Source organism: Halomonas sp. BC1, assembly GCF_002078135.1.
GTDB classification, from domain to species: domain Bacteria; phylum Pseudomonadota; class Gammaproteobacteria; order Pseudomonadales; family Halomonadaceae; genus Vreelandella; species Vreelandella stevensii.
On record NZ_LFGS01000013.1, the window covers coordinates 23,975 to 70,733 of the forward strand.

Consider the following 46,759-nt stretch of genomic DNA (forward strand, 5'->3'; position numbering starts at 1 on the left):
GTGGCTGGACTTCACATGCGCCAGCACGTCTTCCTTCAATACGCGGCCATCCTTGCCGCTACCGGCAATGTCCGCCAGCACCAGTCGATGTTCGCGCACCAGCCGTCTGACGGCCGGGCTAGCCGGGGTTTTCACCGGACAGGCTGGCCCTTCCGTCGGGCACTGTGGCGCCGATTGTTCGACGTTGGGCGATGGCGTAGAAGGTGGCGGCTTACTGGTATCAGCAGCGTCGCTGGCAGGGGAACGGGGGTTCTCTGAACTCTTTTCTGCAACCTCTTCTGCACTCTCTTTGGCACCCTCTTCTGCACCCTGATACGCGTAAAGCGGCGCATGCACCTTGGCGATTTTCCCCTGGGGCACATACAGTTTGGTCACCGTGCCCGCTTCGGGCGCAGTGATCTCCACCAGCGCCTTGTCGGTCATGACCTCGACGATGGGCTGGTCTTCTTCGATGGTGTCGCCTTCGGCCACTCGCCACTCCACCACTTCACACTCGACGATGCCTTCACCGATATCCGGTAGTAAAAAATCACTCATGACCGCTCTCCCTTGCGTCAAAAATTCACGCTTTCGCGAATCGCTTCAAAAATTTTCAGATGGTCCGGCAGGTACTCTTTCTCCAGGATCAGCGGGAAAGGTGTATCCAGTCCGGTCACCCGAGTAATCGGCGACTCCAGATAGAGAAAACAGCGCTCCTGTATCGTGGCGGCGATCTCACCGGCAAAACCGCCGGTCAGCGGCGCTTCGTGGCTGACGATCATACGACCGGTCTTGAAGACCGACTCGGCAACGGTATCCACATCCCAGGGCAGCAGTGAACGCAGATCGATGACCTCGCAGGCAATGCCCTGCTCTTCGGCCAGCTCGGCGGCCTTGCCGATCACCTCCATTTGCGCCCCCCAACCCACCAGGGTGATATCGCTGCCCTCCCTGACGACTTCGGCCTCACCAATGGGCAGCTGATAGTCGTCTTCGGGCACCTCGCCCACGGCGGCCCGGTAGAGGCGCTTGGGCTCCAGAAACAGGACCGGGTCGGGGTCACGGATCGCCCCCAACAGCAACCCCTTGGCCTGATAGGGGTTACGCGGCACCACTACCTTGAGGCCCGGCGTGTGGGTAAAGTAGGCTTCCGGCGACTGAGAGTGATACAAGCCACCCGAGATGCCGCCGCCATACGGCGTGCGGATGGTCAGGCCACCCACGTTGAACAGATCGCCAGAGCGGTAGCGGAACTTGGCGGTTTCGTTGACGATCTGGTCGAAGGCGGGAAAGATGTAGTCGGCGAACTGGATCTCCGCCACGGGCACCGAGCCCTGGGCAGCCAGACCGTTGGCAAAGCCGATGATGCCCTGCTCCACCAGCGGCGTGTTGAAACAGCGCGCCTTGCCATACTTCTCCTGCAAATGGCTGGTCGCTCGGAATACCCCGCCAAAAACCCCCACGTCTTCACCAAAGCAGATGACCTTGTCATCTTCCGCCATGGCGATGTCCAGGGCGTTATTGATGGCCTGCAGCATGTTCATGGTACTCATACTAGGCATCTCCCTGTGCGTCGTGGGCCGTCGATACGCTGGGGTCCAGCGACTGAGCGCCGCGCGGGTAGGCATCGGGATAGCGGCGAATGTGCCGTTTCAACTGATCCAACTGGCGCTGCAAGGCAGGCGTCACGTCGGCATAGACATCGGTGATCAAGGAGTCCAGCGGCGGCGGCGGACGCTTTTCGGCGCGCTTCATGGTCTCCAACACTTCTCGCCGCAGGCTCTCCTGCTGGCGGGACTCCTCATCGTCGCTCCACCACCCTTTACTCACCAGCCAGCGCTGCATGCGCAATAGCGGGTCCTTGACTCGCCACGCCTCCTCTTCGCTCTTGGCACGGTAGCCCGATGGGTCGTCCGAGGAGGAGTGCGCCGCCAAGCGATAGGACATGGCTTCGATCAGCACCGGCTGATGCTGCTCCACGGCTATCTTGCGCGCCTGGCGGGTGGCTTCGAAGACGGCCAGGGCGTCGTTGCCATCCACGCGGATGACGTGCATGTGATAGCCGAACGCGCGCGGGGCAATGCCATCGGCGGCAAACTGTTCGGTGGCGGGCGTCGAGATGGCATAGCCATTGTTGCGACAGAAGAAAATGACCGGCACCTGATGCACCGAGGCCATGTTCAGGGCGGCGTGGAAGTCGCCTTCCGAGGCAGCCCCTTCACCGAAGAAGGTCAGGGTACAGTGGCCTTCACCCGCGAGCTTCTGGCCGTAAGCATAGCCGGTCGCCTGGGGAATCTGAGTGGCCAGCGGCGAAGAGATGGTCATGTAATGCAGCTTGCGGGAACCATAGTGGATCGGCATCTGCCGCCCCTTGCCATAGTCCAGCTCGTTGCCAAACAGCTGATTCATGAACTCGTCGATGGAGAACCCGCGATACACGAGTGAGCCCTGTTCACGGTACTGCGCCATGACCATGTCGGCATCGTCCAGGGCTGCGGTGGCACCCACCACCGCGGCCTCTTCACCGGTACACTGCATGTAGAAGCTGAGCCTGCCCTGGCGTTGCGCGGCCATCATGCGCTCATCGAGAATACGCGTGGCCAGCATGGCCTGGTAGAGCCTGCGGGCGTGATCGCGGCTCAAGGTGGGTTCATCGGCACCTTCATAAAGCTCGCCCTCGGGGCTGAGCACGCTGAAAGTGTCTATGGTGAATTCGTCGCCGGTCATGAAGGCCGGCTGATGTACGAACTGAGTCATCGTTATTGTCCTTGTTTTTACCCCTTTTGAGGGCAGTGTTGTTGGTGATGACCGTTTGTGCCAGTGGATTTATCTGACACACGTCAACGCAACACCTGGACAGTAACGCAGTCTCCCGCCGTTAGGGATTCAACTTAAGACGCAGATCGGCGTGCAAGGCGTTGTTGGAGGGCATTGAAGGCACTATCGACACTGAGCGCCAGCAGGGCAATCGCTAGCGCCCCCTGGACGATGTACGCCATGTTGCCATTGACGATTCCCGCGATGATCGGGTCACCCAGATTACTGGCCCCCACGGTCGCGCCCAGCGCCGCCGTGGCAATGTTGATGGTGACCGAGGTGCGAACGCCCGCCAGAATGACCGGCAGGGCCAGCGGCAGCTCGACATGACACAGCAGCTGCCAGGGCGTCATACCCATGGCGATGGCCGCCTGTTTGACGCTGGGGTCTACTTCGATGATGCCCGTCAAGGTATTGCGCACGATGGGCAGCAGCCCATACAGCATGAGCGCCACGATGATCGGCAGCGTGCCAAACCCCAGTACCGGCACGGCCAGCGCCAGCACCGCCACGGGCGGGAACGTCTGGCCCAGCGACGAAAGCTGAGCAACCAGCGGCAGGAAATCCCGCCCCCTGGCCCGGGTGACGGCAATGCCTGCCGAGACGCCCACCAGAAGCGTGACCAGCGCGGCCACGCTCACCACCAGCAGATGCCGGGCCAGCAAATCGACAAAATCGGCACGCCCGTAGATCACCTGCCGCGCATTGGGCTCTACCCAGCGAAACAGCGGTTCCAGAGCGGGCATTGCCAACACTAGCGCCAGTAGCAGGGCTGCCCAGGCCAGTGGCCAGCCCCACGCGGCATAGCGCGAAGCGGTGGAGCTCGCGGGGACAGCGCTCGAAGTGGCTGAGGTCGAAGACGCAGAGCGAGATGGATCCGGCATCACGTTAGGGTGCCCCTGTCCAACTGGGCTTCCTTGACGATTCTACGCAGCGACAGCTCGCCTATGGGCACATCGTTTTGGTCCACCACGGTCAAGCGGTCGCTGTGGTCACGCAGCATCATGGAAAGCCCCTGCCGCAACGAAAAGTCAGCGGGAATACGCGACTGGGCTGGCAGCGTGGGGCCCAGAGACGCCATGTGATCCTTGACGCGCGTCAGCCCCGCCTGCTTGAGCCCCCGCTCCAGCCCGCCCAGCAAGGAATCGACGAAGGGGTCGGCGGGATGCTGCAACAGCGCCAAAGGCGTGCCCTGCTGGACGATACGCCCCTCGCGCATGACGACCAGGTGGTCGGCCAGCTTCAGGGCTTCATCCATATCATGAGTCACCAGCACCACGGTCTTGTGCAGCCGAGCCTGCAGGCGGGCCAGCTCATCCTGCAGCTTGTCTCGGGTGATCGGATCCAGGGCTCCAAACGGCTCGTCCATCAGCAGGATATCGGGGTCTGCGGCCAGCGCGCGGGCCACCCCCACACGCTGCGCCTGCCCGCCGGAAAGCTGATGCGGGTATTTGTGTGCAAACTCGCCCACCGGCAGCCCCAGCAAACCCATCAGCTCTTCGACACGGCGGCTGACCTCGGCAGGAGCCCACTTCAACAGCCGCGGCACCAGGCCAATATTGCGCGCGACGGTCCAGTGCGGGAACAGGCCGGTGCTCTGGATGACGTAGCCAATACGGCGGCGAAGTTTGACCGGGTCGTAGTGCTCTATCGCCTGGCCATCCAGAATGATGTCGCCACGGGTGTGCTCGATCAGCCGATTGATCATGCGCAGAGTGGTGGACTTACCGCATCCGGAGGTGCCCACCAGGGCACAGAACTTGCCCTTGGCCACCCGTAGTGAAATATCATCCACCGCCGTTTCGTCGCCAAACTGCTTGGAGACATGGGAAAGCTCGATCATTGCTGTCCTCCGGGGCGTAGCGCTTCCGCCAGCGCCCCTAATGCTGCATCCACGATCAGCGCCAGCACCAGGATTGGCAGCGCACCCAGCAGCACCATGTCCATGGCCGCCTGCCCCAACCCTTGAAAAATGAAGGTGCCAAGTCCTCCGGCACCAATCAGCGCCGCCACCGCCGTAAGCCCGATGGCTTGCACGGCGGTGACTCTTACCCCTTCCAGCAACACCGGCAGCGCCAGCGGTAGTCGCACCTGCCAGAACCGCTGCGGGCTTCGCATTCCCATGGCCTTGGCCGCTTCCAGGGTTTCTGCACTGACCTCCTCCAGGGCAACGTAAGTATTACGCACCATGGGCAGCAGACTGTAAGCAATCAAGGCGATCAGTGCCGGGGCATTGCCAATTCCACTGACGCCCATGGCTGCCAAGGCAGGCACGTTGGCCGCCAGCCACGCCAGAGGGGCCAACAGCAAACCGAACAGCGCCAGGCTGGGAATCGTCTGCAGAAAATTGAGCAGCCCAAAGGCGACGGTTTGCAGGCGCCGGTAGCGGCGCATCAGCATGGCCAGCAGCATGCCCAGCACGACGCTGACGCTCACGGCACTGCTGACCAGCACGATATGCTGGCTCAACGCACGATAGAACTGCCGCTCCCGGGCCTGAAACTCCTGCACCAGGGCCAGCGACTGCAATCCGAAGGCAGCGCACAGCCACCACAAGGTGCCGATGCCGAGCAGCAGCAGCGCTGTCCACCAGCGGGATAGCCCAAGCCGCAGGCGTACTTCCACCAGACACAGCAACAGCACGAACAGCACCGTCCAGTAGGCAGTCCCGATGCCCAGCCTGGCCTGAGGCGCATCCGGGGGTATCAGCCAGTGCCCGGCGACCATCAGGCCAAACGGCATCAGCAGCAGCGTCAGGGTAATCACCCCCAGCAGCGCCCGATAATGGCGCGTGCTGGGCAGCCAGGCCAGGGCGGCCATGGCAATGAACAGAAGCGATACCAGTACGCCACCGGGCCAGCCAATGGCTGCCACCATCCCAAACCCGGTTCCCGTGACGATCCGATTGGGCGCTACGGTCACCAGATGGAAAGACCAGGCGGCCACCAGCATGACGGCACTCAGGCACAGCAGTACGACATTAGGTTGCCAGCGGCGCCGAATGGCCGCTGGCGATGGCAGTGCGTCGATCAACGACATTCATCAGTCATCCAGGCTATCGAGATATTCGCGGGCCACTGGGTCGGCAGATAACGACCACCGTGGACAGGCAGGCGGTCAGCAGGGGGTTCAGCAATAGGCGCATTGGGGTCATCCTTTGAGTGAGCATCCTGAGGGTGTCGCTTCAGTATACGAGGCAACTGCGTTGAAGTCAGACGCCGCCTCAACGGCGTCTGATCTCCTGCATCCTCAAGGCGCTTCGATAACCCAGGTCGTGCCTTCTCGTGAGTCTTTCAGCACGATGCCAAGCGCAGCCAGCTCGTCACGAATGGCATCGGCGCGGGCGAAGTCCTTGTTGGCCTTGGCCGCCTGACGCTCGGCAATTCTGGCTTCGATCTCGTCTTCGCCCAGCGCCATCGAATGCTGCGCCCCTTTCAGGAAGGCCTGCGGCGTCTGCTGCAAGAGCCCCAGCACTCCCGCCAGGCGCTGCAGCTCTGCGGCCAGGCGGGGCGCTGCTTCCGGCTGATCGCTCTTGGCACGATTGAGATCTCTTGCCAGGTCGAACAGTACGGCCAGCGCTTCCGGGGTATTGAAATCATCATCCATGGAAGCAGTGAAACGCTCGGCGTAAGCCCCCTGCTCACCCTCAGATGCCACCTCGACACCATCAAGGGCGGTATACAGGCGCGTCAACGACTTGCGCGCCTCGACCAGCGAATCCACGGAGTAGTTGATCGGGCTGCGATAGTGGCTGGCCACCAGCAAATAGCGCACGACCTCCGGGTCATGCTCCGCCAGCACATCACGAATGGTGAAAAAGTTGCCCAGCGACTTCGACATCTTTTCCTGATTGACGCGCACGGCACCGGCATGCATCCAGGTGTTCACGTAGGTCTTGCCCGTAGCCGCTTCCGACTGGGCAATCTCGTTTTCGTGATGGGGGAAGGTCAGATCCGGCCCACCGCCATGAATATCGAAGGTATCCCCCAGGCAGCAGGTGGACATGGCCGAACATTCGATATGCCAGCCTGGGCGGCCGTCTCCCCAGGGGGAGTGCCAATGGGTCTCTCCCGGTTTGGCCGCTTTCCAGAGCACGAAGTCCAGCGGGTCTTCCTTGTGCACGTCCACTTCCACGCGCGCGCCAGAGCGCATGTCATCCAGCTGGCGATTGTTGAGCTTGCCGTAATCGGCAAACTTGCGCACCCGATAGTAGACGTCGCCGTTGTCCGCGGCGTAGGCAAAGCCTTTTTCTACCAGCGTTTCGATCATGCGGATGATGTCGCCAATATGTTCCGTGGCACGGGGTTCCTGGCTGGGGGGCAGCACATTCAGCCGCGCCTCGTCTTCATGCATCGCCGCGATCATGCGCTCGGTGAGCGCGCTGATGGCCTCACCGTTCTCCTCGGCACGCTTGAGGATCTTGTCGTCGATATCCGTGATGTTGCGCACGTAGGTGACGTCGTAGCCACGGTGACGCAGGTAGCGGGTAATCACGTCAAAGGCCACCATCACCCTGGCGTGGCCAAGGTGACAGTAGTCATACACCGTCATGCCGCAGACGTACATGCTTACCTTGCCATCGACAAGGGGCTTAAAAGGCTCTTTGCGGCGTGTCAGCGTATTGTAAATGTGCATATGACGTTTCCTTAACCCTTCTGTTTGATTTTCGCCCAGCTATCTTTCAAACCCACGGTGCGGTTGAACACCAGGTGCTCTGCACTGGAGGCGTGGCGGTCGGCGCAGAAATAGCCCATCCGCTCGAACTGGAAACGATCTTCCGGCGCGGCGCTGGCCAGGCTTGGCTCACCAATGGCCTGGCAGGTGACCAGCGACTCGGGATTCAGGTGCTCGAGGAAATCCACATCCTTGTCGCGATCCGGCTGCTCGACCATAAACAGGTTGTCGTAGAGGCGCACCTCCATCGGCACACCGTGGGTGGCGCTGACCCAGTGGATGACGCCCTTGACCTTGCGGCCTTCCGGATTTTTGCCCAGGGTGTCGAAGTCCACCGAGCAGTGCAGCTCCTGGATCTCGCCGGCGTCGTTCTTGACCACTTCATCGCAGCGAATCACGTAGCTATTGCGCAGACGCACTTCCTTGCCAGGGGCCAGGCGGAAGAACTTCTTCGGCGCATCTTCCATGAAGTCATCCTGGTCGATATACAGCTCGCGACCAAACGGCACCTTGCGCATGGGCATGTCGTCACGGGCGGGGTGGCCCGGCACTTCATAGACCTCTTCGTGGCCTTCCGGCACGTTGGTCAACACCACTTTCAACGGCTTCAGCACACACATGGCGCGGGGGGCGTTGTCTTCCAGATCCGAACGAATGGCATGGGTCAGCATGGCAATGTCCACCAGGCCGCCATCCGAACGGGTCACGCCGATCATTTCACAGAATTTGCGGATCGAAGCCGGGGTATAGCCGCGGCGGCGCATGCCCGAGATGGTCGGCATACGTGGATCGTCCCAGCCATCCACGATCTGCTCATCCACCAGCAGCTTGAGCTTGCGCTTGGAAGTCAGCGTGTAGTCGAGGTTCAGCCGCGCAAACTCGATCTGGCGGGGTTTGGCGGGCACCGGCAGATTGTTCAGGAACCATTCGTACAGCGGACGATGGTCTTCGAACTCCAGGGTACAGATGGAGTGGGTGATCCCTTCGATGGCATCCGACTGGCCGTGGGTGAAGTCGTAGGAAGGGTAGATCTTCCAGGCGTCACCGGTCTGGTGATGATGGGCGTGACGAATACGGTACAGAATGGGGTCGCGAAGATTGATGTTGGGCGACGCCATGTCGATTTTGGCGCGCAGCACTTTCTCGCCTTCGGCAAACTCGCCGTGGCGCATACGCTCCAGCAGATCGAGATTCTCTTCGACGCTGCGCTCCCGGTAAGGGCTGGGCTTGCCGGGTTCGGTCAAGGTGCCGCGATACTCGCGAATCTCATCGGGAGAGAGGTCGTCGACATAGGCTTTCCCTTCGCGGATCAGGTGCTGCGCCCAGGCATAGAGCTGCTCGAAATAATCGGAGGCAAAGCGCACGGGGCCTGCCCACTCGAAGCCCAGCCAACTGACGTCTTCCTTGATGGCATCGATATACGCCTGCTCTTCCTTCGCCGGGTTGGTGTCGTCGAACCGCAGATGACACTCACCACCCAACTGCTCGGCGAGCCCGAAATTCAGGCAGATCGACTTGGCATGGCCGATATGCAGGAAGCCGTTGGGCTCCGGAGGGAAGCGCGTCACAATTTTGGTGACCTGGCCGCCCGCTATCTCGTCGCGTACTTGGTTGCGAATGAAGTTCGGCGCTGGGGTGGTCTCGTTGGTCATGGTGGTGTTGATAACCTCATCGTGGATGGCGTGCCGGGCAACCGATGCCTATGCTAAACGGGTTAGCGCTTCGCGGTGCCGAGCAAAACCGCTATTATAACGTGACGCCGATGCACAGCGCCAAGGCGAACGCCTTTATTGAACAGGAATTTATCCATGATCGTATTACAGACGAACCACGGTGACATCACTATTGCGCTCAATCACGAAAAAGCGCCTGCCACCGCAGCCAATTTCGAGCAGTACGTGCGCGATGGCTTTTACGACGGCACGCTGTTCCACCGGGTCATCGATGGTTTCATGATTCAAGGGGGTGGCTTCGACCAGGAGTTCAACCAGAAGCCGACACGCGACCCCATCGAAAACGAAGCCGACAACGGTCTGCAGAACACCATCGGCACGCTGGCCATGGCCCGCACCCAGGACCCCCACTCGGCCACCGCCCAGTTTTTCATCAATGTCGGTAACAACAGCTTCCTGAACCACAGCGGCAAAAGTCTGCAAGGCTGGGGTTACGCGGTATTTGGTGAAGTAGTGGATGGCATGGACGTGGTCAACGCCATCAAGGCCGTGAGCACCACGCGCCGTGGCATGCACGCAGACGTCCCCGCCGAGGACGTGGTCATCGAGCGCGCTTACCTGAAGGATGCGGAATAACCGTCGGGAGTCTTATGCGTACGCTGCTGATCGCTGACATGCATTTGAGTAACGACACCCCTGAGCTCAATCAGGGGTTTTATCGTTACCTGGAGCATACCGCCAAAGGGGCCGAGGATCTGTACATTCTGGGCGACCTGTTCGACGCCTGGATCGGAGACGACTTGCTGGATACGCCTCACCCCCTCAGCGGAGTGGCCCATGAGGTGATCGAGCGCCTGCGGGCACTGAGCGATGCGGGCACGTCCATTTTTTTCATCCACGGTAACCGGGACTTCCTGATCGGCGAACGCTTCATCAACGCCTGCCAGGCCACCCTGCTGCCCGACAGTGAACAAGTGGAATTACAGGGCGTAGCCGCCGTCATTCTGCACGGTGACAGCCTGTGCACCAAAGATGAGGCCTACATGGCGTTTCGCGCCCAGTCTCGCCACCCTGAGTGGCAGGCGCAGATCCTGGCCATGCCGCTGGAGCAGCGGCTCGAGTTGGCCAAGAGCCTGCGCATGCAGTCTGGCGATGCCAACGCCAACAAGGCCGAGGCCATCATGGATGTGACCCACGAGGAAGTCGTGGCCATGATGGAGCGCCATGGGGTGAACATCATGATCCATGGCCACACCCATCGCCCCAAGGTCCATGACCTCACCGTGGAAGACGTGCCAGCCAAGCGTTTCGTGCTAGGGGATTGGGACGAGCAACATGGCTGGGACATTGTCGTGGAGCACTCGAGCGAGCGCCACCCGGAGCCCGTACTGCGCCAGTTCTCGCTGACCAACCCGCCCGGGTTCGACGGCGAATCGCACCAAGCACTTCCCAAGCACTGACTAAGCACTTCGCTAGCCACTAAAAAAGCCGATCACATGGATCGGCTTTTTCGTTTCAGCGCTCTATTCTGGCATCGCTTCGCAGGTCATCGATCAACCCTTGAATGATCGCCTGAGCCCGCAGCTGTTCGGCCATTTGCGCGACGAAAGCATTCATCTGTTCGTCGGCCTGCCCTTCGCTGACACTGTCCAGAGCAACGACGGCAACGCCCTGAGGCAAGGCCACAGCGCGGTAAACGCTGTCACCCTCTTCAGGGTGTGGCATGCGGAACACTTCACGGACCAGTGTTTGCGGCAAGGTGCTGTCCGACTGACGAGTGATGTTGGATGCATTCATCCAGTCGAGCTCCAACGCTTGACCATCGCGCAGTGCCGCGATCATCTCGTTGGCTTCTTCCTGCAACGCCTGCTGACGCTGCTGAGCTGCCACAGCCTGCTCTACCTGATCACGCACGTCGTCCAGCGGCAAGAGCGTCGCGTCACGATGCTCGGCCACGCGAAGCACCAGTCGACGATCGTTGTCCAACTCGATGACTTCGCTGTTGTAACCTTCACCCAGCACGTCAGCACTGAACGCTTCATCCAGCACGCCCGGCTCGGAAAGCGCACCCTCTCCTTCCCCACGGGCCAGCCAGTCACTTTCGTTAAGCGTCAAGCCGAGATCGTCCGCAACGGATTGCAGATCTTCTGCGGCAAAGCTTTCATCGATCAGACGCTGTACCTGGCGATTGAAGTCATCGTTGACCTCGCGCAGCGCCACTTCCTGGGCCAAACGGTCACGCTGCTCTTCGAAAGAGGGCGCGTTCAGTTCAGTGACCTGCAGAATATGGAAGGCACCGTCCATTTCGACGATCTGGGACGTTTCACCGACCCCAAGGGCAAACGCAGCGTCATCGAAAGCATCGCCAAAGAAGCCGCGACTGATCACCCCAAGGTCACCGCCCTGCTCGGCACTGGCGGTATCGTCCGAAAAGCGCACGGCAGTGTCGGCAAAACGCTCACCACTGTTCAAGGCAGCCAGCGCCTCATTGGCCAGCTGCTGGGCCTCATCACGGCTACGCTCGGAGCCAAAGGTCACCATGATATGGGAGACACGACGGTCGGCATCGCGATTCTGCTCACGCCAGGCAGCGCGGAGTTCGCTCTCGTCCACGTCGACATCTTCGGCCATGGCCTGACGGTCGATGATCACATACTCGACGCGCACCTGCTCAGGACGCTCGAAACGTTGCTGATTGGCGTCATAGTAGGCCTGCATCTGCTCTTCGGTAACCTCTACCTCAAAAGCAGCATCATCGGCATCCAGCATCACGTAACGGAAATCACGCTGCTGGCCCTGCAGGTCTGCCAGGCGCTGCTCTTCATTGGCCAGACTGAAGTCACTGAAGGCTAGACCCTGCTGCAGTTGCTGACGCTTGATATCCACCCGCAACTCTTCACGGAACGATAGCGGGGTGTAACCCGCGCCTGCCAGGCGATTACGGAATACCTCTGCAGAGAAGCGTCCATCCTGATCGTGGAACTCAGGCAGCGTCACGATCATCTGGTCAAGCTGAGCATCGGAGACATAAAAGCCGCCCTCCTCAGCATACTGACGCAGTAAGGACTGGGTGATGAGCTGGTCGAGCATATCGTTGCGTAGTGCCCGCTCCTGCTCAGGAGGCACTTGCCCAGAGCGCAGCGCACGCTGCACCTCGAGCTCTACCTGCTGCCGCAGGATGGGCTCGCCGTTGACGCTCGCCACTTCATTGGGGTCGCTACCAAAGACACTGAACAGCGACTCCACACCAAAAAGCGCCATGGCCGCGACCATGACACCAATGATTATCTTGGCACCCCAGCTTCTGGAGCCATCTCGAATACTTTGCAGCATGCTAGCCTCAGATCATCAAAGCCATTTATCGCCCAAACCAATGGGCCAGAAAAGAACATGGGCGCATCGCGGATGCGATGCGCCCATTAGCTTACAGCAAACGCGAGCCAATTAGTTGACGGCGTCTTTCAGCGCTTTACCGGCTTTGAAGCTGGGCACCTTGGCAGCGCTGATTTCGATCGGCTGACCCGTCTGAGGGTTGCGACCCGTACGTGCGGCACGCTCTTTGATAGCGAAAGTACCAAAACCTACTAAAGAAACGCTTTCGCCTTTTTTGAGGCTATCGGTGACAGACTCCACCATGGCATCCAATGCGCGGGTTGCCGCTGCTTTCGGAATATCAGCAGATGCGGCAATAGCTTCAATCAGCTCGGACTTATTCACACTTCACCCCTTGACTGTTTCAAAAAAATGGCTCTGAACGGCACGGTCACCGAGTGCAACAACCTCAAAGCATAGCTGCGTTTTATAGCAATGCCTTGAAACACCTGTCAAGCAACCGCACCGTGAAATGCCCATCGCTCAAGGCATTGGGCAAACTTATTAAGTTAATTAAAGCAGCAGCTGCTTTAACGCTTAATGGGTGCTTGCAACAGCATTGGTACTAAACGACTTATCTGCTGCTTTCAACGCAGCCTTGTCTTCCACCGCTTCGGCTAACGCGACGGCCAGCACGTCATCTATCCATCGTACGGGACGAATATCAAGCGCTCCCTTGATATTGTCCGGCACCTCCTTGAGATCTCGACGATTTTCCTCAGGGATCAGGACGGTCTTTATACCACCGCGGCGGGCTGCCAGCAATTTCTCCTTCAGACCACCGATGGGTAACACTTCACCCCGCAGATTGACCTCGCCGGTCATGGCTACGTCGCAACGAACCGGACGCAAGGAATAGGCCGACACGATGGCCGTCACCATGGCAATACCTGCGCTAGGTCCATCCTTGGGCGTCGCACCTTCTGGCACATGGATATGCAGGTCTTCATTTTCAAAGCGCTGTGGGTCGATGCCATAGGCAACGGCCCGTGATTTGACCACGGTCTGTGCTGCGCTGACCGACTCTTTCATGACATCGCCCAGCGAGCCGGTCTTGTGCAGACGCCCTTTACCAGGGGTCACCACGGACTCGATATTGAGCAGCTCACCACCGACCGAGGTCCAGGCAAGTCCAGTGACGCGCCCTACCTGATCCTCTTGCTCTGCCAGGCCGTAGCTGTAGCGGCGCACGCCAGCGTAAGTCTCGATATCGTCAGCCAGAAGCACCTGCTTCGCCTGCAGCTGGCTGCCCGCTTTGGCGCCCGAGGTACGCTCTGCTTCCAACCTTTCACGTAGCACTTTACGGCACACCTTGGCGATTTGGCGCTCCAGCTCGCGCACTCCCGCCTCGCGGGTGTAGTAGCGCACCAGCTCTAGTAAGGCATCGTCTTCCAACGCCAGCTCTTCATCTTTCAGGCCATTGGCCTCCAACTGTTTGGGCAGCAGGTAGCGTTTGGCAATGGCCAGCTTTTCGTCTTCCGTGTAGCCCGGCAGGCGAATGATTTCCATGCGATCCAGCAGCGGCCCAGGAATGTTCATCGAGTTGGCCGTACAGATGAACAGCGTCTCGGAAAGATCGTAGTCCAGCTCCAGATAGTGATCGCTGAAGCTGTTGTTCTGCTCCGGGTCCAGCACCTCCAGCAGCGCGGAGGCCGGGTCACCGCGATGGTCCATGCCCAGCTTGTCGACTTCGTCCAGCAGGAACAGCGGGTTTTTGACCCCTGCCCGGCTCATGCGCTGAATCAGTTTTCCGGGCAAGGAGCCAATGTACGTCCGGCGATGGCCGCGAATTTCAGACTCGTCTCTCACGCCGCCCAGCGCCAGACGCACGTACTTGCGATTGGTCGCCTTGGCGATGGACTGACCCAGCGAGGTCTTGCCCACCCCGGGTGGGCCAACCAGACACAGCACCGGGCCACGCATCTTGCGCACCCGCTTTTGCACCGCCAGGTATTCGAGGATGCGCGCCTTGACCTCTTCAAGACCGTGGTGATCCTGATCCAGCACTTCCTGGGCTTTCACCAGGTCATGCTTGACGCGAGTACGCTTTTTCCAGGGCACGGCAATCAGCCAATCCAGGTAGGAGCGCACCACGGTGGCTTCGGCCGAGTTCGACGACATCATCTTGAGCTTGTTCAGCTCCTGGGTTGCCTTATCGGAGGCTTCCTTGGGCATGCCCGACTCTTTGATGGCACGCTCGTACTTATCGGCCTCGTTAGGCACGTTATCCAGCTCACCCATTTCTTTCTGGATGGCCTTCATCTGCTCGTTCAGGTAGTACTCGCGCTGGGTCTTTTCCATCTGCTCCTTGACCCGGGAGCGGATGCGCTTCTCGACCTGCAGAAGGTCGATTTCAGACTCGATCAGTGCCATCAGGTGCTCGATGCGATCACGCACGCGGTCCATTTCGAGCAGATCCTGCTTGTCGCCAATCTTCAGCGACAAGTGCGCACAAATGGTGTCCACCAAACGGCTAGGATCTTCAATGCCTGATAATGAATTGAGTACCTCGTTGGGTACTTTCTTGGACAGCTTGACGTACTGCTCGAACTGATTGAGCAGCACGCGCACCAGCGCCTCTTGTTCACGACTGGTTAGTGGCTCACTGTCCCGGGGCAAAAGATGCGCCTGGGCATAACCGGCGTCACTCTCCTCGATACTGACCACATCGGCACGAAAGCTGCCTTCGATCAACACTTTTACCGTACCGTCTGGCAGTTTGAGAAGCTGCATGATGTCTGCCACGGTTCCCATGGCATACAGATCCGCATTGTCCGGCTCATCTTGAGAGGCTTCACGCTGAGCCACCAACAGTACGCGTTTGTCGGCTTCCATCGCCGCTTCAAGCGCCTGGATGGATTTCTCACGACCAACGAAAAGCGGAATGACCATCTGCGGGTACACGACCACATCCCGCAACGGCAACAGGGGTAGACATTGTGTCTGATCGGCGTTCTGCTGCATCGCAGACGTTCCTCAATTTCGGATGAGTACTCGAGCGGCTTTCAACAAGCCAGATACCTTGCCCAGCAGCTCATGATACAAGACGTGTGAACAACAAGGGGCCGCCTAGGCGACCCCTTGGATTGGCACGCGGTGGTCATCAGACCGCGCGGAACCTCGGGCGGTTAGCCATCGGTGCCGTCAACCCGGGCAGCCTCTTGCTGGGAATAGACCAGCAGCGGCTCACTCTCGCCGGCAATGACAGACGCTTCGATGACCACTTTGCTGACGCCTTCCAGAGAAGGGATTTCATACATGGTATCCAGCAGCACGGACTCCAGGATCGAGCGTAAGCCCCGCGCCCCGGTCTTGCGCTCCATGGCCTTGGCAGCCACGGCACGCAGTGCCTCATCCCTGAACTCCAGTTCCACGTCTTCCATCTCGAACAGCTTAGCGTACTGCTTGACCAGCGAATTCCTGGGCTCCGTGAGGATCTGTACCAGGGCATCTTCGGTCAGCTCGGTCAGGGTAGCAATGACAGGCAGACGACCCACGAACTCGGGAATCAGGCCGAACTTGACCAGATCTTCGGGCTCGACGTCGGCCAACAGCTCGCCAACGCCACGGCTGGACTCTTTGCTTTTCACGCTGGCATTGAAGCCGATACCGCCTTTCTCAGCACGATCACGGATGACCTTGTCCAGACCGGCAAAAGCGCCACCGACGATGAACAGGATATTGGCCGTATTGACCTGTACGAACTCCTGTTGGGGGTGCTTGCGCCCACCCTGAGGAGGCACGGAGGCCGTGGTCCCTTCGATGAGCTTGAGCAGCGCCTGCTGAACACCCTCACCCGATACGTCACGGGTAATCGAAGGGTTGTCCGACTTACGAGAAATCTTGTCGATTTCATCGATATAGACGATGCCACGCTCGGCCTTTTCTACGTCGTAATCGCACTTTTGAAGCAGTTTCTGGATGATGTTCTCGACATCCTCACCCACATAACCCGCTTCGGTCAGCGTGGTGGCATCCGCTATAGTGAAGGGTACATTCAGTAGCCGAGCCATGGTTTCAGCCAGCAGCGTTTTGCCGCTACCGGTAGGACCAATCAAGAGAATGTTGGATTTACCCAGCTCCACATCGCCTTCACGCACCTCTGATTTGAGACGCTTGTAGTGGTTGTACACCGCTACGGACAGCACCATTTTGGCGCGGTCTTGTCCGATGACGTAGTCGTCCAACGTATGACGTATTTCGCGGGGCGTGGGTAGCCGCTCCTCATCGCTCTCGGCATCGGCTTCGAGAACTTCCTCGCGAATGATGTCATTACATAAGTCGACACACTCATCGCAGATATAAACGGACGGGCCGGCAATCAGCTTGCGTACTTCGTTCTGGTTTTTACCGCAAAACGAGCAGTACAGCAGCTTGCCACCTTCGTCCTTGCCTTTGCCGTCGGCCATTCGTGTACCTCTGTCACTAAGGCGGCCAACGCCGCCTGAAAAGCTCTTAGAAAAGCAGAATCCTACTACGCTATCAGGATGTAGGACGCTTATCCAGCACTGCGTCAATCAAGCCATACTCTTTTGCTTTATTGGCGCTCATGAAATTATCACGGTCGGTATCACGGGCCACCGTTTCGATATCCTGGCCAGTGTGATGGGCCAGAATCTGGTTCAGTTTCTCACGAATACCGAGAATTTCACGGGTATGGATTTCGATATCCGAGGCCTGCCCCTGATAGCCGCCCAACGGCTGGTGAATCATGACACGTGAGTTAGGCAGGCAGTAGCGCTTGCCTGCGGCGCCCGCCGTCAGCAGTAACGCCCCCATGCTGGCCGCCTGGCCAATACACACCGTGGATACGTCGGGCTTGATGAACTGCATGGTGTCATAAATCGACATGCCTGCCGTCACCGAGCCACCCGGGGAATTGATGTAAAGATGAATATCCTTGTCGGGGTTCTCAGACTCCAGAAACAGCAGCTGAGCGACCACCAGGTTGGCCATGTAGTCTTCTACAGGACCCACCAGAAAAATGACGCGCTCTTTCAACAGGCGCGAGTAGATGTCGTAGGCTCTTTCCCCTTTGGCGCTTTGCTCCACCACCATGGGCACTAAACCGCCGGCGTTTTGAATATCAAACTCACTCATTCGGGTGATTCCTTGCGTCCGTTAAGGGAAAAGCGCACCTGAGAACAGGTGCGCGACTCGATGAGAATCAGGCGCCCGCCTGCTCGCCTTCTTCAGCGGTCTCATCTTGCTCAGCCTGCTGCTGGGCAGCTGCCAGTGCCTGCTGATAAGACATTTCCACGTCTTTGACGTTCGCTTGTTCCAGCAGTTTCTCGACCGCTTTCTCTTCGAGGATGGCCGATTTCACCTGGGTCTTGAGCTGCTCGTTACCCATGTAGTACTCGACGACTTCAGAGGGGTCCTGATACTGCTCGGCCAGCTCTTCCACCTTCGCCTTGATGGCATCATCGTCGGCATCCAGCTCGTTGGCCTTGATGACCTCCGCCAGCAACAAACCAACCTGCACGCGGCTCTTGGCCTGATCGGCAAACAGTTCATTGGGCAGTTGGCTGACGTCGAAGTCTTCACCCAGACCAAACTGCTGTGCTGCCTGACGCTTCATGGCGTCGGTTTCCTGCTGCACCAGTGCGCTCGGCACGGGGATGTCGTTGGCTTTCTTCAGCGCATCCAGCACCTGCTGCTTGACACGGTTATCCACGGCCTGTGCCGCTTCACGGGTCATATTCTTCTTGATTTCAGCGCGGAACTGGCTTTCGTCACCGCCTTCAACGCCAAAACGCTCGATGAACTCCGCATCCACTTCCGGCAGCTTCTGGCTACTGACCTTGTGGACGGTGACCTTGAAGGTCGCTTCCTGACCTGCCAGATGCTCGGCCTGGTAATCTACCGGGAAGGTGACGGAAATCGTCTTCTCTTCACCCGCCTTGGCACCGATCAGCTGATCTTCGAAACCAGGAATGAAGCTGTTCGATCCGATGACCAACGCGTGGCCTTCAGCGCTGCCGCCTTCGAAAGGCTCATCGCCCAGGAAACCCTGAAAATCGATGGTGACCTGATCGCCAGAGGCAGCAGCGGCATCGACTTCTTCCCAGGCAGCATTTTGCTTGCGCAGGGTATCGATCATCTCGTCGACATCGGCATCATTGATGGCAACGACCGGACGCTCTACCTCGGCACCTTCGATAGAGGCCAGCTCGACCTGCGGGTAGATTTCCATGATGGCAACGAACTCTAGATCCTTGCCCGCCTGGTTTACCTTCGGCTCGATCTGCGGGAAACCGGCAGGGTTGAGTCCTTCTTCGGTAATGGCGCGCACGTAACGCTCGCGCATGACTTCGCCAACCACTTCGTTGCGCACGCTGTCGCCGTAACGCTGGTTAACAACGGCCATCGGCACCCGGCCTTGGCGGAAACCGTTCAAGCGAACGTTTTTCGCCGTCTCTTTCAAGCGAGCGCTGACGGCCCCATCGATTTCTGCTGCCGGCACTTGAATAGTGATGCGGCGTTCGATCTGGGAGGTCGTCTCGACGGAAACTTGCATGAATTGTCCTCTAGCGGCTGGGCGTTGGGTTGATTATGTAACATTGATTCAAGAGGGCGATTTTAAGAACCCTGACGCAAGGTGGCAAGCGCCATGCTCGCAAGATGGGGGCTAGCCCTGCAATTTCAAGGGTTCGAGCGCCAAAAACCAACGATTATCCGGTCCTTTCACGGCTCTCAATCCCGCGCGCGCCACCAAAGCGTGACAGCGTGCAGCAATAAGCCACAGGTGGTCGCATGGGAAATGAACTCTTGCCAGCTTATCCACGCAGTGAACAGGGCGTGCCAGCTTCCCATGAGGATGGCACCCAACACCATCATGACGCTCAGACGTTTGAGCAGCCCGGGCAGCCGCTGGCGTGCCTCTACAGGCAGCATCTTCCACTGCACCGCCGCTGCCCCTGCCACCAGCACCAAAGCCATGACGATGAGCGTTTGACGCGTCTCATGACCGCCCGCCAGATAGCGCGGCAGTGCAGATAGCATGACCACGCATAGACCCAAGGCAATACTGACTCGTTCAGGAGAGTGAACCGCTGGCTGCATGGCTATACTACCTTCAACTGCTGAGCCACAATCCACTCTTCTACCCACGGCACTGCAGCATCATCGGCCATGAAGGTTTCCATGGCATCGATTTCCAGGCGCTCCCCAAGGCGCTGCGCCCCCATCGAGGCCAACAACTCATCCAGCTCGCGGCCCGCCCCACAAAATGTATCCCCATAGGAGCTATCCCCCAGGGCGATGAGTCCATAGCGCAAGCCGGTAAGCGAGGGTGACTGATCTTTCAGGCTGCGCACGAACGGTACGATATTGCCAGGAAAGTCGCCACTACCAGTGGTCGACAAGCAAAACAGCGTCAGGTCATTATCGCCACTCACGTCTGTCAACGTGGGCTGTTCAGACACGGCCACGGCATATCCCGCCTTCTCGAACAGCGGCTTGACCTGCTCGGCTACGTCAAGGGCACCGCCATACATGGTGCCCACCACAATCGTCATCTTTGGCATTGCTTACTCCCGGTTCACAATGTTCAGTCGACAAATACCTGATGAATTTGGTCAAATATTAACACGACTGGCAAAAGCCGCGCACGTTGCGCACGCCCTTCTTCCTTCTACTCTTACATCTTCTATCTGCGGGAGCGCTTATGCAGCAAGCCTTTGAGACATGGATCACCCCTATCATGATCGGCGGCTTGATCGTGTTCATGTGCTTCATCATTTGGGATTTGGCCAAAAAGTCGAATGCAGGCAAATTCGGCACGATCATGCTGTTCGTCGTACTCGGCGCAGGCATGATGGGTTACATCATCAAGGTCATCATCACCTGGTTGATCGAAGGGCGAGGCCTGTAGCCTCCATGATCGTTCAGCCATAAAAAGGAGTGCTTCTCGGCACTCCTTTTTGACATGGGTCGCGAAGGCTAATCCTGCCTACCAAGACCACCTTCGCTCGCATAGCGCTCTACCTGCTGCTTGAGCTTCTGACCAGGCCTGAAGGTCACTACCCGGCGCGCCGAAATCGGAATTTCCTCTCCGGTCTTGGGGTTACGGCCCGGCCGCTCACGCTTGTCGCGCAGGTCAAAATTACCAAATCCTGACAGCTTCACTTGCTCGTTTTCACGTAAGCAAGCGCGAATCTCTTCGAAAAAAGCTTCGACCATCGCTTTTGCTTCTCGTTTTGACAGCGCCAGCTCGCTATGTAAATGCTCTGCTAGCTCTGCTTTGGTCAACGCACCCATAAGGCTCCTCCATGTAGCAAACGGTGTAGCAAACGCACTGCCAGGATCGTGGTAAGCGTCATATCATGGCATGGCGTCATCAACCGCGCAGATCAGCGTTCAGCTCGGTACGCACGGTAGTCACAATGGCATCAACCAACTGGTTGATTTCTTCATCATTTAGCGTGCGCGATGCGTGTTGCCAGGTCAAGCCCAACGCAATGCTCTTGTAACCTTCGGCAACGCCCTTACCAGCATAGACATCAAACAGCTTGATGTCTTTCAAGCTTTCCCCCGCCTGTGACTTTGCACAGTCGAGCAGCGCCTGAACGGGCGTCTCTTCCTTGACCGTGAACGCCAGGTCGCGACGAACTTCCGGGTAGCGGGAGAGCGGTTCGAAGGTGGGAATCGCACCTTGACTCAAGGCGTCCAGCCGTACTTCAAACAGCACGGCATCCACTTTCAGGCCCAATTTGGCACGCACCTGAGGATGCAGCGTTCCAATCCACCCAACCGGCTTCCCTTTATGCAGCACCCTGGCCGTCTGCCCCGGATGCAAAGCCGAGTGCTCGCCAGGTTCGAAGCGCCAATCTTCTGCCGCCCCCCCGAGTGCCAGCACACTCTCAAGGTCACCCTTGAGATCATAGAAGTCGACGGCTTCCTTACCGCCACTCCAGCCCTCGGCCTCACGCCCACCGCACACCAGCGCCCCCATCATGGGCACTTGAGAAAGATCGTCCAGCGGGCCATTGAACACCAGCCCCGTCTCGAAGAGACGAACGCGCGACTGCTGGCGATTGAGGTTGTGCTCCAGCGCCCTTACCAGCCCCGGAAACAGGCTGGCTCGCATGACGGAAAGATCCGCCGAAATCGGGTTGGCCAATACGGGTGATACGGCGTCGGGCAGCAGTGCCGCCTGAAGGTCTGGCGCCACGAAGCTATACGTCACCGCTTCCTGGTAACCACGAGCCACCAGCTGGTTACGCAGACGCGCCAGCGTCAGGGTCGACTCGTTGGCAGGACGCAGCGCCAGGCGAGCTGCTGGTCGGCGGACGGGCAGATTGTTGTAACCATGCACACGGGCGACCTCTTCGATGAGGTCTTCCTCGATGGCAATGTCAAAACGCCAGCTGGCTGCCTTGACCTTCCAACCCTCGGCCAAGCGCTCCACTTGCAGCCCCAGGCGCTCGAGAATATCGCTCACTTCATCGCCCGGCAGCTGCTTGGAAAGCGCCGCTTCGAGCCGCGCTTCACGCAGCATGATGGTCTTCGCTGCAGGCAACGCCTGCTGGTGAACCGCCTCCGTTACCGGACCTGCCTGGCCACCGCAAATTTCCAGCAGTAGCTGGGTCGCCCGCTCGATGGCCACGCTGGCCAGCTCAGGGTCCACCCCACGCTCATAGCGGTGCGAGGCATCCGTATGGAGGCCATAAGAGCGTGCCTTGCCAGCAATCGCCAACGGCGCGAAAAACGCCGACTCCAGGAAAATAGTGTGCGTCTGCTCGTTGACGCCAGAGTTCTCCCCACCCATGACGCCGGCCATGGCCAGAGGCCCACGCTCATCAGCAATCAACAGCGTATCCTGACGCAGCGCTACGTCCTGCCCGTCCAGTAAGGTCAGTCGCTCGGATGGCTGCGCCATGCGCACGCAAATCCCGCCATGAAGGTTGTCGCGGTCAAAGGCATGCAACGGCTGGCCCAGCTCTAGCATAACGTAGTTGGTGACATCGACGACCGGATCGATCGAGCGCACGCCACTGCGACGCAGTCGCTCTACCATCCATAGCGGCGTCTCCACCTGAACATCGACACCCTTGATAACACGCCCCAGATAGCGGGGGCACTGCTCTACGGCATCCACGCGCACCGGGAAAGTATCGTCGATCGTGGCGGGCACCGGCGTCATCTGCGGACCGCTGACAGCCAGCCGATTCAACACCCCTACCTCGCGCGCCAATCCTTTGATACTCAGGCAGTCACCGCGGTTAGGCGTCAGATCGACCTCGATGGTCATGTCGTCCAGCTGCATGTACTCGCGGAAGCTGACGCCGACCGGCGCGGCCTCGGAGAGCACCAGAATACCTGGCGAGGTCTCTTCCTCCAACCCCAGCTCGGACGCCGAGCAGATCATGCCGTTGGATTCGACACCACGCAGCTTGGCCTTCTTGATCTTGAAGTCGCCCGGCAGCACTCCGCCCACCTGGGCAAAAGGAATTTTCTGACCGACTGCCACGTTGGCGGCACCACACACCACCTGGACAGGCGCACCGGTGCCATCATTCACGCTGCACACATTCAGCTTATCGGCATCCGGGTGCTTCTCTTTACTCAGCACTTCGGCAACGACGACACCACTAAAAGCAGCAGCAACGGCCTCGACCGCGTCGACTTCAAGCCCTGCCATGGTGATCTGATCGGCAATGGCTTGCGCATCCAACTGCGGAGAGACCCATTCACGCAGCCACTGTTCTGAAAACTTCATAATTTTTCCCGTCGTAAGCAGCAGTATCAGGTGAATTGGCGCAGGAAGCGCAAATCGTTCTCGAAGAATAGGCGTAGGTCATTGACCCCATAGCGCAACATGGCCAGACGCTCGGCGCCCATGCCGAACGCAAATCCGGTATAGCGCTCGGTATCGATTCCCGAATGGCGAAAGACCTCAGGATGCACCATGCCGCAACCCATGACTTCCAGCCAGCCACTGTGAGAGCAGACACGACACCCTTCACCGCTGCACATCACACACTGAATATCGACTTCCGCCGAGGGCTCGGTAAAAGGAAAATAGGAAGGACGGAAGCGCACCGACAGGTCGTCACGCTCGAAAAACGCCTGTAGAAAATCTTCGATAGTGCCCTTCAAGTCGGCAAAACTGACGCCTTCATCCACCAGCAGCCCTTCTACCTGGTGGAACATGGGCGTGTGGGTCAGATCAGAATCGCTGCGATAAACGCGCCCCGGGCAAACGATCCGGATGGGCGGCTCGCTACTTTTCATGGTACGCACTTGCACGGGCGACGTGTGAGTACGCAACAACCGCGTCGCATCGAAATAAAACGTATCCGCCATGCCCCGCGCAGGATGGTGAGCCGGAATATTGAGTGCTTCGAAGTTGTGGTAGTCGTCCTCGATTTCAGGCCCTACCGCCACATCGTAGCCAACCCTGGTAAACAGCCCTTCGATACGCTCCAGGGTTCGCGTCACGGGATGCAGCCCCCCGCTAGCTTGCCCACGCCCTGGCAGAGTGACATCGATACGCTCTGCTGCCAGGCGCGCATCAAGGGCGGCATTTTCCAGCTGCTGGCGTTTGGCGTCGATCTCCGCCGACAGGGTCTGCTTGGCCTGATTGATCTGCTCGCCTGCGGCTGGGCGCTCTTCCGCCGACAATTTACCCAACCCTTTCAGCAAGGCGGTTACTTCGCCTTTCTTGCCCAGGTAACGAACGCGTAGCTCATCCAGCGCCGAGACACTCTGCGCAGCCTGGATAGCTTCGCGGGCCTCTGACACCAGAGTAGGAAGGTGGTCCATCCGATTTCACTCCGAATTAAGCGGCTCCATCCACGGGGATGGCTGGCATGTAGAAGGTGACAAAAAACAGGGGAAGAGCGGCTGCTCTTCCCCTGCATGGGTCACACTGAAATGACCACGGGCATTTCACGCCAGGCTAGCCCAGCGAGAAGTGCCTTATTGGGCAGCCTTGGCTTTTTCCACGATAGCAGCAAAAGCGGCTTTCTCGTGTACAGCCAGGTCAGCCAATACTTTACGGTCAATTTCAATACCGGCTTTCTTCAGGCCACCGACAAAGCGGCTGTAAGACATGCCGTTGATACGTGCACCAGCGTTGATACGCTGAATCCACAGAGCGCGGAATTGGCGCTTGCGGTTGCGACGGTCACGGTAGGCGTACTGACCGGCCTTGATGACAGCCTGCTTGGCTACGCGGAAAACACGCGAACGGGCACCGTAGTAACCTTTGGCCTGCTTCAGAACTTTTTTATGGCGACGACGGGCAACTACGCCACGCTTAACACGGGTCATAACACACTCCTGACTTTATGACTGAGTCAATACTCAGATAAGAAAATTCGACCTTACAGGTTCGGCAGCATGCGCTGAATCAGCGCTTTGTCGGCAGCATGTACTTGCTTCATGCCACGCAGCTGACGCTTACGCTTGGTCGACTTCTTGGTCAAGATGTGGCTACGGAAAGACTGCTTGTGCTTGAAGCCGTTAGCGGTCTTTTTGAAGCGCTTGGCAGCGCCGCTGTTGCTTTTGATTTTCGGCATGAGATAACTCCGCTCGATATTTTTTAGAAAACCCAGGGCCGACCAGCGCACACGCGCTGGCCCGTTAACAACGCCGTTGGATCACTTCTTTTTCGGGGCAAGGATCATGATCATCTGGCGGCCTTCCATTTTCGGGAAAGACTCCACCGCTCCGATCTCTTCCAGGTCTGCCGCGATTCGCTCCATCAGCTTGCGGCCGATGTCCTGATGCGCCATTTCACGACCACGGAAGCGCAATGTGACCTTGCCTTTGTCACCACCTTCCAGGAAGCGAATCAGGTTTTTAAGCTTGACCTGATAATCGCCCTCGTCGGTGCCAGGACGGAATTTGACTTCCTTGACCTGGATTTGCTTCTGCTTTTTCTTTTGAGCCGCTTTCTGCTTCTTGGTCTCAAAAACGAATTTACCGTAATCCATGATCTTACAGACGATGGGGTCGGCATTCGAAATTTGCACGAGATCCAGACCTGCCGCTTCTGCACGCTCAAGAGCCTCGGAGGTGGGCACTACGCCCAACTGCTCGCCTTCGGCATCGATTAAACGTACTTCTTCTTCGGTGATCCGCTCGTTCATTGGTGGGCGTTTATCTTGTGGACGCCCGCGCTGATTGCTTCGCTTGATTGCTCTGTCTCCTTAGGCAATTGACGATGTCGCCAGGGCTGCTCTCTCTGCACTGAACTTTTCGATGAACTCATCGATGGTCATGGTGCCGAGATTTTCGCCGCTGCGAGTACGCACGGCCACTGAGTCAGCTTCTACTTCCTTATCTCCTACCACCAGAAGATAGGGAACTTTCTGTAATGTATGCTCACGGATTTTAAAGCCGATCTTCTCGTTCCTCAAGTCCGCCTTGACCCGTAAGCCATTTTTTTGCAGCCGACGCTCCACTTCCAGAGCAAAATCGCGCTGTGCATCGGTAATCGTCATCAACACCGCTTGCTGCGGGGCCAACCATAATGGCATAGCACCTGCGTAGTGCTCAATCAAAATACCCAGGAAACGTTCGAAAGAGCCCAGAATGGCACGGTGCAACATGACCGGCGTCTTGCGCGCCCCGTCTTCATCCACGTACTGGGCGCCCAAACGGCCCGGCAGGTTGAAGTCCAGCTGCAGGGTGCCGCACTGCCACACTCGGTTCAGACAGTCGCGCAGCGCAAACTCGATTTTGGGACCATAAAAAGCCCCCTCACCCGGCTGCAACTCCCACTCAAGCCCCGTGGCATTCAAGGCAGCTTCCAGGCCCTGCTCGGCGCGATCCCACATCTCTGCTTCACCAAGGAAGTCTTCAGGGCGCGTGGACAGCTTCAACTCGACGTCATCGAACCCCAGCGTCTTGTAGACTTGCAACGTCAACGCAATGAACGCTTCGGCTTCTGCCTGAATCTGCTTCTCGGTGCAGAAGATGTGTGCATCGTCCTGGGTAAACCCGCGCACGCGCATCAGACCATGCAGTGACCCAGAGGGTTCATTACGATGGCAGCTACCAAACTCGGCCAGGCGCAAAGGCAGGTCGCGGTAGCTCTTCAGGCCCTGATTGAACACCTGCACATGGCAAGGACAGTTCATCGGCTTGACCGCGTACTCACGCTTCTCGGACTCGGTGGTGAACATCAGCTCACTGTAGTGCCCCCAGTGGCCAGATTTTTTCCACAGCGAAAGATCGACCACTTGGGGTGTCTTGATCTCCTGATAGCCATGCGCCCGCTGCACATTACGCATGTACTCTTCAAGCGCCTGATACATGGTCCAGCCATTGGGGTGCCAGAACACCATGCCCGGGGCTTCTTCCTGCAGATGGAAGAGGTCCATTTTGCGCGCCAATTTACGGTGGTCGCGCTTCTCAGCTTCCTCCAGCCGCTTCAGGTAAGCCTTGAGCTGCTTTTTATCACCCCAGGCCGTACCGTAAATACGCGTAAGCATCGGGTTGGAAGCGTCCCCCCGCCAGTAGGCACCTGCCAGCTTGGTCAATTTGAAAGCTTTCAGATGCCGGGTGTTCGGGACGTGAGGCCCCCGACACATGTCCGTATACTCTTCATGGTGATACAGGCGGATAGCGGTACCGTCAGGAATGTCGCGGATAATTTCCTGCTTATAGGGCTCGTCACGCTGCTCGAAAGTGGCCATGGCCTTGGCGCTATCGACGTATTCACGCACTACGTCGTACTCCCGATCGATCAACGCCTGCATACGCTTCTCGATCGCTTCCAGATCTTCGGGCGTCACGGGTTGGCCAAAATCGATATCGTAGTAAAACCCATCATCGATGACCGGGCCAATCGCCATTTTGGCATTGGGGTAGAGCTGCTTCACGGCATGACCAATCAGATGTGCACACGAGTGGCGAATGATCTCCAGCCCCTCGTCGTCACGCGCCGTGATGATGGAGACATCGGCATCCTGCTCGATGACATCCGCGGCATCCACCAGCACCCCATCAATCTTGCCCGCCACGCAGGCCTTGGCCAAACCAGGGCCAATGGACTCTGCCAACTGCATGATGGAAAGGGGGCTATCAAATGTTCTTTGGCTGCCGTCAGGCAGTGTCACTATGGGCATTCAAATATTCCTTGAGCGCAGTGGTGATCCATACCAGGGATCACATTTCGCTATCAACGGTAGAAAAACGGACTCAAAACCGACCGACAGCCTAACAGACTTTGGCATCTCGTAAAATAAAACGGGAGGCCCATGGCCTCCCGTTCTCTTGCTCTCTTTCAGCGTCAGGCGTACAGCCTGTCAAAGAGCATCATGCTGGCAAGTGATTAGTTCCACTCATCCAGTTCTACGCGACGGTTCTGCGCACGACCTTCCTCAGTGTCGTTGGTAGCAACAGGACGCTCTTCACCGTAACCTACAGCGCGCATGCGGTTAGCTTCTACGCCACGCTGGGCAAGGTAGGCAGCCACAGACTCGGCACGACGCTGAGACAGGTTCTGGTTGTATTCAGCAGAACCGCGTGAATCGGTGTGACCTTCGATGCTGACACGCACGTCAGGATTGTTCACCAGACGCTCGGCAACGCCATTCAGCACTTGCTGTGCATTGGTAGTGAGCTGTGCGGAGTCGAACTCGAAGTTGACGTCACGCAGCACCATGCTTTCCGGGCAACCCAGAGCATTCACGGCAACGCCAGCCGGGGTGTCAGGGCACTGGTCACGGTAATCCGGCACGCCGTCACCGTCGGAGTCCAGCGGGCAGCCATTGGCATCTACCGCCACACCAGCAGGCGTTCCCGGGCACTGGTCACGGTAGTCCGGAACGCCGTCACCGTCGGAGTCCAGCGGGCAGCCTTCAGCATCTACCGCGACGCCAGCAGGCACTTCACCGTAGCTCGGGCACTGCGGCGCAACCGGCTCAGGAGTATGATCGGCACACAGCAGACCGCCGATGGCAGCGCCTGCCGCGAAGCCAGTAGCCGCGCCAGCGTCTTCGTCCGAGCTGCCGCTAGTAGCATAGCCAATGCTGCCACCGATCAGGCCACCGGCGATACCACATACGGCGGGGTGCTGGTACCAGCTACGGTCGCTGCTTGCACTCGCCTGACCAGAAGACTGGGAGGCAGAGCTGGCACAGCCAGAGAGGCCTACTACGAGGGCAGAACCGATTAGCAAGCCAGTTGTTGACTTTTTCATGCAAGACTCCTTCTTGATCCAATGCTGATATGGTCAGTGACCAAATCTATCTAATGCTTCTTTTAGCGAGAGCATCCATTTTTCGCTGTTCTTCTTCAGGATGGGCGCCTTGGCGCATCATGAAATCGAACGAGGTGCCTATCATTAACGTTTCAGCGCTAGAAGGCAACAATGCCGTGATATCAACTTCTTGCCAATACCGACGTGTTTAGCATAGCAAAGCTGACACCAATGACACTAAAAATCAGTGCAACGCTTTGGAACCTTTGGCGCGCCACTGGATCACAGCCGTGGCAGCGGCGAGTACGGCAGGACGCATTTCCGCCTCGACTTCGAGCCGTTCCTTGTCTTCACGCATCCGCTCTCGGGGCGTCAATTGCTTGCGAGCAGAGTGGGTCTTGAGATGCCGCGTCCGGCTGTAGACTTCGGCAAATGCTTGAAATTCTGGCCTTTCTGCAAGGCCAGGATCAACGATTTCCAGCAGCACCTTACACCGCCAAGAGCCTTCGGTGATATCCACCTGCTCCTGCACCAGCGCGCTTACGACGTAATCCAGGTTTTCAAGGCTGTTCTGCTGAGCACGCTGTTCTTCCTCGATACGAAAAGCTTCCCGACGCTTTACCTCCTTGCGCAGGGAATACGCATAGCCCCCTAGTCCTGCAATCACCATCAAGGCGACAGCTAGCAACAGTAGTGCAACGGTAGAGCTCATGACACCTCTTCATTCAGCCGCGAAATAGTTTAACGAAAATTGTACACCGTTTTCTACAGCGTAGACCAATTTTGTCATTTGCCCGTCCTCGCTACCCAAGGGCCGAGGGCAGCAGGAAAGTATAATGGTCCAACAAGAGCGCGCCAAACAGTCCCAGCAGGTAACGAATGGAAAACCAGAAGGCAAGTAGCGGCGCTTCTTGGTCATCCCCTTTCCATACGCGCCAGCTCCAACACCAGCTCTTTCAACACCCCCCAACGAATGGTGGGTAACGTGGTATCCAGCGTTGCGTATCGCATAGTGATCACCTGATGGATTGTTATTGTTTTCAAGGTCAATCATTGGACTATCGGGCCTGCACGTATAACGCTTTCCCGTCGAGCGCCTGCACTGCGTGTGACCGTTCAGGCATATAACGGTAGCGCCACCAGGCCCACCCCAGCCCCAGGCACAACAGCACGGCGCCCGCGGTATGCAGCAGCGCTAGCCATAACGGCAGCCAGAGCAGCACATTGGCAACGCCCAACCCTGCCTGTAGCAGGTACAGCAACACGACCATGGACAAGGCACCCACGACCTCACTTTGGCGGCGATAGCGCCACCAGAGCGCCAGCAGCACGACACCCAGCAGCAAGGCACCCAAGCGGTGCACCACATGAATGGCGGTGCGCGCATCGGCATGCAGCTGACCATGTAAATAATTGGGGCCCACGGTCTGGGTCAGATGAAACCCTTCGCTCAGGTCCATATCCGGCCACCACTGGGTGTTACAGGAGGGAAATCCCTGGCAAGCAATACCGGCATAATTGCTGGTGACCCAGCCACCCAGCGCCAGCTGCAGCACCAGCGCCGCGCCTGCCAGAAGCCAGAGCGGGCCTGACTTTCTGGGGGGCACCAACACCCCTTTCGCCGACCGACGAATGCGCAGATGAAGCCAAAAAAACAGCATCAACACGCTGAGCCCGCCCAGCAAGTGCAGCGTGACCACCTGCGGCCAGAGCTTCAACGTCACGGTAAAGGCGCCAAACGCACCTTGTATGAGAATCACGATCAGCAGCGCGATGCTGACCTTCCAGGGATAGCCTTCTCGGCGCCTCAATGGCCACCCCAGGAGTAGCGTTCCGATCACCAGCAGCCCGAGAAAGCTAGCGACATAGCGGTGCCCCATCTCGACCCAGGCCTTGAAGGGGTCAAGCGGCACGTCCGGATGGCGCAGTGCGGCATGTTCGCTATCCGGCACCAACAACCGCCCGTAGCAACCAGGCCAGTCGGGGCACCCTAGCCCCGCATCCACCAGCCGAGTCCAGGCCCCCACCAGAATGACCAGCATCGTCAACAGCGTACCGGCCAGGCTCAGCGCTACCAGCAGGCGCAAACGGTGCTTATCGGAATGAATCATCACGTGTCCTTACGGCTGATCAGTCGCCGGGAGAGAATTACAAAGCGTTCACTTTGAACAAGTGTCTAATATCTTTCAGCATATCCGACGCGGGGGCCGTTGCGTGGTAGGCCAGCGCAGGGCGGCCTGCGGGGTCCAGCACCCAGACACGCTGTTCGCCACGCCAGTTGGGCAAGCGGTGCCAGGCCGTGGCGGTCTCGCCAGGCAACATCTGCAGGTCACCGCCGATCCTGAGGCGCTGCAGGCGACCCGCTTCTCGCCCAAGAGCCCGGTGCAGACGCCATAGCTCATCCTGCCTTGCGTCACAGGGCTCCACGCATTCGAACACCAGCATCCACTGCTCACCAGGCTCAAGTCTAGACGTTAGTGGCCACTCTTCCAGCGGCGGCGCGGTCACGGAAACATCCCCGTAGGCGGTGTAGTGGGTGGGTATACCGATTCGCCATGTCACCATGATCCATGCGATCACCACCGGCGCGGCAAACGCCACGAACAGTAGCACCAGGATAAAGCGAGGGAAACGCTTTGCGCTGGATGACATCGGGTTAACTCCTGATTCTCTCGACCCTTGGGTCGTTCATGAGGCGGCGACCGCCGATCAGCATCACCACCAGAGCCGCCAGCGTTAGGCCCCACCACTGAAACGCATAGGCCTGATGACGCGCCGGTGGCACCACATTGGCTTCCCACCAGGGGATCAGGACACCCTCCCCCTCGTGAGCATGCACCCATCCGGCAAAACGGAACGCCCCAAGCGCCGAGGCCCAGGGAGCCAGATCTAACCGTTGCAGCCTCACCCCTTCCAGGTTGTTGCCGTAAAGGAGGCCATCCGAATGGGCTCTCTGCCACTCTCCGACGACCTGCACCTGGCCTGCTGGCGTCGAGGAGACCGGCGGCTCGCGACTACTGCCGGTTTCCATAAACCCCCGCTGAATCAGCCAGAGCTGACCATGCTCGTCACGCAAAGGCGTCAGCACGGCAACGCCCAGCCGTCCATTGACGATTCGGTTATCGAGATAGAGCGTATGCTCCGCCAGATACTCGCCCTGCAAGCGTAGCATGGCACCCTCAGCCGGCTCACTGACCGGTGCTATCAGGGAGGGCGCGGCGGCACGCTGATCAAGCGATCGCTGCTTGTCAGCAGCACGCTCCCACTGCCATAGTCCTAATAGCACACCAGCAACGACCACCACGGTCCAAAAACACCCCCATACCAACAACCGCAAGGTGACACGGGAGCGTCGGCGCATGGCACTCAAATTACTGATCGCATTGGTGTTCATAGGCATGTTGGTCAGCCTAGCCGCAGGTGCTGGCTTTCTATTGCGAGACCACGGCGCTTCACGGCGCCTTCTGACCTCGCTGAAGTGGCGTGTCGGCCTGGGCTGTCTGCTCATGGCATTGCTCATTTTTGGCTTCTGGTCAGGCGAACTGGGCTGACGCCCTACAGTACATAGACAAAGATGAACAGCCCCACCCATACGACATCGACAAAATGCCAGTACCAGCAGGAGGCCTCGAAAGCAAAATGCTGCTCATTGGCGAAATGGCCCTTGATGATTCTGACCAGCATGATGGCCAGAATCAGCGTGCCAATGATCACGTGGATGCCATGAAAGCCCGTCAGAATAAAAAGGTCGCCCCGAAAATACCGGCTTCCAGGGTAATCCCGTAATGATGGTAGGCCTCGTAATACTCGACCCCCTGGATGACGATGAAGCAAATGCCCAACCCCACCGTCGCCGCCAGCCAATTCCGGCATGTTGATCGATAGCCCATCTTGAGCGCTTCATGAGCGACGGTCAGGGTAATGCTAGAGATGATCAGCAGCAGGGTATTGACCAGCGGCAACTGCCACGGGCTCAGCACGCTATGGGGCCCTGCCACGGCAGCATCAGGAGGATTCAATAACGGCCACTCGGGAATGAAGCCAGGCCATAGCAGCGCCGAAACCCCTTTGGCGCCCTCGCCGCCCAGCCAGGGGAGTGCAAAGGTGCGGATGTAGAAAAGCGCGCCGAAAAAGGCTGCAAAGAACATCACTTCCGAAAAGATGAACCACCCCATTCCCCAGCGAAACGAGCGATCCATCTGGGCGTCGTACAAACCGCCCATCGACTCATGTACGACATCGCGGAACCAGAGCCCCATGACCGCCACTACGGCCACCAACCCGATCGCCAAGACCGGCATACCGGTGCCATAGACCAGTTGAATACCGGCTCCGATCATCATCACACCCAGCGCAATCGAGCCCAATACGGGCCATCGGCTGGTCGCAGGTACGTAATAGCTGCCACTGCTCATATGCTGCCTCCTGGAACGCTTTCATAGGCGTCACTCAGTGCGACGCGATGAACGGGGTAGAGGGTATATACCAGCGTGATGGTATTGATATCCGGCGGCAGGTCCCGAGCCAGTTGAAATACCAACGGGATGGTCAACCGCTCCTGCCCCTGCAACTGCTGCTCTTGAAAACAGAAACAGCTGACCTTGCGCAAGTGTGTGGTGGCATTGGAAGGCGACACGCTGGGCACTGCCCGCCCCCAATTCTGGGACTGGCTATTGTTGGTGAAGGTAAAATCGACCTCGGCGGTTTGACCGGGATGCACGCGCATTTGACGCGTGGCTACGCTCATTTGCCAGGGCAAGCCCGCACTCCCCCGGGTGATGAACTGCACCGTAATAAAGCGCGACGTATCCACCTCCTCATGAACGATGGCCTGGGCGGTCGTATCCACCTTGCCATTCAGCCCGGTGATACGGCAGAAAACGTCGTAAAGCGGCACCAGCGCAAAGGCGAAGGCGAACATCCCCACCAGCGCCGCTACGGTGCGAATGACCGTACGCCTCACCGCTACCGCCTGCTTTTCACTACTGGTCGCCATACGCGAGCCCTCCCGCCTGTCAAACCATTAGTCATGGGCCTGTTGCCGATGGAAAACAGGCGGCGTTTCGAAGGTATGCAGTGGCGCTGGGCTGGGCACGCTCCACTCTAGATCTTCGGCCCCTTCCCAGGCCTTGGCCGGTGCTTTTTTGCCGCCTCTGACACACAGCACGACGACCAGCACGAACAGCAGTTGAGAGAAACCGAAGAAGAACGCGCCGATACTAGACAGAAGATTGAAGTCGGCGAACTGCAGCGCATAGTCGGGAATCCGTCTGGGCATGCCCGCCAACCCGGCAAAATGCATGGGGAAAAAGGTCAGGTTGACCCCAATGATCGAGCACCAGAAATGGCACTGAGCCAAACGCTCGTTGGGATAGTGGCCGGTCCATTTGGGCAGCCAGTAGTACACGCCTGCCATGATGGCAAAGATGGCCCCCGGCACGAGCACATAGTGAAAATGAGCGACCACGAAATACGTGTCATGGTATTGAAAGTCGGCAGGAGCAATGGCCAGCATCAGCCCGGAAAAACCACCGATGGTGAACAGCACCACGAATGCCAAGGCAAACAGCATAGGGGGTTCGAAGCTGATGGAGCCTCGAAATAGTGTTGTGACCCAGTTAAATACCTTCACGCCGGTTGGCACGGCGATCAGCATGGTGGTGTACATGAAGAAGAGTTCGGCTGCCAGCGGCAAGCCCACCACGAACATGTGGTGCGCCCAGACCAAAAACGACAGCAGTGCAATGGCCCCCGTGGCATACACCATAGAGGCGTAGCCAAACAGACGTTTGCGCGCAAAGGTAGGAATGATCGCCGACACGATACCGAAGGCCGGCAGAATCATGATGTAGACCTCGGGGTGCCCAAAGAACCAGAACAGGTGTTGGAACAGCACCGGATCACCGCCCCCCGAAGCATCAAAGAAGCTGGTCCCAAAGTTGATATCCATGAGCATCATGGTAATCACCCCCGCCAGCACGGGCATGACGGCAATCAGCAGGAAAGCGGTAATGAGCCATGTCCAGACGAACAGCGGCATGTCCATCATGCGCATCCCCGGGGCACGCATGTTGAGGATGGTGGCGATGATGTTGATCGCCCCCAGAATGGAGCTGATACCGGCAATGTGCAGCGCCAGAATGAAAAAGGTCGTGGAGGGCGGCGCATAGGTGGTGGACAAGGGCGCATAGAAGGTCCAGCCAAAATTGGGCCCGCCACCCGGCATGAAAAGTGTTGAAAGCAGCAGCGTGAAGGCGACGGGCAGCAGCCAGAAGCTGAAGTTATTGAGCCGGGGAAGCGCCATATCAGGCGCCCCGATCTGCAGCGGGATCATCCAGTTGGCCAGTCCCGTGAAGGCAGGCATGACGGCTGCAAACACCATGATCAAGCCATGCATGGTGGTCATCTGATTGAAGAACTCGGGCTGTACCAGCTGGAGCCCTGGCTGGAAAAGCTCCGCTCGAACCACCAGTGCAAAGATACCCCCAATAAAGAACATCGTCAGAGAGAAGATCAGATAGAGCGTACCGATCTCCTTGTGATTGGTGGTCAGTAGCCAGCGCATAAGCCCTTTGGGCGGGTGTGCATGCTGGTGATGGGCAGGCGTGGCACTGCCATGGCCGCCAGCGTGGGTGGTGGAACTATGCTGTAACGGGTGCTGAGGGGGTAGTTGGGGCGCCATGAGCTTCTCCGCCTGCTTTCATTGTTATGGGTAGCCTGGTGTTACTGGGCAATCAGCTCGGCGATCCTGGCTGGCTGCACCGTATCACCCGCGTCATTGCCCCAGGCATTGCGGGTATAGGTAACCACCGCCGCAAGCTCCACGGGATTGAGCGTGGATCGGAAAGCCGGCATCGCCGCACCAGAGACCCCATTGACGATCCTATCGATATGCCAATCCAGGTCTTCGATCAACTGATCATTACCGGCCAATGCCGGGAAGGCCGGCATCGCCCCTTGCCCTTCGGCTTGATGGCAAGAAGAACAGATGGCGCGGTACACCGCTTCCCCTCTGGCCATCAGTTCGTCCATCTCCCATTCACGGTCGACGCCCATGGCCTCCTGCTCGGCCGCTTCACGCCGCTCTACCAGCCAGGCATCGAATTCCTCTTCTTCCATGGCATGTACCACGACAGGCATGAAGCCATGATTGACACCACAGAGTTCGGCACACTGTCCGCGATAAATACCGGGAGTATTGATCTGCACCCAGTTTTCATTGATGAAGCCGGGGATCGTATCCTGCTTGACTGCCAGCTCGGGCACCCACCAGGAGTGGATGACATCGTCTGAGGTCATCAAAAAGCGTACTTTGCGATTGATTGGCAAGACCAGCGGTTCGTCCACGTCGAGCAGATAATGCTCTCCGCGCTCCTCCTCCCCTCGGATCTGTTCCCAGGGCGTGCTCATGTTGGAGTTGAAAGCAACGTCTTCGCCCAGGTATTCGTAGCGCCAGCGCCACTGCTGCCCGGTAATCATCACATCCAGATCGGCTTCCGAGGCGTCATACATATTCTTGAGCGTGGCGGTGGCAGGAATTGCCATGCTGACCAGAATCAGCACAGGAATGGCCGTCCACAACACTTCCACCGTGGTGTGTTCGTGAAAATGGGCTGCCTTGGCTCCCTTGGCGTGGCGATAGCGAAAAAGCGAGTAAAACATCACGCCGAAAACGATGACGCCAATCACGACACAGATCCAGAAAATGGTCATATGCAAATTGAAAATATCGCGGCTGATGTCCGTGACACCCACAGGCATATTCCAACCGCTGGCAAACGCCGTTGGCGCAGCGGCAAGACTCGATGACAGAAGTAGTAGCCATCGCCACATAGGGGGCATAGAAACCTCCTTTATTATTGTTGTTCTCGCCCATGCTTTAATTAAAGCAGGATTAAGACGTCAATCTCAGTATAGAAAACAAATGCCATCCGTCACGCAAACCCTGTGTGATTTACCTCAACGGCTCATCCAGCGACCCACTGGGCCAACCAGGCAATGACTAGTACGAATAGGAGCGTCACGACGATACCCGTCACGATGAACGCACCGGGACGCTCGCTGGAGAAATCCTGGCGACGTTGGCGGTCATTCTGAACCCCGATCAACGCTGCCAGCACCGACTTCAAGACTGACCACATACCCCTCCCCCTTATCAGCCTCAGATTGCCTGATCGACTGCCAAATGCTCTTTTTGAAAAAATCGGGCTGCCTGTTTAGCATAGACACAAGGCATGGATACTCGCCACTGCCCGTCTTTTCAGCGCTGATGTCGGGCCAAGGAAATTAGCTTGCGAACAGTGATCGTGCGCTTCACACTGCGCAGCACTCGTCATTCCCCTTTTTCATGAGCATGTGTCAACTTTAGGGAGTTTTTTCATGCCCAAGCGTCGTATCACGCTGTCTGGTGTCGTTGTTGTTCTTGGTCTATCGAGCCTGGCGGGCTGCACCACTTACACGTGGCCAGATGGCTCACAGGAAACGATCTTTGGGGTTGTTTCCGAGGATGAAAACAAACGCTACGAAGAGCCGCGTGCGGACGGGGTACGCTATCAACGCCCCGGAGAAGTACCGGAATCCACACAAGAGTAAAGAGCACGCATGGGCACCTTTAAGCGTTGCCCAAGCGGCGCTTGGTCAACGCCGTTGCTTGGGCTGACAAAGGATCTTCTGGCCAGGGGTGCTTTGGATACCGCCCGCGCATCTCTTTTCTCACCTCCGGGTAGCCGGTCAGCCAAAAGCTACGCAAGTCCTGTGTGACCTGCAGGGGGCGTCGTGCCGGTGACAGTAGGTGAATCATCACGGCCACTTGCCCTTCGGCCACGGTCGGTGTTTCTTGCCAGCCAAAGGCCTCTTGCAGCTTCAGTGCCAACACCGGCGGCCTGTTCTCAAGGCAGGGCAGATAGTCCAGCGTAATCGTGTTGCCACTAGGCGCCCTGAGCCCGGTAGGCACCAGGCGGGCAAACGCACTTTGCGCTTCCCACGTCAGCGTCTCCAGCAGGCAGCGTGCGAAGGGCAGCTTTTCGACCTGTCCCAGCCGAGTCATACCGGCCACATAAGGCGCCAGCCAACCCTCCAAATCATTCACCAACGCAGCATCGGACCAGTCGGGCCACTGGCCCGGGAAAGTACGCTCCAGCAGCGCCATACGCCCCTGCAAGCGCCTGACCTCGTCATTCAGCAAGGCTACAGGGCGGCGCTGCAAAGCGCTCATCAGCGCTTGTTCGGCAGCGGCGGCGGGCAGCGTCTGTAGCGGGCGTGCCGCCAATACCAGCTCACCGTGACACTGCACCGTTTCGGCCACCAGCTTGCCCGGCGGCTCTTGCCAGGCAACCCGTTCGTGCCACGTCGCCGTCGCCGGATACAGGGCTCGCAAAACCTGCTCGGAGAGGGGCACTGCCCTCTGGATCGGTGCATCACGGCTAGCACTGTCGAGGTGAACGGCCACCAGATACGGCTCGTTGGCCAACGGGTGCTGCGGCGATAGCGTTGCCGTCTTGCCATTGGCCAGCTTGAAACGCCCGAGGTTCATGAGCTGGGCCACTCGGTCAGGAAACGCCACCGCAAGCAGCTCTTCCAGAGGCTCCAGATTCAGGCGTGACGGCACCGTGCAGCCCATCAACACCGCCAGACGCTTGGCTTCCTGGTGCCAGATTGGGAACGCAGAAGGCGTTTTCAGTCGAGCGACCAGGGCTTCCTGCAGTGTTCCCTCGAGACGTTCCCGGCCCTCCAGCAGCGCTGCCAACGCACAGGCCAGCGCGGTATTTTCTCCCGCCTTGGAGCGCACCAGCATCGCGGCCAGGCGAGGCTCCACCGGCAAGGTACCGCACTGCTGACCCAGCGGTGTCAGCCCGCCTGCCTGGTCGAGCAGCCCCAGCCGCTGGAGAAGGTCGCATGCGCTCTGCCATGCGCCCCTGGGCGGTGGAGATAGCCAGGCCAGCGCGTCGGGTGAATTAACGCCCCATAGCGCCAGTTCCAGCGCCAGACGCGAGAGATCGGCCTGCAGCATCTCGGGTTCACGGTGCGCGACCAGCGGCTGGTCCTGCGCCCACAGACGATAGCAGTAGCCTGATTGCTGGCGCCCCGCGCGCCCACGCCGCTGGTCGGCGCTGGCGCGGTTGACGCGACGGGTGGTCAATCGCGTAAGCCCTGTTTGGGCACTGAACTCGGGCACCCGTTCAAGGCCTGCGTCAATGACGACGTTGACGCCGTCGACCGTCAGGCTCGACTCGGTAATCGAGGTGGAAATGATCACCCGCCGCTGCGTACCAGGGCTAAGTGCGGCTTGTTGAGCATCCAGCGTCATGCCGCCATGCAGCGTGCGAATATCCAGCGTCAGCGTTGATGACGCCAGCACTTGGGCGAGCCGACGGATCTCCGCCACGCCGGGCAAGATGACCAATATGTCCTGGGCATCGTCCAGCGCCACGGCCTCCTCCACGACGCTGCGCGCCGCCATGGCGGCGGTCTCACCGCCAACAGGTGGCCGATATAGCGTGGTGACCGGAAAGGCGCGGCCACTGCTCTCGATCACCGAAGTATGCTCGCCCAGCAAGGTACGCAGCGCCTCTATATCCAGCGTCGCGGACATCACCACCAGGCGGAGATCGTCACGAATGCTTTGCTGCACGTCCAGTGCCAGCGCCAGCCCCAGGTCGGACTCGATACTGCGTTCATGAAACTCATCGAAGAGAATGCCGGCTACCCCCTCCAGCAGCGGGTCATCCTGCAGCATGCGCGTCAGCACCCCTTGAGTGATCACTTCCAGCTGCGTGTCAGGCCCCACCCGTTGATCACCGCGCATACGATAGCCAATACGCTTACCCACCGGCTCACCCAACTGAGCAGCCATGTAGGTTGCCGCCAACCTGGCCGCCACCCGCCGAGGCTCGAGCATTAGCAGGCGTTGGCCACGCGCCCAGGGGCGTTTGATGAGTCGCAAGGGCACGCGGGTGGTCTTGCCCGCGCCGGGCTGCGCTACCAGGATGAGGCGAGAGTGGGTGTCCAGAGCGTCTTCGATCGACGCCAGGTGTTGCTCGATGGGCAGTTCAGGCATCGTCGAACTCATGCGTTGGCGACGACTGGGCGCTCTATGCCACAGCCTTTCAAGATCACATGCTCCAGGAAGCGACAAATAGCGTCGATGTCTTCCTCGGCCAGTGTCTCCTGGCCGAGAATGCCGTTCACCTGGGCACTGTATTCGGTATAGTGCTGGGTGGATGACCAGATCAGAAAAATCAGCCAGCGAGGATCCACATCATCCATCTTCCCCTGCCGCGACCACTCTCGCATGATAGCGGCACGGCTACTGACCCACTCTCTCAGCTCACCGTTCAGGTAATCCTTCAGGAAAGGTGCGCCGCCCAGAATTTCAGCCGCAAACAGCCTGGAACCCTCGGGATAGCGCTGACCAAGCACCATTTTGGTGCGAATAAAATCGCTCAATACGGCTGCTGGGTCACTCGCAGGGGTAATGTCTTCCAGCACCGCGTTCCAGCGCTTCATCATGCGATTCAGTAGTCGCACATAGAGCGCCTGCTTGCTCCCCATGTAATAGAGGATATTGGCCTTGGGCAAACCCGCGACGTCAGCAATCGACTGCAGGCTGGCTCCGCGATAACCATGCTGAGCAAACACCTGTTCGGCGGCACTCAATATCGTCTGCTCGATGCGATCCCTGCTGGCGCTCTCATGGTTAGCGGTATCAAGCGTCATTGAGTAAGCTCCTTGATATAGGCTCGGGTTGTGCCGATCAGCTCAGGCCCAACGTCGGACAACGCTGCAAAAAGGGGCATTTTCGCTCTTTATGCATCGTTTCAGGGCATCAAAACGCGCTGACAACAAAGTCTTGCAAGCCACGCTTTTTTGTCCCAAGCTCACCATTATTGACCAATCGGTCAGAACAATCATAACGGAGTTTGGCATGGCAACGATTGAGTTTCTGCTCAATGGCACCCGTCAACAGTGTCGAGTGCCCCCTGAGACCAGTATTCTAACGCTGTTACGCGACCATTTGGGGGCCACGGGCACAAAAGAGGGCTGCGCTTCCGGCGACTGCGGCGCTTGCACAGTCGCCTTGAAAAGCAGCGACCCCGATCAGCCACCGTTCCTGACGGTCAATGCGTGCATTACGCCGGCTCACCAACTGCACGGTCAGCATCTCGTCACTGTGGAAGGCCTTTCACAGGGCAACTCCTTGCACCCTGCGCAGCGCGCCATGATCGACTGCCACGGCAGCCAGTGCGGTTTCTGTACGCCGGGCATCGTCATGTCGCTGTTCAGTTTGCATACGCAGCAGCAGCGCCAACCTGCCCCCTTGACGCCCGAGCGTCTGGATGCCGCGCTGGGTGGCAACCTTTGCCGCTGCACGGGCTATCGCCCGATTCGTGATGCCGCGCTGACCATGCACGCCAGCGACTGGCAGCCGCCTCAATGGTGGGATGCCACGCTGTCTGACTCGCAGGATGGCGACACAGCCACACAAGCCCCTCAGGAAGGTCCGCTATTTGCACAGCCGAGGTCGCTGAGCGAACTGACAGCGCTGCGGCGCGATCTGCCCAATGCCAGGTTGGTCGCCGGCGCCACGGACCTATGGCTGGAAACGACCCAGCGCCTGGCCGCACTGGATCAACTGATCGATACCACTCGCGTGCCCGAACTGAGCATGATCTCGCCAGCGACCTTTCAGGGGCAGGAAGGATGGTGGGTCGGCGCGGCGGTGACCTATTCGCGGCTTGCTCCGCTGCTGGCAACACACTTCCCCGCTTTCGCGCACCTGCTTCACCGGCTGGGCTCGGAACAAGTGCGTAACCGGGGAACCCTGGGCGGCAATATCGCCAATGCATCCCCCATTGGTGACACCCCACCCGTACTGCTGGCACTTGGCGCTCACCTCGAACTGGCCAGCCATGCGGGTACCCGCTGCTTGCCGCTGCAAGCGTTCTTTATCGATTACAAAAAAACGGCGCTGGCTGCCGATGAAGTCATCACACGTATCTTTATTCCCGCTCTGGAGAAGAGTGCTTCTCTCAGAGTGTGGAAGCTCTCAAAACGCCGTGAAGACGATATCTCTGCCGTTCTGGGTGCCTTTAGCTACCGCCTGCAGGACGGCAAGTTAAGCGACGTGCGCATCGCCTTCGGCGGAATGGCCGCCACGCCCCGGCGCGCTCCGGCAACGGAGGCCGCGCTGGAAGGGCAACGGGTAGGCAAACACACCTTTCAAACGGCCCAACAAGCGCTGCAAGATGAGTTCGCGCCCATGAGTGACGTGCGAGGCAGCCAGCAGTATCGTCAGCTGGTGGCCGCCAATCTGCTGGAACGACTCTACTTGTCGCTTTCATCACCAGAACAGGAGGTCATGTTGCATGCGTACGCTCACTAAACTCGACAACGACAGTCACCGGGCCCGGCATGAGCTCGACCAGCGTATACATGGCGCGGCACCCTTGGCGCGCCATACCGTGGACAGCCGCGGACAGCGCCAGGCGGGGTCCTCCAGCTTTCATGAGAGCGCCGAAAAACATGTGACGGGGAAAGCGCTCTATATCGACGACCTCAAGACACCTGCTGATGCTTTACACGTGGCTCTGGGGCTCTCGCCCGTGGCCCACGGCACCTTGACGCACCTCGACCTGGCGACCGTTCGCACCGCCCCCGGGGTGGTCGACGTGATCACATTCCACGACGTGCCTGGCCACACGGATATTGGCCCGGTCTTTCCTGGCGACCCTATCTTCGTCGAGCGCGAGATCAGCTATTCAGGGCAGTGCCTGTTTGCCGTGGCTGCCACTTCCCTGGGGGCGGCGCGTCAAGCGATGCTGCTTGCCGATGTGCAGATCGACAAGCTGCCAGCACAGCTGGATGCCGTTCAAGCCGCTGCTCAAGAGGAGTTCGTTCGCCCCAGCCACACCCAGCAGCGTGGTGACTGGCAGGCCACACTGGAGCAAGCTGAACACGTGCTGGAAGGTGCGCTGTTCATTGGTGGACAAGAGCACTTCTATCTGGAGGGCCAGGCTTGCATCGTCATTCCGAGCGAAGACGAAGGCGTCATGGTTCATACCTCCAACCAGCACCCCAGCGAAACCCAAAAGCTGGTTGCCGAAGTGCTGGGCATCCCATTTCATGCCGTCACGGTGGAAGTACGGCGCATGGGGGGCGGTTTTGGAGGCAAGGAAACCCAGGCATCCCCCTGGGCCTGCATTGCTGCCCTCATCGCACAACGCACCGGCAAGGCCACGCGTCTTCGCCTGCCCAGACGTGACGACATGCGCGCCACTGGCAAGCGCCACCCCTTTCACAACCGCTATCGGCTGGCCATCGATTCACAGGGAGTGATTCAAGGCAGCGACATTACCGTGATCGGCGACTGCGGGTACTCCCCCGACCTTTCCGATGCCATCGTCGACCGCGCCATGTTTCACGCAGACAATGCCTACTCACTGGGTAATGCCCGGGTCACCGGCCATCGCGCCCGCACCCACACTGCGTCGAACACCGCTTTTCGCGGGTTTGGCGGCCCCCAGGGCATGATGATCATCGAAGCGGCCATGGACGATATTGCCCGCCATGTCGGTGAAGACCCGCTGACCATCCGCAAGCGCAACTTTTACCGCCCCGAACGCGACATGACCCATTACGGGCAACAAGTCGACCAGAAGCAGTTGCTTCATACGCTCGTCGAGCGCCTCGAGCAGCGCAGCGAGTACTGGACGCGTCGACAGCAGGTACGAGACTTCAATGCCTCCAGCTCCGTCATCAAGAAAGGACTGGCACTGACACCCGTCAAGTTCGGCATCTCCTTCACCGCCCAGCACCTCAACCAGGCCGGCGCGCTGCTACACGTCTATACCGATGGCAGCATCCTGATCAACCACGGCGGCACTGAAATGGGCCAAGGCCTGCACACCAAGATCTGCCAGGTGGTGGCCTTGGAACTGGGGCTGGACCTGGAGAGCGTGCGCATCAGCGCCACACGAACGGACAAGGTGCCGAACACTTCCCCCACGGCAGCCTCCAGCGGTGCGGATTTGAACGGCATGGCCGCCCGCGATGCTGCCATCAAACTGCGTGAGCGTCTGTTCGATTTTGCCGCCAACCACTTCGAGGGCGGGCTGGATCGTGAAGGCATGGAGCTGAGGGACGGCATGCTCATCGCAGGCATCGGCGAAAGTGAACGCCGCATTCCCTGGGGCGAGCTGGTGCAGACGGCATATCTACATCGGGTTTCGCTGTCCGAGAAAGGCTTCTACGCGACGCCACTGATTCATTACAATCGCGCAACTGGCCAGGGCCGCCCATTTTATTATTACGCCTTTGGCGCGGCAGCGGCGGAGGTCAGCGTCGACACGTTGACCGGCGAATACCAGGTCGACCGTGTTGACATACTTCATGATGTGGGCAACTCGCTCAACCCAGCCATCGATATTGGTCAGGTTGAAGGCGGGTTCATTCAGGGCATGGGCTGGCTGACCAGTGAAGAGCTCAAATGGAACAGTGAAGGAACGCTGGTCAGCGATAGTCCAGCGACCTACAAGATTCCCACCTTCGGGGATCTGCCCAGCGTCTTCAATGTCGAACTGCTGGAAGGACATCCTAACTCCATGGCCAGCCTGTACCGTTCCAAAGCGGTAGGTGAGCCGCCCTTCATGCTGGGGATATGCGTCTGGTCGGCCTTGCGCGACGCCCTCGCCAGCCTGGATGACTACCGCCGCTCGCCGCGTCTGGATACCCCGGCCACGCCCGAGCGCGTCATGTTGGCGGCGCATGCCATTCGGAAAAGTGCCTTATGACCCATGAAACGCCCATGGCCTGGCATGCCGCCCTCGACCATTGTCAACGCCACGGCACGCCTCATGTTTTGGCCACCCAGATGACCAGCGCAGGCTCCACGCCCCGTGAGCCTGGCGCACGTATGGTGATTACCGAACACGCTGTCTTCGATACGCTGGGCGGCGGCACCTTCGAGTGGCAGACCATTCAGCAGGCTCGCTCCCTATTGAGCCAGCGCCAGGCGGGGTTCTCACTGGAATCCTTTTCGCTGGGCGGGCGTAGTGGGCAGTGCTGTGGCGGGCTGGTCAACGTCCTGCTGGAAGTATTTCTGGGCGCCACCGCTCACATTGCCCTGTTCGGCGCGGGGCATGTCGGGCGCGAGATCGTCAAACTCAGCGCTCCTCTGCCTTGGCAGCTCGATTGGTATGACAGCCGCACCGATGCTTTCCAGTCAGATGCCCCTCGAGCACGCTTGAGTTGTCATTTGCTAGGCGACGTTGGAGAGACGGTGGCAGGCTTACCCCTTGGCACCCATGCTCTGGTCATGACCCACGATCATGATGAGGATTATGCCTTGATCAAGGGGTTGCTGGAGCGCGCCGATATTGCGTCCATTGGGCTGATAGGCTCCGACAGCAAGTGGGCGAGCTTCAAAGGGCGCCTTTCCCGAGCAGGTGTCGACCAGCCGATACTGCAGCGCGTGCGCTGCCCCATCGGCTCGGTCAGGGATACCAAGCTCAGCAATAAAACCCCCTACGCCATCGCGCTGAGCGTGGTGACGGAGTTACTCTGGTTGACCGACCAACCCTATGCCACCGAGACCCGTGGCCTGGATAGCGCTACGCTACGCGCGCTTTTTGCCCCTACTGCACCGCACTCGAGTTGATATGACCTGGCCCACCGATACGCTTATTCGCGCTGAATTAATCAGCTTTCCCAATGACCCCGGCGATGGCAACCTGCCCCACCCTGGCAGTCTGGAACACTATGCTGACGGCCTCTTGTGGCTGAAGGGTGGGCATATCCATGCAGCGGGGCATTATGCCGAGCTGGTTGATCAGTTGCCGAAAGCAGCGGAAGTGATCGACCATCGCGGCAAGCTCATCATGCCAGGATTCATCGATACTCACGTCCACTATGTCCAGTTGGACATCATGGCCTCTTATGGGCGCCAACTGCTGGATTGGCTGAATGACTACACGTTTCCGGCCGAGTGCCAGTTCGCCAATCATGCTCACGCCAGGGCGTTATCTGAAGCGTTCTTGAGCGAAATGCTGCGCGCAGGTACCACCACCGCGCAAGTGTTTGGCTCGAGCCACCCAGGCTCCGTGGATGCCTTTTTTGCAGCCTGCCAAAAGCGGCAACTGCGCATGCTGGTAGGCAAGGTACTGATGGATCGCAATGCCCCCGATGCCTTGATGGATGGCGTCTCGGGTATCTCTGACACAGAGCGGCTCATCGAGGACTGGCACGGGAAGCAGCGCCTCGGTTACAGCGTTACCCCGCGTTTTGCGCCCACCTCGACCAGAGCGCAAATGGACGCGGCAGGTGCCCTGCTGCGCAATGACCCTACCCTATGGCTGCAGACCCACCTCGCCGAGAACAGCGGAGAACTGAACTGGGTGGCGGAACTGTTTCCCGGCAGTCGAGACTATTTGGCCGTTTACGAAGAAGCAGGACTCGTCGGCCCACGCAGCACCTTTGCCCACGGTATCCATTTGGACAACGGCATGCGCCAACGGTTGGCAGAGCGCGGCGCCAATATCGCCTTTTGCCCCAGCTCCAACCTGTTCCTGGGCAGCGGCCTGTTCGACCGAGACGCTGCCCGAGAGACGGGCATGGCATTTACCTATGCCAGCGACATTGGCGCAGGCACGGACCTTTCCGGCTTCGGCACCTTGAAAAGCGCCTACCAGGTAGGCCAGCTGCGTGGTCAGCCACTAACCGCCTGGCAAGGCTTTTATGGCCTCACCCACGGCAACGCCAAAGCCCTCTCTCTGGATAGCCACATTGGACAGTTGGCCCCTTCCTACGAAGCTGATTTTATCGTGATCGATCCTGACGCCACGTCACTTTTACAGCGACGTAGCCAGCACTGCACCACCCTCGGTGAACGGCTATTTGCATTGATGATGCTCGCCGATGACCGCGCTATCCATGAAACCTGGGCCGGAGGCGTATGCCAACACCGCAGAGACGCCTAGCAATCGATCTCTTGTAAAGTCACTCTCACCCAGCCACAGGCTGGGTGTTTTTTTGCTGAGGAATTTTCTCAACGAACGTTTCCCAACGACCTTTCCCAACGACAAATTTAACG

43 protein-coding genes and 1 pseudogene are annotated in these 46,759 nt (G+C 58.8%); 9 read left to right on the forward strand and 35 right to left on the reverse strand.

Features of this window, described 5'->3' with window-relative positions; genetic code table 11:
* The 8 genes from B7L72_RS11000 to B7L72_RS11035 form a co-directional block, all read right to left on the reverse strand.
* On the reverse strand, positions 1 to 537 hold a 537-nt coding region (locus B7L72_RS11000), incomplete at its 3' end, for a biotin/lipoyl-containing protein (RefSeq protein WP_176212873.1).
* Between the two features lie 17 nt (positions 538 to 554).
* A complete protein-coding gene (locus B7L72_RS11005) occupies positions 555 to 1,532 on the reverse strand; it encodes an alpha-ketoacid dehydrogenase subunit beta (protein ID WP_016913922.1) in 978 nt (325 codons plus the stop codon).
* 1 nt (position 1,533) lies between these two features.
* Positions 1,534 to 2,736: a thiamine pyrophosphate-dependent dehydrogenase E1 component subunit alpha gene (locus B7L72_RS11010; protein WP_081194318.1), complete on the reverse strand. Its 1,203-nt coding sequence runs from the start codon at positions 2,734 to 2,736 to the stop codon at positions 1,534 to 1,536.
* Between the two features lie 134 nt (positions 2,737 to 2,870).
* The gene (locus B7L72_RS11015; protein WP_176212874.1) at positions 2,871 to 3,542 is read right to left on the reverse strand and encodes an ABC transporter permease; all 672 of its coding nucleotides are present in this window, start codon (positions 3,540 to 3,542) and stop codon (positions 2,871 to 2,873) included.
* A gap of 137 nt (positions 3,543 to 3,679) precedes the next feature.
* Positions 3,680 to 4,639, reverse strand: a complete 960-nt coding sequence (locus tag B7L72_RS11020; RefSeq protein WP_016913925.1) for an ABC transporter ATP-binding protein — start codon at positions 4,637 to 4,639, stop codon at positions 3,680 to 3,682.
* Positions 4,636 to 5,835: an ABC transporter permease gene (locus B7L72_RS11025; RefSeq protein ID WP_081194322.1), complete on the reverse strand. Its 1,200-nt coding sequence runs from the start codon at positions 5,833 to 5,835 to the stop codon at positions 4,636 to 4,638. The genes B7L72_RS11020 and B7L72_RS11025 overlap by 4 nt, the downstream gene beginning before the upstream one ends.
* A gap of 210 nt (positions 5,836 to 6,045) precedes the next feature.
* Positions 6,046 to 7,431, reverse strand: coding sequence for a cysteine--tRNA ligase (gene cysS, locus B7L72_RS11030; RefSeq protein ID WP_081194324.1), 1,386 nt, complete (start codon positions 7,429 to 7,431; stop codon positions 6,046 to 6,048).
* A gap of 11 nt (positions 7,432 to 7,442) precedes the next feature.
* Complete coding sequence (locus tag B7L72_RS11035; protein WP_081194326.1) at positions 7,443 to 9,122, reverse strand: glutamine--tRNA ligase/YqeY domain fusion protein; 1,680 nt, start codon at positions 9,120 to 9,122, stop codon at positions 7,443 to 7,445.
* Positions 9,123 to 9,278: 156 nt separating this feature from the next.
* Here B7L72_RS11035 and B7L72_RS11040 point away from each other — a divergent pair, with 156 nt between their 5' ends.
* Positions 9,279 to 9,779: a peptidylprolyl isomerase gene (locus tag B7L72_RS11040; protein ID WP_016913930.1), complete on the forward strand. Its 501-nt coding sequence runs from the start codon at positions 9,279 to 9,281 to the stop codon at positions 9,777 to 9,779.
* A 14-nt stretch (positions 9,780 to 9,793) separates the two neighbouring features.
* On the forward strand, positions 9,794 to 10,603 hold the full coding sequence (locus tag B7L72_RS11045; RefSeq protein WP_081194328.1) for a UDP-2,3-diacylglucosamine diphosphatase: 810 nt from the start codon (positions 9,794 to 9,796) through the stop codon (positions 10,601 to 10,603).
* Between the two features lie 55 nt (positions 10,604 to 10,658).
* Here B7L72_RS11045 and B7L72_RS11050 read toward each other — a convergent pair whose 3' ends face one another.
* The 8 genes from B7L72_RS11050 to B7L72_RS11085 all read right to left on the reverse strand — a co-directional run bounded on the left by B7L72_RS11050 (position 10,659) and on the right by B7L72_RS11085 (position 20,044).
* Positions 10,659 to 12,476: a SurA N-terminal domain-containing protein gene (locus tag B7L72_RS11050; protein ID WP_081194330.1), complete on the reverse strand. Its 1,818-nt coding sequence runs from the start codon at positions 12,474 to 12,476 to the stop codon at positions 10,659 to 10,661.
* Positions 12,477 to 12,587: 111 nt separating this feature from the next.
* Entirely contained in the window at positions 12,588 to 12,860 is a 273-nt protein-coding gene (locus B7L72_RS11055; RefSeq protein WP_009724302.1) for an HU family DNA-binding protein, read from the reverse strand.
* Positions 12,861 to 13,052: 192 nt separating this feature from the next.
* On the reverse strand, positions 13,053 to 15,479 hold the full coding sequence (lon, locus tag B7L72_RS11060; RefSeq protein WP_081194332.1) for an endopeptidase La: 2,427 nt from the start codon (positions 15,477 to 15,479) through the stop codon (positions 13,053 to 13,055).
* A gap of 164 nt (positions 15,480 to 15,643) precedes the next feature.
* A complete protein-coding gene (gene clpX, locus B7L72_RS11065) occupies positions 15,644 to 16,924 on the reverse strand; it encodes an ATP-dependent Clp protease ATP-binding subunit ClpX (protein ID WP_016913934.1) in 1,281 nt (426 codons plus the stop codon).
* 73 nt (positions 16,925 to 16,997) lie between these two features.
* Positions 16,998 to 17,615 carry an ATP-dependent Clp endopeptidase proteolytic subunit ClpP gene (gene clpP, locus B7L72_RS11070; RefSeq protein ID WP_016913935.1) on the reverse strand — a complete coding sequence of 206 codons (618 nt, stop codon included), beginning with the start codon at positions 17,613 to 17,615 and terminating at the stop codon, positions 16,998 to 17,000.
* Positions 17,616 to 17,682: 67 nt separating this feature from the next.
* A complete protein-coding gene (gene tig, locus B7L72_RS11075) occupies positions 17,683 to 19,035 on the reverse strand; it encodes a trigger factor (RefSeq protein ID WP_081194334.1) in 1,353 nt (450 codons plus the stop codon).
* A 176-nt stretch (positions 19,036 to 19,211) separates the two neighbouring features.
* Positions 19,212 to 19,580: a hypothetical protein gene (locus B7L72_RS11080; protein ID WP_016913937.1), complete on the reverse strand. Its 369-nt coding sequence runs from the start codon at positions 19,578 to 19,580 to the stop codon at positions 19,212 to 19,214.
* Between the two features lie 2 nt (positions 19,581 to 19,582).
* Positions 19,583 to 20,044 (reverse strand): flavodoxin, encoded by a 462-nt coding sequence (locus B7L72_RS11085; protein WP_081194336.1) that lies wholly within the window; start codon positions 20,042 to 20,044, stop codon positions 19,583 to 19,585.
* Between the two features lie 140 nt (positions 20,045 to 20,184).
* Between B7L72_RS11085 and B7L72_RS11090 the strand changes: the two genes are divergently transcribed.
* Positions 20,185 to 20,391, forward strand: coding sequence for a DUF2788 domain-containing protein (locus tag B7L72_RS11090; RefSeq protein ID WP_039181829.1), 207 nt, complete (start codon positions 20,185 to 20,187; stop codon positions 20,389 to 20,391).
* A gap of 68 nt (positions 20,392 to 20,459) precedes the next feature.
* Here the strand turns inward: B7L72_RS11090 and B7L72_RS11095 are convergent, their stop codons facing one another.
* The 12 genes from B7L72_RS11095 to B7L72_RS11150 all read right to left on the reverse strand — a co-directional run bounded on the left by B7L72_RS11095 (position 20,460) and on the right by B7L72_RS11150 (position 32,074).
* Positions 20,460 to 20,777: an integration host factor subunit alpha gene (locus B7L72_RS11095; protein ID WP_081135795.1), complete on the reverse strand. Its 318-nt coding sequence runs from the start codon at positions 20,775 to 20,777 to the stop codon at positions 20,460 to 20,462.
* Between the two features lie 79 nt (positions 20,778 to 20,856).
* Positions 20,857 to 23,238 carry a phenylalanine--tRNA ligase subunit beta gene (gene pheT / locus B7L72_RS11100; RefSeq protein WP_081194338.1) on the reverse strand — a complete coding sequence of 794 codons (2,382 nt, stop codon included), beginning with the start codon at positions 23,236 to 23,238 and terminating at the stop codon, positions 20,857 to 20,859.
* A gap of 26 nt (positions 23,239 to 23,264) precedes the next feature.
* Positions 23,265 to 24,284 (reverse strand): phenylalanine--tRNA ligase subunit alpha, encoded by a 1,020-nt coding sequence (gene pheS / locus B7L72_RS11105; protein ID WP_081194340.1) that lies wholly within the window; start codon positions 24,282 to 24,284, stop codon positions 23,265 to 23,267.
* A 156-nt stretch (positions 24,285 to 24,440) separates the two neighbouring features.
* Positions 24,441 to 24,794, reverse strand: a complete 354-nt coding sequence (gene rplT / locus B7L72_RS11110; RefSeq protein WP_009097607.1) for a 50S ribosomal protein L20 — start codon at positions 24,792 to 24,794, stop codon at positions 24,441 to 24,443.
* Positions 24,795 to 24,847: 53 nt separating this feature from the next.
* Entirely contained in the window at positions 24,848 to 25,042 is a 195-nt protein-coding gene (gene rpmI / locus B7L72_RS11115) for a 50S ribosomal protein L35 (RefSeq protein WP_016913943.1), read from the reverse strand.
* 81 nt (positions 25,043 to 25,123) lie between these two features.
* Positions 25,124 to 25,663 (reverse strand): translation initiation factor IF-3, encoded by a 540-nt coding sequence (gene infC / locus B7L72_RS11120; RefSeq protein ID WP_081135803.1) that lies wholly within the window; start codon positions 25,661 to 25,663, stop codon positions 25,124 to 25,126.
* A gap of 12 nt (positions 25,664 to 25,675) precedes the next feature.
* The gene (gene thrS, locus B7L72_RS11125) at positions 25,676 to 27,598 is read right to left on the reverse strand and encodes a threonine--tRNA ligase (protein ID WP_081194342.1); all 1,923 of its coding nucleotides are present in this window, start codon (positions 27,596 to 27,598) and stop codon (positions 25,676 to 25,678) included.
* Between the two features lie 206 nt (positions 27,599 to 27,804).
* Complete coding sequence (locus B7L72_RS11130) at positions 27,805 to 28,674, reverse strand: OmpA family protein (protein WP_081194344.1); 870 nt, start codon at positions 28,672 to 28,674, stop codon at positions 27,805 to 27,807.
* 244 nt (positions 28,675 to 28,918) lie between these two features.
* Positions 28,919 to 29,386, reverse strand: coding sequence for a DUF2489 domain-containing protein (locus B7L72_RS11135; protein ID WP_081194346.1), 468 nt, complete (start codon positions 29,384 to 29,386; stop codon positions 28,919 to 28,921).
* A gap of 346 nt (positions 29,387 to 29,732) precedes the next feature.
* A complete protein-coding gene (locus B7L72_RS11140; RefSeq protein ID WP_081194348.1) occupies positions 29,733 to 30,785 on the reverse strand; it encodes a COX15/CtaA family protein in 1,053 nt (350 codons plus the stop codon).
* A 37-nt stretch (positions 30,786 to 30,822) separates the two neighbouring features.
* Complete coding sequence (locus B7L72_RS11145; protein ID WP_016913950.1) at positions 30,823 to 31,326, reverse strand: hypothetical protein; 504 nt, start codon at positions 31,324 to 31,326, stop codon at positions 30,823 to 30,825.
* A gap of 4 nt (positions 31,327 to 31,330) precedes the next feature.
* Positions 31,331 to 32,074: an SURF1 family protein gene (locus tag B7L72_RS11150; RefSeq protein ID WP_332868313.1), complete on the reverse strand. Its 744-nt coding sequence runs from the start codon at positions 32,072 to 32,074 to the stop codon at positions 31,331 to 31,333.
* Between B7L72_RS11150 and B7L72_RS11155 the strand changes: the two genes are divergently transcribed.
* Positions 32,034 to 32,225: a DUF2909 domain-containing protein gene (locus B7L72_RS11155; RefSeq protein WP_016913952.1), complete on the forward strand. Its 192-nt coding sequence runs from the start codon at positions 32,034 to 32,036 to the stop codon at positions 32,223 to 32,225. The two genes, B7L72_RS11150 and B7L72_RS11155, sit on opposite strands and share 41 nt — an antisense overlap.
* A 4-nt stretch (positions 32,226 to 32,229) precedes the next feature.
* Here the strand turns inward: B7L72_RS11155 and B7L72_RS11160 are convergent.
* The 5 genes and pseudogenes from B7L72_RS11160 to B7L72_RS11180 form a co-directional block, all read right to left on the reverse strand.
* A pseudogene (locus tag B7L72_RS11160) lies at positions 32,230 to 33,089 on the reverse strand (cytochrome c oxidase subunit 3).
* Positions 33,086 to 33,670 carry a cytochrome c oxidase assembly protein gene (locus B7L72_RS11165; protein WP_081135817.1) on the reverse strand — a complete coding sequence of 195 codons (585 nt, stop codon included), beginning with the start codon at positions 33,668 to 33,670 and terminating at the stop codon, positions 33,086 to 33,088. The pseudogene B7L72_RS11160 and the gene B7L72_RS11165 overlap by 4 nt, the downstream one beginning before the upstream one ends.
* 27 nt (positions 33,671 to 33,697) lie before the next feature.
* On the reverse strand, positions 33,698 to 35,356 hold the full coding sequence (gene ctaD / locus B7L72_RS11170; protein ID WP_081194352.1) for a cytochrome c oxidase subunit I: 1,659 nt from the start codon (positions 35,354 to 35,356) through the stop codon (positions 33,698 to 33,700).
* A gap of 41 nt (positions 35,357 to 35,397) precedes the next feature.
* Positions 35,398 to 36,516 carry a cytochrome c oxidase subunit II gene (coxB, locus tag B7L72_RS11175; protein ID WP_081194354.1) on the reverse strand — a complete coding sequence of 373 codons (1,119 nt, stop codon included), beginning with the start codon at positions 36,514 to 36,516 and terminating at the stop codon, positions 35,398 to 35,400.
* Between the two features lie 125 nt (positions 36,517 to 36,641).
* On the reverse strand, positions 36,642 to 36,815 hold the full coding sequence (locus tag B7L72_RS11180) for a DUF2970 domain-containing protein (RefSeq protein ID WP_016913957.1): 174 nt from the start codon (positions 36,813 to 36,815) through the stop codon (positions 36,642 to 36,644).
* Positions 36,816 to 37,053: 238 nt separating this feature from the next.
* On the opposite strand from B7L72_RS11180, the gene B7L72_RS11185 reads away from it, so the two are divergent.
* Positions 37,054 to 37,266: a hypothetical protein gene (locus tag B7L72_RS11185; RefSeq protein ID WP_081194356.1), complete on the forward strand. Its 213-nt coding sequence runs from the start codon at positions 37,054 to 37,056 to the stop codon at positions 37,264 to 37,266.
* Positions 37,267 to 37,285: 19 nt separating this feature from the next.
* Here the strand turns inward: B7L72_RS11185 and hrpB are convergent, their stop codons facing one another.
* A complete protein-coding gene (gene hrpB / locus B7L72_RS11190; RefSeq protein WP_081194358.1) occupies positions 37,286 to 39,730 on the reverse strand; it encodes an ATP-dependent helicase HrpB in 2,445 nt (814 codons plus the stop codon).
* An 8-nt stretch (positions 39,731 to 39,738) separates the two neighbouring features.
* Positions 39,739 to 40,389, reverse strand: a complete 651-nt coding sequence (locus B7L72_RS11195; RefSeq protein WP_081194360.1) for a TetR family transcriptional regulator C-terminal domain-containing protein — start codon at positions 40,387 to 40,389, stop codon at positions 39,739 to 39,741.
* A 208-nt stretch (positions 40,390 to 40,597) separates the two neighbouring features.
* On the opposite strand from B7L72_RS11195, the gene xdhA reads away from it, so the two are divergent.
* From xdhA to guaD, 4 genes are read left to right on the forward strand one after another with little or no spacing between them, the layout of a single operon-like run.
* Positions 40,598 to 42,055, forward strand: coding sequence for a xanthine dehydrogenase small subunit (gene xdhA / locus B7L72_RS11200; protein WP_081194362.1), 1,458 nt, complete (start codon positions 40,598 to 40,600; stop codon positions 42,053 to 42,055).
* Complete coding sequence (gene xdhB / locus B7L72_RS11205) at positions 42,039 to 44,462, forward strand: xanthine dehydrogenase molybdopterin binding subunit (protein WP_081194364.1); 2,424 nt, start codon at positions 42,039 to 42,041, stop codon at positions 44,460 to 44,462. Before xdhA ends, xdhB begins: the two co-directional genes overlap by 17 nt.
* Complete coding sequence (gene xdhC / locus B7L72_RS11210; protein WP_081194366.1) at positions 44,459 to 45,328, forward strand: xanthine dehydrogenase accessory protein XdhC; 870 nt, start codon at positions 44,459 to 44,461, stop codon at positions 45,326 to 45,328. The genes xdhB and xdhC overlap by 4 nt, the downstream gene beginning before the upstream one ends.
* Position 45,329: 1 nt before the next feature.
* On the forward strand, positions 45,330 to 46,646 hold the full coding sequence (gene guaD / locus B7L72_RS11215; protein ID WP_081194368.1) for a guanine deaminase: 1,317 nt from the start codon (positions 45,330 to 45,332) through the stop codon (positions 46,644 to 46,646).
* The last annotated feature ends 113 nt before the right edge of the window (positions 46,647 to 46,759 follow it).

What these genes read in the sequence shown, in the direction of transcription:
- B7L72_RS11005 (WP_016913922.1), bottom strand. Translation starts at nt 1,532, where the DNA reads ATGAGTACCATGAACATGCTGCAGGCCATCAATAACGCCCTGGACATC.
- B7L72_RS11010 (WP_081194318.1), bottom strand. Translation starts at nt 2,736, where the DNA reads ATGACTCAGTTCGTACATCAGCCGGCCTTCATGACCGGCGACGAATTC.
- B7L72_RS11015 (WP_176212874.1), bottom strand. Translation starts at nt 3,542, where the DNA reads ATGCCCGCTCTGGAACCGCTGTTTCGCTGGGTAGAGCCCAATGCGCGG.
- B7L72_RS11020 (WP_016913925.1), bottom strand. Translation starts at nt 4,639, where the DNA reads ATGATCGAGCTTTCCCATGTCTCCAAGCAGTTTGGCGACGAAACGGCG.
- B7L72_RS11025 (WP_081194322.1), bottom strand. Translation starts at nt 5,835, where the DNA reads ATGTCGTTGATCGACGCACTGCCATCGCCAGCGGCCATTCGGCGCCGC.
- cysS (WP_081194324.1), bottom strand. Translation starts at nt 7,431, where the DNA reads ATGCACATTTACAATACGCTGACACGCCGCAAAGAGCCTTTTAAGCCC.
- B7L72_RS11035 (WP_081194326.1), bottom strand. Translation starts at nt 9,122, where the DNA reads ATGACCAACGAGACCACCCCAGCGCCGAACTTCATTCGCAACCAAGTA.
- B7L72_RS11040 (WP_016913930.1), top strand. Translation starts at nt 9,279, where the DNA reads ATGATCGTATTACAGACGAACCACGGTGACATCACTATTGCGCTCAAT.
- B7L72_RS11045 (WP_081194328.1), top strand. Translation starts at nt 9,794, where the DNA reads ATGCGTACGCTGCTGATCGCTGACATGCATTTGAGTAACGACACCCCT.
- B7L72_RS11050 (WP_081194330.1), bottom strand. Translation starts at nt 12,476, where the DNA reads ATGCTGCAAAGTATTCGAGATGGCTCCAGAAGCTGGGGTGCCAAGATA.
- lon (WP_081194332.1), bottom strand. Translation starts at nt 15,479, where the DNA reads ATGCAGCAGAACGCCGATCAGACACAATGTCTACCCCTGTTGCCGTTG.
- clpX (WP_016913934.1), bottom strand. Translation starts at nt 16,924, where the DNA reads ATGGCCGACGGCAAAGGCAAGGACGAAGGTGGCAAGCTGCTGTACTGC.
- clpP (WP_016913935.1), bottom strand. Translation starts at nt 17,615, where the DNA reads ATGAGTGAGTTTGATATTCAAAACGCCGGCGGTTTAGTGCCCATGGTG.
- tig (WP_081194334.1), bottom strand. Translation starts at nt 19,035, where the DNA reads ATGCAAGTTTCCGTCGAGACGACCTCCCAGATCGAACGCCGCATCACT.
- B7L72_RS11080 (WP_016913937.1), bottom strand. Translation starts at nt 19,580, where the DNA reads ATGCAGCCAGCGGTTCACTCTCCTGAACGAGTCAGTATTGCCTTGGGT.
- B7L72_RS11085 (WP_081194336.1), bottom strand. Translation starts at nt 20,044, where the DNA reads ATGCCAAAGATGACGATTGTGGTGGGCACCATGTATGGCGGTGCCCTT.
- B7L72_RS11090 (WP_039181829.1), top strand. Translation starts at nt 20,185, where the DNA reads ATGCAGCAAGCCTTTGAGACATGGATCACCCCTATCATGATCGGCGGC.
- B7L72_RS11095 (WP_081135795.1), bottom strand. Translation starts at nt 20,777, where the DNA reads ATGGGTGCGTTGACCAAAGCAGAGCTAGCAGAGCATTTACATAGCGAG.
- pheT (WP_081194338.1), bottom strand. Translation starts at nt 23,238, where the DNA reads ATGAAGTTTTCAGAACAGTGGCTGCGTGAATGGGTCTCTCCGCAGTTG.
- pheS (WP_081194340.1), bottom strand. Translation starts at nt 24,284, where the DNA reads ATGGACCACCTTCCTACTCTGGTGTCAGAGGCCCGCGAAGCTATCCAG.
- rplT (WP_009097607.1), bottom strand. Translation starts at nt 24,794, where the DNA reads ATGACCCGTGTTAAGCGTGGCGTAGTTGCCCGTCGTCGCCATAAAAAA.
- rpmI (WP_016913943.1), bottom strand. Translation starts at nt 25,042, where the DNA reads ATGCCGAAAATCAAAAGCAACAGCGGCGCTGCCAAGCGCTTCAAAAAG.
- thrS (WP_081194342.1), bottom strand. Translation starts at nt 27,598, where the DNA reads ATGCCCATAGTGACACTGCCTGACGGCAGCCAAAGAACATTTGATAGC.
- B7L72_RS11130 (WP_081194344.1), bottom strand. Translation starts at nt 28,674, where the DNA reads ATGAAAAAGTCAACAACTGGCTTGCTAATCGGTTCTGCCCTCGTAGTA.
- B7L72_RS11135 (WP_081194346.1), bottom strand. Translation starts at nt 29,386, where the DNA reads ATGAGCTCTACCGTTGCACTACTGTTGCTAGCTGTCGCCTTGATGGTG.
- B7L72_RS11140 (WP_081194348.1), bottom strand. Translation starts at nt 30,785, where the DNA reads ATGATTCATTCCGATAAGCACCGTTTGCGCCTGCTGGTAGCGCTGAGC.
- B7L72_RS11145 (WP_016913950.1), bottom strand. Translation starts at nt 31,326, where the DNA reads ATGTCATCCAGCGCAAAGCGTTTCCCTCGCTTTATCCTGGTGCTACTG.
- B7L72_RS11155 (WP_016913952.1), top strand. Translation starts at nt 32,034, where the DNA reads ATGGCACTCAAATTACTGATCGCATTGGTGTTCATAGGCATGTTGGTC.
- B7L72_RS11150 (WP_332868313.1), bottom strand. Translation starts at nt 32,074, where the DNA reads ATGCCTATGAACACCAATGCGATCAGTAATTTGAGTGCCATGCGCCGA.
- B7L72_RS11165 (WP_081135817.1), bottom strand. Translation starts at nt 33,670, where the DNA reads ATGGCGACCAGTAGTGAAAAGCAGGCGGTAGCGGTGAGGCGTACGGTC.
- ctaD (WP_081194352.1), bottom strand. Translation starts at nt 35,356, where the DNA reads ATGGCGCCCCAACTACCCCCTCAGCACCCGTTACAGCATAGTTCCACC.
- coxB (WP_081194354.1), bottom strand. Translation starts at nt 36,516, where the DNA reads ATGCCCCCTATGTGGCGATGGCTACTACTTCTGTCATCGAGTCTTGCC.
- B7L72_RS11180 (WP_016913957.1), bottom strand. Translation starts at nt 36,815, where the DNA reads ATGTGGTCAGTCTTGAAGTCGGTGCTGGCAGCGTTGATCGGGGTTCAG.
- B7L72_RS11185 (WP_081194356.1), top strand. Translation starts at nt 37,054, where the DNA reads ATGCCCAAGCGTCGTATCACGCTGTCTGGTGTCGTTGTTGTTCTTGGT.
- hrpB (WP_081194358.1), bottom strand. Translation starts at nt 39,730, where the DNA reads ATGCCTGAACTGCCCATCGAGCAACACCTGGCGTCGATCGAAGACGCT.
- B7L72_RS11195 (WP_081194360.1), bottom strand. Translation starts at nt 40,389, where the DNA reads ATGACGCTTGATACCGCTAACCATGAGAGCGCCAGCAGGGATCGCATC.
- xdhA (WP_081194362.1), top strand. Translation starts at nt 40,598, where the DNA reads ATGGCAACGATTGAGTTTCTGCTCAATGGCACCCGTCAACAGTGTCGA.
- xdhB (WP_081194364.1), top strand. Translation starts at nt 42,039, where the DNA reads ATGCGTACGCTCACTAAACTCGACAACGACAGTCACCGGGCCCGGCAT.
- xdhC (WP_081194366.1), top strand. Translation starts at nt 44,459, where the DNA reads ATGACCCATGAAACGCCCATGGCCTGGCATGCCGCCCTCGACCATTGT.
- guaD (WP_081194368.1), top strand. Translation starts at nt 45,330, where the DNA reads ATGACCTGGCCCACCGATACGCTTATTCGCGCTGAATTAATCAGCTTT.